Annotated in this window: 54 protein-coding genes (2 of these 54 cut by a window edge); 25 read left to right on the forward strand and 29 right to left on the reverse strand. The window is 57.2% G+C overall.

All coding sequences use genetic code 11. The annotated features are described in order from the left end of the window. On the reverse strand, window positions 1-227 hold the 5' portion of the coding sequence (locus NG99_RS16295) for a DUF1656 domain-containing protein (protein ID WP_034895215.1). Its footprint begins 10 nt before the window's first position; the window shows 227 of its 237 coding nt (coding positions 1-227); it begins with the start codon at window positions 225-227; its stop codon lies off the left edge, out of view. A 148-nt stretch (window positions 228-375) separates the two neighbouring features. Between NG99_RS16295 and slyA the strand changes: the two genes are divergently transcribed. Then, window positions 376-813 (forward strand): transcriptional regulator SlyA, encoded by a 438-nt coding sequence (slyA, locus tag NG99_RS16300; RefSeq protein ID WP_034895421.1) that lies wholly within the window; start codon window positions 376-378, stop codon window positions 811-813. Between the two features lie 30 nt (window positions 814-843). Here slyA and slyB read toward each other — a convergent pair whose 3' ends face one another. Continuing rightward, window positions 844-1,311 (reverse strand): outer membrane lipoprotein SlyB, encoded by a 468-nt coding sequence (gene slyB / locus NG99_RS16305; RefSeq protein WP_034895217.1) that lies wholly within the window; start codon window positions 1,309-1,311, stop codon window positions 844-846. 277 nt (window positions 1,312-1,588) lie between these two features. On the opposite strand from slyB, the gene anmK reads away from it, so the two are divergent. From anmK to pdxY, 5 genes are all read left to right on the forward strand, one after another. Beyond that, complete coding sequence (anmK, locus tag NG99_RS16310) at window positions 1,589-2,710, forward strand: anhydro-N-acetylmuramic acid kinase (RefSeq protein WP_034895219.1); 1,122 nt, start codon at window positions 1,589-1,591, stop codon at window positions 2,708-2,710. Window positions 2,711-2,731: 21 nt separating this feature from the next. Next, window positions 2,732-3,043 carry an MliC family protein gene (locus tag NG99_RS16315; RefSeq protein ID WP_034895221.1) on the forward strand — a complete coding sequence of 104 codons (312 nt, stop codon included), beginning with the start codon at window positions 2,732-2,734 and terminating at the stop codon, window positions 3,041-3,043. A gap of 64 nt (window positions 3,044-3,107) precedes the next feature. Then, window positions 3,108-3,764, forward strand: a complete 657-nt coding sequence (pdxH, locus tag NG99_RS16320; RefSeq protein WP_034895222.1) for a pyridoxamine 5'-phosphate oxidase — start codon at window positions 3,108-3,110, stop codon at window positions 3,762-3,764. Between the two features lie 134 nt (window positions 3,765-3,898). Next, entirely contained in the window at window positions 3,899-5,173 is a 1,275-nt protein-coding gene (gene tyrS / locus NG99_RS16325; RefSeq protein WP_034895231.1) for a tyrosine--tRNA ligase, read from the forward strand. A gap of 64 nt (window positions 5,174-5,237) precedes the next feature. Continuing rightward, window positions 5,238-6,098 (forward strand): pyridoxal kinase PdxY, encoded by an 861-nt coding sequence (gene pdxY / locus NG99_RS16330; RefSeq protein ID WP_034895233.1) that lies wholly within the window; start codon window positions 5,238-5,240, stop codon window positions 6,096-6,098. Between the two features lie 89 nt (window positions 6,099-6,187). Here the strand turns inward: pdxY and gstA are convergent, their stop codons facing one another. Both gstA and NG99_RS16340 read right to left on the reverse strand, forming a co-directional pair. After that, complete coding sequence (gene gstA / locus NG99_RS16335; RefSeq protein ID WP_034895235.1) at window positions 6,188-6,790, reverse strand: glutathione transferase GstA; 603 nt, start codon at window positions 6,788-6,790, stop codon at window positions 6,188-6,190. A 79-nt stretch (window positions 6,791-6,869) separates the two neighbouring features. Next, on the reverse strand, window positions 6,870-7,808 hold the full coding sequence (locus tag NG99_RS16340) for a LysR family transcriptional regulator (RefSeq protein ID WP_034895237.1): 939 nt from the start codon (window positions 7,806-7,808) through the stop codon (window positions 6,870-6,872). Between the two features lie 96 nt (window positions 7,809-7,904). Here NG99_RS16340 and NG99_RS16345 point away from each other — a divergent pair, with 96 nt between their 5' ends. Beyond that, the gene (locus NG99_RS16345; protein ID WP_034895239.1) at window positions 7,905-8,522 is read left to right on the forward strand and encodes a glutathione S-transferase; all 618 of its coding nucleotides are present in this window, start codon (window positions 7,905-7,907) and stop codon (window positions 8,520-8,522) included. Window positions 8,523-8,524: 2 nt separating this feature from the next. Next, window positions 8,525-9,418: a PNPOx family protein gene (locus tag NG99_RS16350; protein ID WP_034895240.1), complete on the forward strand. Its 894-nt coding sequence runs from the start codon at window positions 8,525-8,527 to the stop codon at window positions 9,416-9,418. A gap of 46 nt (window positions 9,419-9,464) precedes the next feature. Here NG99_RS16350 and dtpA read toward each other — a convergent pair whose 3' ends face one another. Beyond that, on the reverse strand, window positions 9,465-10,958 hold the full coding sequence (gene dtpA, locus NG99_RS16355) for a dipeptide/tripeptide permease DtpA (RefSeq protein ID WP_034895242.1): 1,494 nt from the start codon (window positions 10,956-10,958) through the stop codon (window positions 9,465-9,467). A gap of 664 nt (window positions 10,959-11,622) precedes the next feature. On the opposite strand from dtpA, the gene betI reads away from it, so the two are divergent. The 3 genes from betI to betA all read left to right on the forward strand — a co-directional run bounded on the left by betI (window position 11,623) and on the right by betA (window position 15,445). Next, window positions 11,623-12,219, forward strand: a complete 597-nt coding sequence (betI, locus tag NG99_RS16360; RefSeq protein ID WP_034895244.1) for a transcriptional regulator BetI — start codon at window positions 11,623-11,625, stop codon at window positions 12,217-12,219. A gap of 16 nt (window positions 12,220-12,235) precedes the next feature. Next, window positions 12,236-13,702 (forward strand): betaine-aldehyde dehydrogenase, encoded by a 1,467-nt coding sequence (gene betB / locus NG99_RS16365; protein ID WP_084110555.1) that lies wholly within the window; start codon window positions 12,236-12,238, stop codon window positions 13,700-13,702. A gap of 72 nt (window positions 13,703-13,774) precedes the next feature. Then, window positions 13,775-15,445, forward strand: a complete 1,671-nt coding sequence (gene betA / locus NG99_RS16370; protein ID WP_034895246.1) for a choline dehydrogenase — start codon at window positions 13,775-13,777, stop codon at window positions 15,443-15,445. Window positions 15,446-15,448: 3 nt separating this feature from the next. On the opposite strand, the gene NG99_RS16375 is transcribed toward betA, so the two are convergent. Genes NG99_RS16375 through NG99_RS16385 form a run of 3 tightly spaced genes read right to left on the reverse strand, consistent with a single transcriptional unit; the run spans window position 15,449 to window position 18,534 of the window. Then, complete coding sequence (locus NG99_RS16375) at window positions 15,449-16,240, reverse strand: hydroxyethylthiazole kinase (RefSeq protein ID WP_034895248.1); 792 nt, start codon at window positions 16,238-16,240, stop codon at window positions 15,449-15,451. A 21-nt stretch (window positions 16,241-16,261) separates the two neighbouring features. Continuing rightward, complete coding sequence (locus NG99_RS16380) at window positions 16,262-17,182, reverse strand: sulfurtransferase (protein ID WP_034895250.1); 921 nt, start codon at window positions 17,180-17,182, stop codon at window positions 16,262-16,264. Further along, complete coding sequence (locus NG99_RS16385; RefSeq protein ID WP_034895251.1) at window positions 17,182-18,534, reverse strand: LLM class flavin-dependent oxidoreductase; 1,353 nt, start codon at window positions 18,532-18,534, stop codon at window positions 17,182-17,184. The genes NG99_RS16380 and NG99_RS16385 overlap by 1 nt, the downstream gene beginning before the upstream one ends. A 264-nt stretch (window positions 18,535-18,798) precedes the next feature. Between NG99_RS16385 and NG99_RS16390 the strand changes: the two genes are divergently transcribed. The 3 genes from NG99_RS16390 to NG99_RS16400 are packed head-to-tail and all read left to right on the forward strand — an operon-like array spanning window position 18,799 to window position 21,316. Then, window positions 18,799-19,824, forward strand: a complete 1,026-nt coding sequence (locus tag NG99_RS16390) for a methionine ABC transporter ATP-binding protein (protein ID WP_034895253.1) — start codon at window positions 18,799-18,801, stop codon at window positions 19,822-19,824. Further along, window positions 19,817-20,485 (forward strand): methionine ABC transporter permease, encoded by a 669-nt coding sequence (locus tag NG99_RS16395; RefSeq protein ID WP_034895255.1) that lies wholly within the window; start codon window positions 19,817-19,819, stop codon window positions 20,483-20,485. The genes NG99_RS16390 and NG99_RS16395 overlap by 8 nt, the downstream gene beginning before the upstream one ends. An 18-nt stretch (window positions 20,486-20,503) precedes the next feature. Then, window positions 20,504-21,316, forward strand: a complete 813-nt coding sequence (locus NG99_RS16400; protein WP_034895257.1) for a MetQ/NlpA family ABC transporter substrate-binding protein — start codon at window positions 20,504-20,506, stop codon at window positions 21,314-21,316. Between the two features lie 84 nt (window positions 21,317-21,400). On the opposite strand, the gene nth is transcribed toward NG99_RS16400, so the two are convergent. Genes nth through NG99_RS29305 form a run of 8 tightly spaced genes read right to left on the reverse strand, consistent with a single transcriptional unit; the run spans window position 21,401 to window position 28,115 of the window. Further along, window positions 21,401-22,036 carry an endonuclease III gene (gene nth, locus NG99_RS16405; RefSeq protein ID WP_034895259.1) on the reverse strand — a complete coding sequence of 212 codons (636 nt, stop codon included), beginning with the start codon at window positions 22,034-22,036 and terminating at the stop codon, window positions 21,401-21,403. Next, complete coding sequence (locus tag NG99_RS16410; protein WP_034895260.1) at window positions 22,033-22,734, reverse strand: electron transport complex subunit E; 702 nt, start codon at window positions 22,732-22,734, stop codon at window positions 22,033-22,035. The genes nth and NG99_RS16410 overlap by 4 nt, the downstream gene beginning before the upstream one ends. Continuing rightward, window positions 22,727-23,356, reverse strand: a complete 630-nt coding sequence (gene rsxG / locus NG99_RS16415) for an electron transport complex subunit RsxG (RefSeq protein WP_034895262.1) — start codon at window positions 23,354-23,356, stop codon at window positions 22,727-22,729. The genes NG99_RS16410 and rsxG overlap by 8 nt, the downstream gene beginning before the upstream one ends. After that, the gene (rsxD, locus tag NG99_RS16420; RefSeq protein ID WP_034895264.1) at window positions 23,356-24,417 is read right to left on the reverse strand and encodes an electron transport complex subunit RsxD; all 1,062 of its coding nucleotides are present in this window, start codon (window positions 24,415-24,417) and stop codon (window positions 23,356-23,358) included. Before rsxD ends, rsxG begins: the two co-directional genes overlap by 1 nt. Next, complete coding sequence (gene rsxC, locus NG99_RS16425; RefSeq protein WP_034895266.1) at window positions 24,418-26,685, reverse strand: electron transport complex subunit RsxC; 2,268 nt, start codon at window positions 26,683-26,685, stop codon at window positions 24,418-24,420. It abuts the gene before it with no gap. Continuing rightward, window positions 26,678-27,253: an electron transport complex subunit RsxB gene (gene rsxB / locus NG99_RS16430; protein WP_034895268.1), complete on the reverse strand. Its 576-nt coding sequence runs from the start codon at window positions 27,251-27,253 to the stop codon at window positions 26,678-26,680. Before rsxB ends, rsxC begins: the two co-directional genes overlap by 8 nt. Further along, the gene (gene rsxA, locus NG99_RS16435; RefSeq protein WP_034895270.1) at window positions 27,253-27,834 is read right to left on the reverse strand and encodes an electron transport complex subunit RsxA; all 582 of its coding nucleotides are present in this window, start codon (window positions 27,832-27,834) and stop codon (window positions 27,253-27,255) included. The genes rsxB and rsxA overlap by 1 nt, the downstream gene beginning before the upstream one ends. A 2-nt stretch (window positions 27,835-27,836) precedes the next feature. Next, window positions 27,837-28,115: a hypothetical protein gene (locus NG99_RS29305; RefSeq protein WP_157032639.1), complete on the reverse strand. Its 279-nt coding sequence runs from the start codon at window positions 28,113-28,115 to the stop codon at window positions 27,837-27,839. Between the two features lie 129 nt (window positions 28,116-28,244). Here NG99_RS29305 and NG99_RS27645 point away from each other — a divergent pair, with 129 nt between their 5' ends. Next, on the forward strand, window positions 28,245-29,501 hold the full coding sequence (locus NG99_RS27645; RefSeq protein ID WP_052130746.1) for an MFS transporter: 1,257 nt from the start codon (window positions 28,245-28,247) through the stop codon (window positions 29,499-29,501). Between the two features lie 4 nt (window positions 29,502-29,505). Next, entirely contained in the window at window positions 29,506-31,407 is a 1,902-nt protein-coding gene (locus tag NG99_RS16445; protein WP_157032640.1) for a hypothetical protein, read from the forward strand. Here NG99_RS16445 and NG99_RS16450 read toward each other — a convergent pair. After that, on the reverse strand, window positions 31,394-31,834 hold the full coding sequence (locus NG99_RS16450) for a DUF2569 domain-containing protein (RefSeq protein WP_034895272.1): 441 nt from the start codon (window positions 31,832-31,834) through the stop codon (window positions 31,394-31,396). The two genes, NG99_RS16445 and NG99_RS16450, sit on opposite strands and share 14 nt — an antisense overlap. 106 nt (window positions 31,835-31,940) lie before the next feature. Further along, window positions 31,941-32,156: a transcription modulator YdgT gene (ydgT, locus tag NG99_RS16455; RefSeq protein ID WP_034895274.1), complete on the reverse strand. Its 216-nt coding sequence runs from the start codon at window positions 32,154-32,156 to the stop codon at window positions 31,941-31,943. 495 nt (window positions 32,157-32,651) lie between these two features. Here ydgT and ytfQ point away from each other — a divergent pair, with 495 nt between their 5' ends. The 5 genes from ytfQ (at window position 32,652) to NG99_RS16480 (ending at window position 38,405) form a co-directional block, all read left to right on the forward strand. Then, complete coding sequence (gene ytfQ / locus NG99_RS16460; RefSeq protein ID WP_034895276.1) at window positions 32,652-33,608, forward strand: galactofuranose ABC transporter, galactofuranose-binding protein YtfQ; 957 nt, start codon at window positions 32,652-32,654, stop codon at window positions 33,606-33,608. Between the two features lie 54 nt (window positions 33,609-33,662). Continuing rightward, window positions 33,663-35,189, forward strand: a complete 1,527-nt coding sequence (gene ytfR / locus NG99_RS16465; protein WP_034895278.1) for a galactofuranose ABC transporter, ATP-binding protein YtfR — start codon at window positions 33,663-33,665, stop codon at window positions 35,187-35,189. After that, complete coding sequence (gene ytfT, locus NG99_RS16470; protein WP_034895280.1) at window positions 35,182-36,201, forward strand: galactofuranose ABC transporter, ATP-binding protein YtfT; 1,020 nt, start codon at window positions 35,182-35,184, stop codon at window positions 36,199-36,201. The genes ytfR and ytfT overlap by 8 nt, the downstream gene beginning before the upstream one ends. Further along, on the forward strand, window positions 36,194-37,183 hold the full coding sequence (gene yjfF, locus NG99_RS16475) for a galactofuranose ABC transporter, permease protein YjfF (RefSeq protein ID WP_034895282.1): 990 nt from the start codon (window positions 36,194-36,196) through the stop codon (window positions 37,181-37,183). Before ytfT ends, yjfF begins: the two co-directional genes overlap by 8 nt. A gap of 181 nt (window positions 37,184-37,364) precedes the next feature. Continuing rightward, the gene (locus NG99_RS16480) at window positions 37,365-38,405 is read left to right on the forward strand and encodes an oxidoreductase (protein WP_034895284.1); all 1,041 of its coding nucleotides are present in this window, start codon (window positions 37,365-37,367) and stop codon (window positions 38,403-38,405) included. 147 nt (window positions 38,406-38,552) lie between these two features. Here the strand turns inward: NG99_RS16480 and add are convergent, their stop codons facing one another. From add to malX, 3 genes are all read right to left on the reverse strand, one after another. Beyond that, window positions 38,553-39,551, reverse strand: a complete 999-nt coding sequence (add, locus tag NG99_RS16485) for an adenosine deaminase (protein ID WP_034895286.1) — start codon at window positions 39,549-39,551, stop codon at window positions 38,553-38,555. 117 nt (window positions 39,552-39,668) lie between these two features. Next, window positions 39,669-40,856, reverse strand: coding sequence for a MalY/PatB family protein (locus tag NG99_RS16490; protein ID WP_034895288.1), 1,188 nt, complete (start codon window positions 40,854-40,856; stop codon window positions 39,669-39,671). 117 nt (window positions 40,857-40,973) lie between these two features. Further along, on the reverse strand, window positions 40,974-42,560 hold the full coding sequence (gene malX, locus NG99_RS16495; protein ID WP_034895290.1) for a maltose/glucose-specific PTS transporter subunit IIBC: 1,587 nt from the start codon (window positions 42,558-42,560) through the stop codon (window positions 40,974-40,976). A gap of 194 nt (window positions 42,561-42,754) precedes the next feature. Here malX and NG99_RS16500 point away from each other — a divergent pair, with 194 nt between their 5' ends. Next, window positions 42,755-43,786: a Mal regulon transcriptional regulator MalI gene (locus NG99_RS16500; RefSeq protein ID WP_034895291.1), complete on the forward strand. Its 1,032-nt coding sequence runs from the start codon at window positions 42,755-42,757 to the stop codon at window positions 43,784-43,786. A 44-nt stretch (window positions 43,787-43,830) separates the two neighbouring features. Here NG99_RS16500 and NG99_RS16505 read toward each other — a convergent pair whose 3' ends face one another. Next, a complete protein-coding gene (locus NG99_RS16505; protein WP_034895293.1) occupies window positions 43,831-45,330 on the reverse strand; it encodes a YdgA family protein in 1,500 nt (499 codons plus the stop codon). Window positions 45,331-45,455: 125 nt separating this feature from the next. Continuing rightward, complete coding sequence (gene manA / locus NG99_RS16510) at window positions 45,456-46,646, reverse strand: mannose-6-phosphate isomerase (protein WP_034895295.1); 1,191 nt, start codon at window positions 46,644-46,646, stop codon at window positions 45,456-45,458. 198 nt (window positions 46,647-46,844) lie between these two features. Here manA and fumC point away from each other — a divergent pair, with 198 nt between their 5' ends. After that, window positions 46,845-48,242 (forward strand): class II fumarate hydratase, encoded by a 1,398-nt coding sequence (fumC, locus tag NG99_RS16515; protein WP_034895296.1) that lies wholly within the window; start codon window positions 46,845-46,847, stop codon window positions 48,240-48,242. A gap of 60 nt (window positions 48,243-48,302) precedes the next feature. Here fumC and tus read toward each other — a convergent pair whose 3' ends face one another. Together tus and NG99_RS16525 are read right to left on the reverse strand one after the other, a co-directional pair. Continuing rightward, window positions 48,303-49,232, reverse strand: a complete 930-nt coding sequence (tus, locus tag NG99_RS16520; RefSeq protein ID WP_034895298.1) for a DNA replication terminus site-binding protein — start codon at window positions 49,230-49,232, stop codon at window positions 48,303-48,305. Window positions 49,233-49,400: 168 nt separating this feature from the next. Next, the gene (locus NG99_RS16525) at window positions 49,401-49,802 is read right to left on the reverse strand and encodes an H-NS family histone-like protein (protein ID WP_034895300.1); all 402 of its coding nucleotides are present in this window, start codon (window positions 49,800-49,802) and stop codon (window positions 49,401-49,403) included. 640 nt (window positions 49,803-50,442) lie between these two features. Here NG99_RS16525 and NG99_RS16530 point away from each other — a divergent pair. Then, on the forward strand, window positions 50,443-51,495 hold the full coding sequence (locus NG99_RS16530) for an AbrB family transcriptional regulator (protein WP_034895302.1): 1,053 nt from the start codon (window positions 50,443-50,445) through the stop codon (window positions 51,493-51,495). On the opposite strand, the gene NG99_RS16535 is transcribed toward NG99_RS16530, so the two are convergent. Continuing rightward, on the reverse strand, window positions 51,492-52,403 hold the full coding sequence (locus tag NG99_RS16535; protein WP_034895304.1) for a LysR family transcriptional regulator: 912 nt from the start codon (window positions 52,401-52,403) through the stop codon (window positions 51,492-51,494). The two genes, NG99_RS16530 and NG99_RS16535, sit on opposite strands and share 4 nt — an antisense overlap. 125 nt (window positions 52,404-52,528) lie before the next feature. On the opposite strand from NG99_RS16535, the gene NG99_RS16540 reads away from it, so the two are divergent. After that, window positions 52,529-53,302 (forward strand): SDR family oxidoreductase, encoded by a 774-nt coding sequence (locus NG99_RS16540; RefSeq protein ID WP_034895306.1) that lies wholly within the window; start codon window positions 52,529-52,531, stop codon window positions 53,300-53,302. Window positions 53,303-53,344: 42 nt separating this feature from the next. Here the strand turns inward: NG99_RS16540 and NG99_RS16545 are convergent, their stop codons facing one another. The 3 genes from NG99_RS16545 to bhsA all read right to left on the reverse strand — a co-directional run. Further along, the gene (locus NG99_RS16545; protein WP_034895308.1) at window positions 53,345-55,387 is read right to left on the reverse strand and encodes a choline transporter; all 2,043 of its coding nucleotides are present in this window, start codon (window positions 55,385-55,387) and stop codon (window positions 53,345-53,347) included. 180 nt (window positions 55,388-55,567) lie between these two features. After that, on the reverse strand, window positions 55,568-55,876 hold the full coding sequence (locus NG99_RS29310; protein ID WP_157032641.1) for a hypothetical protein: 309 nt from the start codon (window positions 55,874-55,876) through the stop codon (window positions 55,568-55,570). Next, on the reverse strand, window positions 55,851-55,993 hold the 3' portion of the coding sequence (gene bhsA, locus NG99_RS16550; RefSeq protein ID WP_034895310.1) for a multiple stress resistance protein BhsA. The gene runs 115 nt beyond the window's last position; the window shows 143 of its 258 coding nt (coding positions 116-258); its start codon lies beyond the right edge, outside the window; its stop codon occupies window positions 55,851-55,853. The genes NG99_RS29310 and bhsA overlap by 26 nt, the downstream gene beginning before the upstream one ends.

Raw genomic sequence — 55,993 nt, forward strand, 5'->3', positions numbered from 1 at the left:
ATAAGCAGCCACAGCGATGCGCTGACGCAGAGAATAAAAAGGGAGAGATCGAGCAGAGTGGGATGCCAGATTTCACCTGAATAGATCCAGCCTCGCAGCAGCGGGTGGAGCAACAACCAGAGGAAAAATCCCAGCAGCACGGCCTTGAACAGCGGTGGGAAATAGACCGAAGCGCCGAACACTAAGTCGGTCAGCGGTGAAAAAGATGATGGATGGAGATTAAGCACGGGGAACGTCCTCCTTGCCTGGCCGCGTGCGGCGTGCCGGGTAATCAATACGTTTCATATCGGATGAATTTGTATTTTGTCCTGTATACTCGCAGAATAGTCTAAAATGAGGCATGATAGCTAGCAAGCTAATTATAAGGAGATGAAATTGGATACCCCACTAGGAACGGACCTCGCAAGATTAGTGCGCATCTGGCGCTCTTTGATCGATCAGCGTCTCAAGCCACTTGAGCTGACGCAAACTCACTGGGTAACGCTGCACAATATCCATCAGCTGCCGCCGGAGCAGTCGCAGATTCAGCTGGCCAAGGCGATTGGTATTGAGCAACCGTCGCTGGTGCGCACGCTGGATCAGCTGGAAGAGAAGGGCTTAATCACCCGGACGACCTGCGCCAGCGACCGCCGTGCGAAACGGATCAAATTGACGGTGGAAGCTGCGCCGATCATCACTCAGGTTGAGCATGTTATTGATGCGACCAGGGATGACATACTGACGGGCATCTCACAGAGTGAGATTGATAAAATGGTCACGCTGATTGCCCGTCTGGAAAAAAATATTCTGGAACTGCAAAACCGCGACGATTAGAAAAACCGGCTGACGCCGGTTTTTTTTCGCTTAACGAGGTGACACTGTAACCTGACTGCCGTTGGAGGCCATGGCGACACGCTGGCCTACAGCGTAGCGGCTGGCGGCCTGCTTCTGCACCACCATGATCGTGTTGCCGTCATCTTTACGAATTTCCAGCTCAACACCCTGCGATTTGTTCATCGCGCCCTGTACGCCCTGACCCGCAACGCCGCCAGCAACCGCGCCGGCTGCTGTTGCCAGGCTGCGTCCTGCGCCGCCGCCGACCGTGTTACCGAGGAAGCCGCCCAGTACGGCGCCGCCGATGGCACCAATGACGTTGCTGTCATCCCCGCCCTGAATCTGCACCGGACGAACGGAAACCAGCGTGCCGTAGGTGACGTTTTGCACCTGCTTGGCTTCTGAAGCACTGTAAACATCGCCGGAAAGCGTGTCAGTATTGGAGCATCCTGCCAATGTTACGCCGGTCAGCGCCACGATTAATAAACGCTTTATCATCGTTAAAACTCCTTAGTTTTCCATTTGCTGCAATTAGTTGCGCAGCGATCGATAGAGTAATTATATGGCAGAAGCCGCCATCCTGGGGAAAAAACTGCTGGCCCCAGCATAACGCAGCGCAAATAAACCATGAATCAATCGGCTGCAAAAGGGGCGAATCAGCGCCAGAAAACGCTACCAGCTTCAAAAATAGTTCGTTAATCATAGAATTGCTCAGGTAATTTTGCGACGCTGTAGGCAGGAACATACGTATACCCACAGCGGTTAAGGCGAAACCATGAAATCAGGACGTTATATCGGCGTCATGTCCGGCACCAGCCTGGACGGTGTTGATGTAGTGCTGGCCGCCATCGACGATCAGATGGTGGCCCAGCAGGCCAGCTACTGCCACCCTATGCCAGCAGACTTACGCCGCGACGTTCTTGCTATCTGCCAGGGACAGGCGCTGACGCTCTCTCAACTGGGGCAGATTGATACCCGGTTGGGGCGGCTGTTCGCCGAAGCGGTGCAGATCCTGCTCCAGCGTGAAGGGTTGGACAGTGGAGATATTACCGCTATTGGCTGCCACGGCCAGACCGTCTGGCATGAACCGCAGGGGGAAGCCCCCAATACGCTGCAAATTGGCGACAACAATCAGATTGTCGCGGCCACTGGCATCACCGTAGTTGGCGACTTCCGCCGTCGTGATATGGCATTAGGCGGACAGGGCGCGCCGCTGGTTCCCGCCTTTCACGAGGCAATATTACTGCACCCGGACGAGCGGCGGATGGTGCTGAATATTGGCGGCATTGCCAATCTGTCGCTGCTGATCCCCGGCCAGCCGGTGGGCGGTTATGACACCGGCCCCGGCAATATGCTGCTGGACGCGTGGATCTGGCGGCATCAGCGCAAAGGGTATGATAAGGACGGGGAGTGGGGAAGCCAGGGCACCGTGGTCCTGCCGCTGCTGCAACAGATGCTGGCCGATCCCTGGTTCGCTCTGCCCGCGCCGAAATCGACCGGCCGCGAATACTTCAATATGTCCTGGGTCGAGCAGCAGCTTGCTACCTTCCCTGGCCTGCCTCCTCAGGACGTTCAGGCTACGCTGGTTGAGCTGACCGCCGCCACCATTGCCGAACAGGTGATGCTGAGCGGCGGCTGCGAACGGCTGCTGGTCTGCGGCGGCGGCAGCCGAAACCCGCTGCTGATGTCCCGCCTGGCGGCGCTGCTGCCCGGCACCGAAGTGGGCAGCACCGATGAGGCCGGGATCAGCGGCGATGATATGGAAGCGCTGGCGTTCGCCTGGCTGGCGTACCGCACGCTCTCCGGCCAGCCGGGAAATTTACCGTCGGTGACCGGGGCAAGAGAGGCTTCGATCCTTGGCGCGATTTATCCCGCCAACCCTGGCCGCTACCGCTAACCCTTTTTCGCAGGAGAGAAGATGAAAAAAATTCTTTTAATGACCACCGTGGCGCTACTGTCGGGATGCAGCTATTTCCACTCCGCACCGGACGAGCCAAAAACGCTGCATTACACCTGCGGCACGATGCCGCTAACCGTCACCGTTGATAACAGTCGCCAGCAGGTTAACCTGATTCTGGACGGCAACCCGCTGACGTTAAAACAGCAGGAGGCCGCGTCCGGCACGCGCTACGGCGATGGAAAATATGTTTTCTGGTCGAAAGGCGACGGGGCGTTTATTGAACGTAACGATAAAATAATCATTAATGACTGCCGCCTGAACGGCAGTTAACGCGTTGAAACCCATTGGGATGAAGCGCACAATGTCTCATCCCCTGTCAGCAGAAGCCCGAGCAATGAACGAAAGTGACAACCTGCAGCAGATTGCCCATCTGCGCCGTGAATATACCCGAGGAGGCCTGCGCCGCAACGATCTCCCAGCCGATCCTTTAGCGCTGTTTGAGCGCTGGCTGGGGCAGTCCATTGAGGCGCAACTCCCCGATCCTACCGCCATGAGCGTGGCGACCGTTGATGAGCGCGGTCAGCCTTATCAGCGCATCGTGCTGCTGAAGCATTTCGACCAGCGCGGGATGGTGTTTTACACCAACCTCGGCAGCCGCAAGGCGCACCAGCTGGAGAATAATCCGCGCATCAGCCTGCTGTTTCCCTGGCACATGCTTGAGCGGCAGGTGATGGTGCTGGGCACGGTAGAAAAGCTGTCGATGGTCGAGGTGCTGAAATACTTTCACAGCCGCCCGCGCGAGAGCCAGATCGGCGCCTGGGTGTCGAAGCAGTCGAGCCGCATCTCGGCGCGAGGCGTGCTGGAAGGTAAGTTTATTGAACTGAAGCAGAAATTCCAGAAGGGCGAGATTCCGCTGCCGAGTTTCTGGGGCGGTTACCGCATTAAAATTGACTCAATGGAGTTCTGGCAGGGCGGTGAACATCGCCTCCACGATCGGTTTTTCTACCAGCGCGAGGCGGATGGCTGGAAAATCGATCGCCTGGCCCCCTAATCCGCGAAATAATCCCGTTAAACGCTGGCACAGAGTGCGCCAGCGCTTTATTCTATGTGCCTCATTTTTCTTCCGCGAGCCAGCGGAAAGCGGTGTACCAGCAAAGGTGCAGACTTTTTCACATGGAGTCAAAGATGGCCAGCAGTAACCTGATCAAACAATTGCAAGAGCGGGGCCTTGTGGCCCAGGTAACGGATGAAGACGCGTTGGCGGAACGACTGGCGCAAGGGCCAATCGCGCTGTATTGCGGCTTCGATCCGACTGCCGACAGCCTGCATTTGGGCCATCTGGTGCCGCTGCTGTGCCTGAAGCGTTTCCAGGATGCGGGCCACCGCCCGGTGGCGCTGGTTGGCGGGGCCACCGGTCTGATTGGCGATCCCAGCTTTAAAGCGGATGAGCGCAAGCTTAACACCAGCGAAACGGTGAGCGAGTGGGTTGAGAAAATCCGTCACCAGGTGGCGCCTTTTCTGGACTTCGACTGCGGCGACAACAGCGCCATTGCGGCCAATAACTACGACTGGTTCGGCAGCATGAACGTACTGACCTTCCTGCGTGATATTGGTAAGCACTTCTCTGTGAATCAGATGATCGGTAAAGAAGCGGTTAAGCAGCGTCTGAACCGCGACGATCGTGGCATCTCGTTTACCGAATTCTCGTACAACCTGTTGCAGGGCTATGACTTCGCCTGCCTGAACGAGCGCCACGGCGTGGTGCTGCAAATTGGCGGTTCCGATCAGTGGGGCAATATCACCTCCGGCATCGACTTAACCCGTCGTCTGCACCAGAACCAGGTCTTTGGCCTGACCGTTCCGCTGATCACCAAGTCAGACGGCACCAAATTTGGTAAAACGGAAGGCGGCGCGGTCTGGCTGGACGCCAGCAAAACCAGCCCGTATAAGTTCTACCAGTTCTGGATCAACACCGCCGATTCTGACGTTTACCGCTTCCTGAAGTTCTTCACCTTTATGAGCCTTGAGGCGATCAACGCGCTGGAAGAAGAGGATAAGAACAGTGGTAAGGCACCGCGTGCGCAGTACGTGCTGGCCGAACAGGTGACCAGGCTGGTTCATGGCGAAGCCGGTCTGGCCGCTGCGGTGCGTATCACCAGCAGTCTGTTCTCCGGCTCGCTGAGCGAGCTGACCGAAGCGGACTTTGAGCAACTGGCGCAGGACGGCATCCCGTTTGTCGCGCTGGAGCGCGGTCAGGATTTGCAGCAGGCGATGGTGGACGGCGATCTGGCTCCTTCACGCGGCCAGGCCCGCAAGCTGATTGATTCGAAGGCGGTCAGCATCAACGGTGAACCTCAGCTCAGCGCGGAGTATGTTTTCGCGCAGGGCGATCGCCTGTTTGACCGCTTCACGCTGCTGCGTCGCGGCAAGAAAAACTACTGTCTGATCGTCTGGCAATAATACCCTTTATCCCGAAAGGCCGGCATGACCGGCCTTTCTTTTTTGGCAGAACGTGGGTTTCGCTATGAAAAACATTCTCTCTATTCAGTCGCATACCGTTTTTGGACATGCGGGCAACAGCGCTTCCGAATTTCCGATGCGCCGGATGGGCGCAAACGTTTGGCCCCTCAACACCGTCCAGTTCTCTAACCATACCCAATACGGAAAATGGACTGGCGTGGTGATGCCTGCCGAGCACCTGAGCGAGATTGTCAGGGGAATTGCCGATATTGACCGGCTGAAGACCTGCGACGCGGTGCTGAGCGGCTATCTGGGGTCGGCGGAGCAGGGCGAGCAGATCCTGGCTATCGTGCGCCAGGTAAAGGCCGCCAATCCCGACGCGTGGTATTTCTGCGACCCGGTGATGGGACACCCTGAAAAAGGCTGTATCGTTGCGCCGGGCGTGGCGGAGTTTCACACTCGTGCTGCGCTGCCTGCCAGCGATCTTATCGCGCCGAATCTGCTGGAGCTGGAAATTCTCAGTGGACACGCGGTCAGCAACGTTGAACAGGCCGTCGCCACCGCGCGCGAGCTGATTGCCCTTGGGCCAAAAGTGGTGCTGGTGAAGCATCTTGCCAGAGCCGGCCTGCGCAGCGATCGTTTTGAAATGCTGCTGGTGACGGCGGAAGAAGCCTGGCATATCAGCCGCCCGCTGATCGATTTTGGCGTGCGCCAGCCGGTAGGCGTGGGCGATCTGACCAGCGGACTGCTGCTGGTGGACCTGCTGCACGGCAAGTCGTTGCAGGAAGCGCTGGAACACGTCACCGCCGCCGTCTATGAAGTGATGCTGAAAACCCATCAAATGGGCGAGTATGAACTGCAGCTGGTGGCGGCTCAGGAAGGGATTGCCCAACCACAGCAGCATTTTGCCGCGGTAAAACTATAAAGGCGCGCGCCACCCGGAGTGAATGCGCCAGTCTTCAGAGCGTATAAAGCAGCAGGGTGTGGCACCCTGCTGCCGGTCCCCTCTGGCTTCTACAGCCCCTCGGCCTTCAGCGCCTCCACGACGGCCGGACGTTCCGCAACCCGTGCGTACCAGGCCTCCAGTTGATCAAGACCGGCTAAATCCAGCCTGATTGCCTTTGCCCAGCGCATGACCGTGAACAGGTAGGCGTCTGCGACGCTGAACCTCAGCCCCATCAGCCAGTGTCTGCCGATCAGCTCGTTATTCGCCCAGCTAAATTTTTGCCGCAGTTTCTCCCGTAACTGGGCTTTGTACTCCTCCGGCGTGGTGGAACCAAACAAAGGGCTGAAGGTTTTGTGCAGCTCGGTGGCAACAAAATTCAGCCACGCCAGGGTTTGATAACGGGTCAGGCTGCCCACCGGCGCCAGCAGCTGCCGGTCGGGCTTCAGGTCGGCAATGTACTGGACGATCGCCGGGCCTTCCGACAGCACCGTACCGTCATCAAGTTGAAGCGCAGGCACCTGGCCTTTCGAATTGATCGACAGATAGTCCTCCTGCTGCTCGGTTTTCTTGCTCTGCAAATCGACCCGCACCAGGGTGAAATCGAGACCGGACTCCAGCAAAACGATATGCGGGGAGAGCGAACAGGCTCCCGGTTTGAAATACAGTTTCATGCGTGCTCCTTTTGCTCGGTGGCGAAAGATAGCTTCAGCTTACTGCCCACGGGCTAAAAAGTCAGCGCGGGGAGACTCACTAGCCCGCACTATTCGTTTGTTTTTTAACCGGCATCAAGCTTTCCGGCCGGAAGCAGTTCAGGGTGGGAAGCGCTTCGCGCGCAACGTCCCAGAATGCCCGGACTCTGGCAGGCATATATTTCAGGTTCTGCGTAACCAGCTGCACGGGCTGCGCCGCAGGGCGGTGGACGGCCAGGATTTCAACCAGCTTGCCCTGCTGCAAATCCTCACTGGCCTGGTAGGAAAGCAGCCGCGTGATCCCTCTGCCAGCCCGAGCGGCTATCAGCTGCGTCTCCACTTCATTAACCATCATCACGGGCTGAATGCGCACCCGCTCCTGGTTCTCCCCCTGGCCAAAGCGCCACTCCCGCGTCGAGCTGACTGAGGTCCCGGCGATCAGATTATGGCTGGCTAAGTCGGCAGGCGTCGCAGGCGTCCCTGCCTTTGCCAGATAGTCAGGGCTGGCTAGTAGCAGTCGCTGCACGCTACCCACCTCAACGGCAACCAGCGAAGAGTCGCGAAGCTGGCCAATGCGCACCGCCATATCCAACCCTGACTCGATCAGATCCTGATAGCTGTCGTTGAGCAGCAGCTCAATCTGAATATCGGGATAGCGATCGAGAAACGCCATCACCAACGGCGCAATGTGCTTGCGGCCAAACTGCACCGGCGCGGTGACGCGCAGCAGCCCGGTGAGCTGGGTGCGCTTCGAGTCCTGGAGCGCCTGCTGGTAATCACCGAGCAGCGCTTTAGCCCGCTCAAACAGCAGCAGTCCGGCCGGGGTAGGCGAAAGCTGGCGCGTCGTCCGCTCAATCAGGCTGGCGGCGAAGCGGGTCTCCAGCGACGCCAGCGAGCGGGTAATCGCCGGCGGCGAGCGGCGTAGCCGACGGGCGGCAGAGGCCAGGCTGCCCTGCTGCACGACGGCCACAAACACCTCAAGCTCATCCAGTTTGTCCATCATTATTCCGGTAGGTGAAATTATGAATTGCCATAATGCAGGTTTTGCGCCGTTTAGTGCAAGAGTAAGCTCGGGGGAAACGTAAAGGAGAAAAACATGAGCACACTCACGCTATACAACACTCCGCTGTCTGGTCACGGTCACCGGGTAAAACTTCTGCTCAACATGCTGAATTTGCCTTTTGAAGAACGCGAGGCGGGGAGCGATGAACGTAAAGCCAGGCAATTCCTGGCGATTAATCCGCTTGGTCAGGTTCCGGCGCTGATTGACGGCAGTACCACGATTGTCGACAGCAACGCGATCCTGCTGTGGCTGGTGAAGCGCTACGCGCCGGACAGCCAGTGGCTGCCAAAGGATCTGGCGCTGGAGGTTCAGGTACACCAGTGGCTGGCGAAGGCGGCCGGCGAGATCCGTTACGGAGTGGCATCGGCACGGATGGTTAAGCAGTTTTCCGCGCCGGAGAACTACGACTCGGCGCTGCTGGTGGCGGCGAAATTCCTGCCGCAGATGGAACAGCATCTCCACGATCGACGCTGGCTGGTAGGCGGAGAGGCGACGCTGGCCGATCTGGCATGTTATGCCTACGTCGCCCGCGCACCGGAAGGGGGAATCTCGCTTACTCCTTATCCGGCCATTCAGCGCTGGGTAGCCAGCGTCGAGTCGCTGCCCGGCTTTGTGGCTCTCCCTCCGCTGCCGCTGCCAGAGATCGGTTAATCATGTTTCATCCCGGCGAGCTGCTGGCGCAGCAAAAAGCGGGTTACGGCGAGGTCAGGGCTGCCGTGTATGACGCTATGCCGACGCAGCACCGCGAGTTCTTCGCCGGTCTGAATACGTTCTATCTTTCGGCGGTGGATGACGCCGGTTTTCCCGTGGCCATGATGTTGCAGGGACCGCCCGGCTTACTGCATTGCGTGGACGGGAATCTGCTGGAGATCTCGCTAGCCGCGGTCAGCGCCGCGCCGCTGTTACCTCTGTTGCAGCGAGGCGTGGCTGTGGGTGGATTGGGGATCGATTTTTCCAACAGAAGGCGTAACCGGGTCAATGGCGTGGTCGCTGCCGTCAACGAGGAGAGCATCAGTATTCGGGTGGTGGAAAGCTTCGGTAACTGTCCGCAGTACATTCAGCGGCGCGATTTGCCAGCGGTGAATCCGTGGAAGGCGGCGGTGGAGGTTGAACCGCTGACGGGACTGGACGCCGATGCACGTTACCTGATCGCGGCCACGGACACCTTTTTTGTTGCCAGCCATGCCTCGCGCCAGGCTGGCGCGGGCGGCGTTGATATCTCTCATCGCGGCGGCCTGCCGGGATTTATTGAGCTGCGGCAGGGAAAGTTGCATATCCCGGACTATCGCGGCAATCGCTATATGAATACGCTGGGTAATCTGCTGCTTGAACCGCGCTGCGCGCTGCTGCTGCTGGATTTTCATCAGGGGGCGGCGCTGCATATTCAGGGGCGTGCGGAAATTGACTGGCAGCCAGTAGAGGAGGGGCTTACCGAGCGGTACTGGCAGGTTGATATCGACAGGGTTACGCGCCTCAGGCAGCTTTTTCCGCCCGCCGGGCTGAAGGTTGAGTTTGCCGACAGCTCACTTACCGCTGGCAGGCAGTAAAAAGGGCGGCACCATGGCCGCCCTGATTCGCTCTCTCCGCCAGCCGTCAGGCTTTCGCTTCTTTCAGCTCAGGCTGTTCGTCCTGGGTCATACGGTTCAGCTTTGGCGCCGTCAGCAGCATCAGAATCGCAATCACGCCGGTTGCCATGCCAATTTGCAGGAATACGTCGCCGTAGACGTGCAGAGATTGCAGCGGATCGGTGATGTCATCGGGTACGGCCATCAGGTTGGCTACCTTACCGGCAATCATCGCCGCGCCAGCGGTGGTCAGGAACCACGAGCCCATGATAAAGCCCATCAGGCGCTGTGGAACCAGCTGCGCCACCATGGCCAGGCCCAGCCCGGAGATCATCAGCTCACCTATGCTTTGCAGCGCGTAGCTCAGGATCAGCCAGTTTACCGAAACGATGCCCATCTGGTTAGCAAACTTCGCGCCCAGCGGCAGCACGAGGAACGCGGCGGAGCAGAGGATCATCCCCAGCGCGAACTTGTGCGGCATCGGCAGACGGTCACCCATCTTGTTGTACACCGCCGCCAGAATCGGACTGAAAATCATGATCCAGAACGGGTTGAGCGCCTGGTACTGCTCGGGCTCAAAGGCGATCCCCAGAATGCTGTGTTCCACGTTACGGATGGCGAAGAAGTTCAGCGACGTCGGCATCTGCATATAGAGGACGAAGAACACTACCGCTTCCACCATCAGCAGGAAGGCCACGATCATTTTGCGGCGTGCCGCACCTTTCATCGCAAAGGCTTCCCGGGCGAAGATCACCACGATGCCTGCCGCAATCACCGCCAGCACCAGCCGGGCAATGCCCTGGTTATGCAGCAGCCAGGTTGCCAGCGCCACCAGTATCGCCACGCCAACCAGCGTAGCCAGCAGTTTGCCCAGGTGCAGGGGCTGGAAGTCAGGCTTCGAACCGTGATTTTTCACCCACTTGCGGAACAGCATGAAGTTCACCAGGGTGATCAGCATGCCGACGAACGACAGGGAAAACGCCACGCTCCAGCCAAATTTCGCCGCCAGCCACGGGGTAGCCAGCATGGAGAAGAAGGAGCCGATGTTGATCGCCATGTAGTACATGGTAAAGGCGCCATCAAGACGCGGGTCACCTTTCTCATAGCAGGTTGACAGCAGCGAGGAGGGATTAGCCTTAAACAGGCCGTTACCGACGGCAATGGTCGCCATGCCGATATACACCAGGTTCACATCGTGGCCGGACCAGGCGACCAGCGCATAGCCCAGCGCCAGCACCAGCGTACCCAGCACGATAACGCGCTTGGTGCCGAGTACTTTATCGCCCAGCCAGCCGCCGACGGCAACCAGCCCGTAAACCAGCGCGCTGAATGAGGCGAACAGGGTGATCGAGCTGGCTTCCGACATGCCCAGCTGTTTCACCAGATAGACCGCCATAATGCCTTGCAGGCCGTAGTAACCAAAGCGCTCCCAAAGTTCGACCGAGAAAATCAGATAGAACGATTTAGGTTGCTTGAATGCATTGAGGCTGTTCACCTCAGGATGTTTGTTTGCAGTTGACACTGGTACCTCTGAATTTCGTATCCTGATTCGACATAGAAAATAAGTCGTCGTTATACAAGGTGGGCATTCGCCGCATGGTTATAAGATAGAAAAAGCGGCGGTTAATTTCGCCGATCGAGCTGCATCAGGCAAGCGTTTTTTCATATATCGCCTTCCTGGCTATAAAAGGTGTTAATAAGAAGTTAATAGGTATTAAACGGCAGAATGTACTGATTGGTGTTTTTATAATGGAATAAACAACTTAAATAAGGCGTAAGTTTAAGCAAATGGCAGAGCGACTGGCTGGTGATGATTTTATGGATTGATATATCGCAGAAATGTTAATGACTACTATTTATGACTATTGTCTCATTTTAAATTAGCGGTAGCTGCGATATTTTGCTCAGTGGTGGTGATTTTAACCGAAGCTGGACGGATAAATGTGACATGGATCACTTTAAGTCGACATATTAATAGTTGAAAAATATCTTTTCATCAATTCACTGCTCTCCAGACTCCTCACTGGCGTTCTTTTTTTATTTTCAGCGTTTTATCAGCGAAATCTCCCCTGATCGGGCTGGCAATTGTCACCGGCAAGTGCAGCGCTGAATTCTATATTGATTGAACGTTCAATATAAAATAGCTATAATCATTCTCATTCAATAGCTGAAACCGATGAAGCACCATGCCAAAAGTAGGAATGAAAGCCATCCGTCAGGCGCAGCTGATTCGCGCCACCCTGACGGTTATCGATCGGGTAGGGCTGGCCGACGCCAGCCTGGTGCTGATTGCCAGAGAGGCAGGCGTCTCGACGGGCATTGTCAGCCACTATTTCGGCGACAAGAATGGTTTGCTGGATGCCTGTATGCGGCAGATCCTTTCCGACTTATATCAGGCCGTCGAGCATCATCGTAAGCAGACTGATGACCGCCCCGAGTCGCAGATTCGCGCCATTATTGACGGCAATTTTGACGTCTCGCAGATTGCCGGACCGGTACTGAAGACCTGGCTGGCTTTCTGGACCAACAGCCTGCATCAGCCTGACCTGCAACGGTTGCAGCGGATTAACGACCGTCGTCTCTATTCTAACCTGGCGGTACAGTTTGCCAGGGTGTTGCCTGAACAGCAGGCCCGCGATGCGGGCGCCAGCCTGGCGGCGCTGATTGACGGTCTGTGGCTGCGTATGACCTTAGCGCCGCAGCCGATGGCTGAAGGGCTGGAGAGTGCCCGGACGCTTTGCTACCAGAATCTCGCACTGTGGCTTTCGGGCGCGGTGCACTAACCCCAAAGGAGGATGCATGGCAGAGTTGCAACGCCGTGGACTTTATATCAATGGCCGTGAAGAGCACGGGCATGGCGAAACATTCACTACCATCAACCCCGCCAATGGCGAAGTGCTGGCCGAGATCACCGCTGCCAGCGTGCAGGATATCGATCGTGCCGTAGCTTCAGCGCAAGCTGGTCAGCGCATCTGGCGCGGCTATACGCCGGTGGAACGTAGCCGCGTGCTGCTAAAGGCCGTGGCCCTGCTGCGTGAGCGTAATCAGCCGCTGGCCGAGCTGGAAACGGCGGATACCGGCAAGCCTATTTCTGAAACTGCCGCCGTGGACATCGTTACCGGTGCCGACGTGCTGGAGTATTACGCCGGGCTGGCCGTGGCCGTCGAGGGTGAATCTATCCCTCTGCGGGAGAGCGCGCTGGTCTACACCCGACGCGAACCGCTCGGCGTCTGTGCCGGGATCGGCGCGTGGAATTACCCGATTCAGATTGCCCTGTGGAAAAGCGCGCCGGCGCTGGCTACCGGCAACGCGATGATCTTCAAGCCAAGCGAAGTGACGCCGCTAAGCGTGCTGGAGCTGGCGAAAATCTTCACCGAGGCCGGCCTGCCGGACGGCGTATTCAACGTTGTGCAGGGCGCGGGTGCCGTGGGTCAGGGGCTGAGCCAGCATCCGCAGATTGCCAAGGTTTCCTTTACCGGCGAGGTTAATACCGGCAAGCGGGTGATGGCTGATGCCGCGCTGGCTAATCTCAAGTCCGTCACCATGGAGCTGGGCGGCAAATCGCCGCTGATCGTTTTTGAAGATGCCGAGCTGGAACGCGCGGTGGACGGCGCGATGATGGCGAACTTCTACAGCAGCGGTCAGGTTTGCACCAACGGCACCCGGGTGTTTGTTCATCGTTCGCTGCTTCCGGCGTTTGAAAAGCGTCTGCTGGAAAAAATGGCCGGGATTCGCTGTGGTGACCCGCAGGACCCGCAGGTTAACTTCGGCCCGCTGGTCAGCGAAGAACACTGCCAGAAAGTGGTCGCGTACCTGAATATTGGTAAGGAAGAGGGCGCTCGTCTGCTGACCGGCGGTTCGCGGATGACTGAGGGCACTTTTGCCAGCGGCTGCTACGTTGAGCCTACCGTTTTTACCGACTGTCGCGACGAGATGCGGATCGTGCAGGAAGAGATTTTTGGCCCGGTGATGAGCGTGCTGGCCTTTGATGATGAGCAGGAAGCGATCGACCGTGCCAACAACACCGAGTATGGGCTGGCTGCTGGCGTGTTCACGACGTCGCTGAATCGCGCACATCGGGTGATCCATCAGCTGGAAGCAGGGATCTGCTGGGTAAACAGCTGGGGCGAATCACCGGCGCCGATGCCGGTTGGCGGCTACAAGCAGTCCGGCGTGGGTCGCGAGAACGGACTGGAGACGCTGCATCACTACACGCGAACCAAGTCGATCCTGATCGAGATGGGTGACTATCCCTCCGCGTTCTGATCGGCAACAACGCTTTCTAAGCAGTCTGATATTTTTGCCGCGGCTTCCTCGCCGCGGCTGTCTGGAGGTTTAATGCAGAAATTTGATTACATCATTATTGGCGCGGGTTCAGCGGGCAACGTACTGGCCACGCGACTGACTGAGGATGCTGACGTATCGGTACTTTTACTGGAGGCAGGCGGTAAAGATCACCGCTGGGACTTCCGTACCCAAATGCCAGCCGCTTTGGCTTATCCGCTGCAGGGAAAGCGCTATAACTGGGCGTTTGAAACCGATCCTGAGCCGAAAATGAATAACCGCCGCATGGAGTGCGGACGCGGCAAAGGGCTGGGCGGCTCGTCGCTGATCAACGGCATGTGCTACATCCGCGGCAACGCGATGGATTACGATAACTGGGCCAGCAGAAAAGGGCTGGAAAACTGGTCTTATCTGCACTGCCTGCCCTATTTCCGCAAGGCCGAGAAGCGTGATATTGGCGAGAATGATTATCACGGCGGCGATGGCTATCTCAGCGTTACCACGCCAAAAGCGGGCAACAATCCGCTGTTCCGCGCCTTTATTGATGCGGCAACTCAGGCGGGGCACCATGAAACCGACGATCTGAACGGCTACCGTCAGGACGGCTTTGGCCCGATGGATCGCACCGTTACCGCGCAGGGGCGCCGCTCCAGCACCGCCAGAGGCTATCTGGACGTGGCAAAGCAGCGCTCAAACCTGACCATTGTGACCCATGCCCAGACCGACCGCATTCTGTTCAACGGCAAAACCGCCACCGGCGTCTGCTGGCTGCGTAACGGCCAGCAGCAGCAGGCGGAAGCCACGCGCGAAGTGTTGCTCTGCGCTGGCGCTATCGGCTCGCCGCAAATCCTCCAGCGCTCCGGCGTTGGCCCGGAAGAGTGGCTGCGCGAGCTGGATATTGAGGTGGTTCACGCGCTGCCGGGCGTAGGCCGCAACTTGCAGGATCACCTGGAAGTTTATATGCAGTTCCGCTGTAAGAAGCCGGTGAGCCTTTATCCTTCGCTACAGTGGTGGAATCAGCCCGCTATCGGAGCCGAGTGGTTGTTTAACGGTACCGGCATTGGCGCCAGCAATCAGTTTGAAGCAGGCGGCTTTATCCGCAGCGATGATCAGCCTGACTGGCCTGATTTACAGTACCACTTTCTGCCGGTGGCCATTAACTACAACGGCAGCAGCCCGGTGAAGGAGCACGGTTTCCAGGCCCACGTTGGGCCGATGCGCTCAATGAGCCGTGGCCGCGTGAAGCTGACCTCAAAGCATCCTTATGCCGCGCCGTCGATCTTCTTTAACTACATGTCGGAACCGCGTGACTGGGAAGAGTTCCGCAATGCCGTACGCCTGACGCGAGAGATCATGCGCCAGCCTGCGCTGGCAGAGTACTGCGGCGAAGAGATCCAGCCGGGAGCGCAGGTGCAGAGCGATGCCAATATCGATGCCTTTATCCGTGAGCACGCCGAAACCGCCTATCATCCCTGCGGCAGCTGCGCGATGGGCAATGACGAGATGGCGGTGGTCGACGCAGAAGGGCGCGTTCACGGTATGCAGAACCTGCGCGTGGTGGATGCTTCCATTATGCCGCAGATCACCACGGGGAACCTGAATGCGCCGACGGTAATGATCGCCGAGAAAATGGCCGATCGGATTCGTGGCAAAGCGCCGCTTGCCGTTTCAACCGCCGACTATTATCAACTTAAACGCGAGAAAGCCGAAGCTGAAGCCAATTGATAGCTACGCTGACGGTTCGTCCGGGTCCAGCAGTGAAAGCTGGTCGAGGAACTGAACGGCGAAGCTTCCGGTGCCTTTAGCTCCGCCAGCTCGCTGCGCCGCTTCGGCATAAACAGCATGTGCGGCGGCTACGGAATAGAGCGGGTTGGCGCTTCCAGCGAGGAATGCCGCGCTGAGAGCGCCCAGGCTACAGCCCGCGCCCGTTACCTGCGTCAGGCGGGCATCTCCGCCCTCCACGCTGAGCGTGTTATGTCCGTCGGTGATGTAATCGATCGGGCCACTGACGGCGATCACCGTCTGGTACTTTAGCGCCTCCTGCTGGATGACCGGCAGGGCTTGTTCCGCCCCCAGCGTGGTTTCCACGCCCTGCGCTCCGCCTTCACCGCCAGCCAGCGCAACCAGCTCGGAGGCATTGCCGCGGATCGCGGTGGGTTTGTGGTCGAGCAGGTGACGGATCGCCGTATCATATTCAACTGCCCCCGCACCGACGGCGACCGGGTCCAGCACCCAGGGAACGCCTGCGCCCCGTGCGCCAATCGCGGCTTCCGCGACCTCAGCAGGAGAGTTAGACATCAGGCAGGCGGCATTAATCCATACCGCATGGGCATGGCTGCTGAACGCGCGCTGCCAGTCGAGCGCTGCGCCAATTGCCGGTCCGGCGCCCACCGCCAGCAGCACATTGGCGGACAGATTCGCCGCAATATAGTTCGTCAGGCCATAGCAGAAAGGCTTAAGGCGTTTCAGACGACGCAGCTCGTCGCGCACAATCGGGTCATTCCAGCTCAGTGTTTTCATGTTTTTTCCAGAATTGCTACGTCAGTTAAGCCCGGTGGGCCAGCGGCCGGGCGTGCCCCCGCGAAGCGTGGGCAGTGAAGGATCGTGCAGCCAGCCGTTGAGGGAGTCGTCATATAAAGTCAGTTGTTTTGCAGGGAAACCGGCGGCGACCAGCGCCAGAGCCAGTCCCGCAGCGTTGATGCCGCCGCCGCAGTACAACACCGGCTCACTGTCAGCGGTCAGCTCCAACATCTGAAAAGCGGATTCCACGCGATCTGGATCGATGCGGCCTGTGCCGTCGAGCAACGCAGGGTAAGGCAGACTGAAGCTGCCCGGAATATGGCCGCTCCGGGAATCGGAGCCTTCTTCGCCGCGGTACTGCGTCTCACGCAGCGCACAAAGCAGCGGCCGCTGGCGGTCGGGCGCACGCTTAGCCAGGGCGACAACCTGCGCGGTGCTTAACAGCGCGTGACTGTTTACCAGCGCGACCTGCGCATCGCCTGGCGCTATTTCCGCCGATGTCCCCGAAGCCAGCACGCCACCGGCTGATTGCCAGGCGTTCAGGCCCCCGTTCAGGCAGCGAACGGCTGGGAAATCAAAGACCCCCGTCAGCAGATACCAGAGCCGTGCCGCCCATGCACCGTTCAGCTGGTCATAGACCACGATGGTATCGCGCCGGTTTACGCCAGCAGCCTGCAAGGCGGCGGAGAGCGCTTCTGCGGTTGGGCAGGTAAAAGGAAACGCGCCGGACGCATGGGAAAATGCGCCGGTCAGATCGGCAAAGCGCGCCGAGGGAATGTGCTGCTGAACAAACAGCGCCAGTCCGCTGACATAGCGCGTCTGGCCCTGCGGCGTTTGCTGCCGTGCTATCGAACAGTCGAGGACGATGACCCTGGTAAGATGCTCCTCCAGCCAGTCGGCTTCGACCAGCGGTGAGTCGGGCAGCGGCAGAGCTTCGGCCATTACTGTTTCCCCCGCAGGTCGGCACGCTGACGCCAGGCATCCCGCCCGGGCCTTGCCAGGCCGAAATGCTCTCGCGCTGTCGTGCCGTGATATTCCGTTTTATGCAGGCCGCGGCGCTGCAACTCCGGCACCACCAGTTGGATAAACTCTTCGAAAGCGCCGGGCAGGTGGGTGGCCTGGATCATAAAACCATCGGCGGCGCCTTTTTCCAGCCACAGCGCCATATTATCGGCGATAGTCTGCGGCGAACCGACCATATCGCCTTCGGTGCGCGCGCCGTACCAGCGGCCTGTCTCACGGATACTCAGGTTTTCCCGGCGGGCGAACTCCAGCACCTCCTCATAATGGCCCTGCACGCCAACCTCTTCGAGGTCGGGCAGCGGGGCGTCAAGATCGTACTGCGTCAAATCGACGTTAACGTGATAGGCCAGGCGCGATAACCCCGCCAGAGGGTGTACCAGCTCAGCGAAAGCGCGGTGCTTCGCCTGGGCTTCAGCATCGGTTTCCGCCACCACCACCGTGGCAGCAGGCAGGATTCGGACCTGGGCCGGGTCGCGGCCATGGCGGGCCACGCGCTGCTTGATATCGCGATAGAAATCGATGGCGGAGGCCAGCGACGCGTGACTGCAAAAAATCACGTCCGCCCAGCGGGCCGCAAAATCACGTCCGGAGGGCGAAGCGCCAGCCTGGATCAGCAAAGGGTAGCCCTGTGGGGAACGCGGGACGCTCAGCGGACCCTGGGTTGAGACGTGCTGGCCGCTGTAATTCACCGCGCGGACTTTATCCGCATCGCCAAAGATGCCGCTGGTCCGATCCTGAATCAGCGCGTCGTCCTGCCAGCTGTCCCACAGCTGCGCGGTTGCCTGCAACACTTCTTCGGCACGGGCATAGCGTGCTTCGCGCGGGGGTAAACGTGGAGAACCAAAATTCTGCGCTTCGGCGTCCTGGAAGGAGGTCACGATATTCCAGCCCGCCCGGCCTTCGCTGAGGTGATCGAACGTGGCCAGCGTGCGGGCCAGATGCCACGGCTCGTGGTAACCGGTGGAAAGGGTAGCGGCCAGACCAAGATGCTCCGTCACGCCAGCCATAACCCCAAGAACCCCCATCGGGTCCAGACGCGGCGTGCCGGACCCCCACTCAACGGCAGGACGGAAAGAGCCGCCTAAAGAGCGGGGAACAGCCAGCGCGTCGGGGATAAAAGCCAGATCGAAACAGGCCGACTCCAGCAGGCGGGCAACGTGGCGATAGTAACTGGGGGATAAAAATGCCGGATCGGCATCAGGGTGCCGCCAGCCGGAAGTGCCCATTGGCCCGGCATTCATAAAGGCAGCAAGGTGCATAGTCTGTGGCATTCAGGTCTTTCCCGGATAAATTAAGACCTTATAGCAACCGCGCAGGCGGGCGCAAAGTCCTTTAATTGCTAAGAATATCCGCAATTTAGCTAAACAAACCGGACCACGTTTAAAGACTGATTAGCTATAAGTCATGCCTTTAAAATCTTTTCTTCTTTATTGCCGTCTCCCTACTATCGCCTCGTTATAAGAATTTCCAATAATGTCTTAAAAATAATCAGTTCATTTAATCAGCGACACAGCTGAACATGGGTAGACAGCTTTATGATCGTTCTGAAAAACGTATGCAAAACTTTTCAGGCCAGCAGCGGCCTGGTCACCGCCGTGGATGACGTCAGTCTCCAGGTCGGGCAGGGGCAGATTTACGGCATTATCGGCTACAGCGGGGCGGGGAAAAGTACCCTGATCCGCCTGCTTAACGGGCTGGAAAAGCCCACCTCGGGCAGCGTGACCCTGGCCGGACAGGATATTGCCCAGGCGAAAGGCGAGGCGCTGCGTAAGGCAAGGCTGAAAATCAGCATGGTTTTCCAGCACTTCAACCTGCTGTGGTCGCGTACCGTCAGCGAAAATATTGCCTTTTCACTGCAAATCGCCGGGGCGCCGAAAGCGGCGATCGCGGCCAGAGTGAAGGAGTTGATTGCGCTCGTTGGGCTGAATGGCAAAGAGAATGCCTGGCCGTCGCAGCTTAGCGGCGGTCAGAAGCAGCGCGTGGGGATTGCCCGTGCGCTGGCTAACAACCCGGAAGTGCTGCTATGCGATGAGGCGACGTCCGCGCTGGACCCGCAAACCACCGATGCGATCCTCGATCTGCTGCTGGATATCAACCACAAGCTGAAGCTGACTATTGTGCTGATCACCCATGAGATGCAGGTGGTGCGCAAAATCTGTCATCGCGTGGCGGTGATGGAGGACGGAAAAATTGTTGAAGAGGGCGAGGTGCTGTCGGTCTTTACCCATCCGCAGCAGCCGATTACCCGCCAGTTTGTCAAACAAACCATGGAATACAGCCGCGTGGAAGCCCCTTTTAATAAGGAGCTGATCAACCAGCAAGCCGGGACGGTACTGAAGCTGACTTTTGTTGGACAGAATACCGGGCAGCCAGTCGTTGGCGAGCTGACGCTGAAATACACGCTGCCGTTTAACATCTTGCACGGAAAAATGACCCAGACCGCCAACGGCATCTTTGGCGAACTCTGGCTACAGGTGGCCGCCAACGCTGCCCAACTGGACAACATTCTGAACGACCTGCACGGCTATGGCATCACGACTGAGGTGGTAACCCATGACTGAGACATTTTTCCCTCATCTGAAGCTGGACCAGCTGTGGGCCGCCACCGCTGAAACGCTGTATATGACCGCGCTGGCCGGCGTGGCGACCTTCGTACTGGGCATTGTGCTGGGCCTGGTGCTGTTCCTGACCGCCCGCGGCGGACTGTACCAGAATCGCACGCTGTACTCGGTGATTTCCATACTGGTGAACGTGTTTCGCTCTATTCCGTTCATCATCCTGATTGTGTTGCTGATCCCGTTCACCAAAACGCTAATTGGCACCATTCTCGGCGCCAATGCGGCGCTGCCTGCGCTGATCGTTGGCGCGGCGCCCTTTTACGCAAGGCTGGTGGAAATTGGCCTGCGTGAAGTTGATAAGGGGGTGATCGAGGCGTCGCGATCGATGGGCGCGCGTCTGAGCACGCTGATCTTCCGCGTCCTGCTGCCGGAATCTTCCCCGGCGCTGGTTTCCGGCATTACGGTGACGCTGATCGCGCTGGTCAGCTACAGCGCGATGGCTGGGGTCATCGGCGCGGGTGGCCTTGGCAACCTGGCCTACCTGGAAGGCTTCCAGCGCAACCACGGCGACGTGACGCTGGTGGCGACCTTAACCATTCTGCTGATCGTTTTTATCATCCAGTTACTGGGTGATGTCATTACTACACGGCTCGATAAACGTTAACTTTTGAGGGATTTAACCATGAAAAAAACACTGACGCTGCTGGCTGCAGCCACTCTGGGGGCGCTGAGTCTGAGCGCATGGGCAGATACGCTGACCGTCGGCGCCTCTAATGTCCCCCATGCGGAAATTCTTGAGCAGGCTAAGCCGATTCTGGCAAAGCAGGGCATCGATCTGGAAATCAAACCTTTCCAGGACTACATCCTGCCGAATACCGCGCTGGCCAGCCGTGATATTGACGCCAACTACTTCCAGCATGTGCCTTACCTGAACAGCGTGCTGAAAGATCATGACGGTGACAAATCTTATGATTTCGTTAGCGCCGGAGCGATCCACATCGAGCCGATCGGGATTTATTCTAAGAAATATAAATCGCTGAAGGATCTGCCGCAAAACGGTAAAGTGATCATGCGTGACGCGGTGGCGGAAGAAGGGCGTATCCTCTCTATCTTCGAAAAAGAGGGCGTGATTAAGCTTAAGCCAGGCGTGAGTAAAGTCGATGCGCGCATCAGCGATGTCGTCTCTAACCCGAAGCATCTGCAATTCCTCGCCAATGTTGAAGGCGCGCTGCTGCCGCAGATGTACAATAACGACGAAGGCGATGCGGTAGTGATCAACGCTAACTACGCTATCGATGCTGGCCTGAACCCGGTGAAAGATCCGATTGCGGTGGAAAGCGGCGAGAATAACCCGTACGCCAATATCATCACCGTCCATCGTGGCGACGAGAAAAAACCGGACATTGTCGCGTTGGTAAAGGTTCTGCACTCGAAGCAGATTCAGGACTGGATCCGCAACAAGTATAAAGGCGCGGTGATCCCGGTAAATAACTGAGGTGAATAAGGCTGGGAAACCAGCCTTATTCTTTGACGACGCGGGCGAATGTTCACCCAGGGCGGGCAGGGATCTGAATAAGAATTAAATGTCCATTTTAGCCGTATACTCACACAGATCTTCGATCAGACAGGCACCGCAGCGGGGTTTGCGCGCTACGCAGGTATAGCGGCCGTGCAGAATAAGCCAGTGGTGGCAGTCGACCTTAAATTCTTTGGGTACCACCTTTAGCAGCTTTTCTTCCACCTGCTCGACATTCTTTCCCGGCGCAAAGTTAGTGCGGTTACAGACGCGGAAAATGTGAGTGTCGACAGCAATCGTTGGCCAGCCAAAGGCTGTGTTCAGCACCACGTTGGCGGTTTTGCGGCCAACGCCGGGCAGCGCTTCAAGCGCCGCACGATCTTCCGGTACTTCCCCCTGATGCTGCTCCAGCAAAATGCGGCAGGTTTTAATCACGTTTTCCGCCTTGGTGTTAAACAGGCCGATGGTCTTGATGTACTCTTTTACGCCGTCAACGCCCAGCGCCAGCATCGCCGCTGGCGTGTTGGCGACGGGATAAAGCCTGGCGGTGGCTTTGTTGACGCTGACGTCGGTTGCCTGCGCGGAGAGCAGGACGGCGATCAGCAGCTCAAAAGGGGAGGTAAAAACCAGTTCCGTGGTGGGATGCGGATCGTTATCCCGCAGCCGGACTAAAATTTGCTGACGTTTATCCTTATTCACAGCGCACTCGCTTTTCCTTCCGGCAGGGTTTTCGCTTGCTGTTCGGCTTTGAGGGCCGCACGAGCCTTCATTTTGTTATCAATAAGGTATTTGGCCGCCAGCAGCATTCCCAGGCCGATAAACGCGCCAGGAGGCAGCATCGCCAGCAGCATCGGCGAGTCAAAATGCACGACCTGAATGCGCAGCACTTTTGCCCATGGCCCCAACAGCTGATCGGCGCCGTTGAAGATGGTGCCGTTGCCGATAATTTCGCGCAGCGATCCGAGCAGCACCATCACGCTGGTGGCACCTATGCCAATCGCAAATCCATCCAGCGCCGAGAGCGGCACGCTACTTTTTGAGGCGACGGCCTCAGCGCGTCCCACCACGATGCAGTTGGTGACGATCAGCGGAATAAAAATCCCTAACGACTGATACAGCCCGTAGGCGTAGGCGTTGATCAACATTTGCACGCAGCTTACCACTGCGGCAATGATCATCACGTAAATCGGGATGCGGATATCGGCAGGGGCCCAGCGCCGGGAGGCGGAAATTGCGCTGTTGGTACAGGTCAGCACCAGCGTCGTCGCCAGCCCAAGGCCGAGGGCGTTAGTGGCGGTAGAGGTTACCGCCAGCAGCGGACAGAGTCCCAGCAGCTGAACCAGCGCGGAGTTGTGTTTCCACAGGCCGCCGATCAGCAGGTCTTTTGCTTCACTCATTGGAGTCTCCACAGGGTGACAGCGAGGCTAGCTGCCCCGGCAACGTTTCAATATACAGCGTGGCGCGTTTTGAGGCATTCACTACCGCTCTTGGCGTAATGGTCGCGCCGGTGAACTGGTCAAAGTTGCCGCCGTCTTTCTTCACCGCAAACTGCGCGTCGTCTTTGCCTTTCAGCCGTACGCCGTTAAAGCTGTTAATCCAGTCCGAAATGCGTAGCTCAATTTTATCGCCAAGGCCCGGCGTTTCATGATGCTCCACCACGCGAACGCCCAGCACTTTGCCGGAGAAATCCGCGCCGACGATCATTTTGATAGCCCCAGAATAGCCGTCCGGGGCCGTAGCCTCAACCGCTGCCGCGACCGGATTATTATCCTTACGCGCCAGATAGAGGTGCTGCGGGCCGCTGCCGAGCATCGGGTCGCTGACCAGGTAGCATTCCTGCTGGATGTGGTTATTGTACAGTTCGGGCGGAACCACCTGATCCAGCTGGATTTTTTGCTGCAACGCCGTCTGATGTTCGATGGTCGGCTTGGTTACGGCGTTAATGACCGCCGTGACGCCGGTGGTCACGGCGGCAAACAGCGCCAGCGTCACGCCGTTTTTGCGAATGGCATCCAGCATCACTTCTCCTTCCTGTGGCCGTAAACGCGCGGCTGCGTGTAGTAATCAATCAGCGGCACGGTGATGTTGGCCAGCAGCACGGCAAACGCGACGCCGTCCGGGTAGCCGCCAAAGCTGCGGATCAGCCATACCAGCAGGCCGATCAGCACGCCGTACAGCAGGCGTCCTTTATTGGTGGTGGAAGCGGTAACCGGATCGGTAGTGATAAAGAATGCACCGAGCATGGTTGCGCCGGAGAACAGATGCACCATCGGTGAAACCAGGCTTTCTGGCGAGAAAAACCAGCCAAGGCTGGAAAACAGCGCCAGCGACAGCAGGAAGCTGACCGGGATATGCCAGCGAATGCTGTTGGTAAACAGCAGGAACAGGCCGCCGATCAGATAGCCGACGTTGACCCACTGCCAGCCGAGTCCTGCAATGACGCCGCCGTAAATTGGCTGGGCCAGCAGCTGATCCGCGCTGTGTCCGGCTCGCAGCCCGGTTTTAAAGGTATCTAACGGTGTCGCCTGGCTCACGCCGTCCACGCCAATCTGTAGCTGCTGCATCGTCTGCCCGCTCAGGGTATGCCCATGAAAAATCATGCTCAGCGTATCCATAAAGCCTGGCGTCACTGCCTGCAAACTATCCGGCGGCAGCCAGCTGGTCATCTGCACCGGGAAGGAAATCAGCAGCACCACGTAACCGACCATTGCCGGGTTGAACGGGTTCTGGCCTAAACCGCCATAGAGTTGTTTGGAGATGACGATGGCAAACACCGTGCCGATAACAATCACCCACCAGGGCGCCAGCGGAGGAATACTGATCCCCAGCAGTAGCGCAGTAAGCAGGGCCGAGTTATCGCCGAGCGTTTGTACCAGCGGCATTTTGCGCAGTCTGAGAATGGCCGCTTCCGCGCCCATGCCTGCCACGGCCGCAATCAGCACCTGAATCAGGGCGCCCCAGCCGAAGAAATAGCACTGGGCGGCGAGGCCAGGAATAGCGGCAGCCAACACCAGTAGCATAATGGTACTGGTGCTGCGGCGATTGTGCGTGTAGGGCGAACTAGCGATACGAAAAGCCATTTAATCCTCTTGACTGGAATGCTGCGCCTTACGCGCTTTGACGCGAGCGATGGCCGCCGCCACTGCCGCTTTGCGAGGGTCATCAGAACAATCAGACGCCCCTGCGGAATGCGTTGCTGATGTGGCGACCGGCGCGGCTTCCGCTTGTGCGGCCACGGCCCCAGCGGCCTGCGCAGCCTTCTTCGCTTTCGCACGGGCTATCGCCGCTTCCACGGCCGCCTTGCGCGGATCGACAGGCGCTTCCGGCTCGGCCTGTGCTTCAGCTGCGTCCGCTTTCACTGATTCGGCCTCAGCCGCCTGCGCCGCCTTCTTCGCTTTCGCACGGGCTATCGCCGCTTCCACGGCCGCCTTGCGCGGATCGACAGGCGCTTCCGGCTCGGCCTGCGCTTCAGCCGCGTCCGCTTTCACTGATTCGGCCTCAGCCGCCTGCGCGGCCTTCTTCGCTTTCGCACGGGCTATCGCCGCTTCCACGGCCGCCTTGCGCGGATCGACAGGCGCTTCCGGCTCGGCCTGCGCTTCAGCCGCGTCCGTCTTCGCTGGTTCGGCCTCAGCGGCCGCGGCCTTCTTCGCTTTCGCGCGGGCTATCGCCGCTTCCACGGCTGCCTTGCGCGGATCGCTGGCCTGGCGGGTAGCTGGTTCAGTCTCAGACTGTTTTTCAGCCCCCTGGGCCAGCGCCTGAGCATGTCTTGCCGCGCGCTGTGCGATCTGGGCTGGCCCCTCCGCTTCGGCTTCGGCGGCCTGCTGCGCCTCCGCCAGCTTTTTCGCCTTCACGCGAGCCAGCGCCGCGTCGATTTCACTCTGCTCTCCGGCGGTGGCAGGGCGCTTAGCCTGCTGATGACGCGCTTCACGCGCCAGCTTCTCACGCTCCAGCCTTTCCTGGCGCGCTTCAAAGCGCGCCTTGGCCTGCGCCGTTCGCTCGGCTTCCAGGTCGATAGCGCGGATCTCAGCCTTCTCCTGGCGGTAATACTGTACCAGCGGAATATTGCTTGGGCAGACGTACGCGCAGGCGCCGCACTCAATGCAGTCGGCAATATTATGCACGCGCGCCTTATCGTGATCGCCGCCGCGGCTGTACCAGTAAAGCTGCTGCGGCAGCAGGGCCGCCGGGCAGGCATCGGCGCAGGCGCTACAGCGAATGCAGGATTTCTCCTCTTCGTTGTCGCCCATTTCGCTGGCGGACGGCGCCAGAATGCAGTTGGTGATTTTGACTACCGGCACGTCCAGAGTCGGCAGCGTGAAGCCCATCAGCGGGCCGCCCATCACCACCATCTGTCCGGAGGCCGGGGTAAAATCGGCGTGGTGCAGCAGATGGCTGATGGGGGTGCCAAGGCGTCCCCAGACGTTGCCCGGCTGACCCACCGACTCACCGGTTAGTGTAACCACGCGTTCGGTCAGCGGCTCGCCGTCTGCGATCGCGCGCTTCACCGCGAAAGCCGTACCGACGTTCTGCATCAGCACGCCAATATCCGTCGAGCGCCCGCCGTGAGGCACCTCAAGACCGGTCAGAATTTTGGTGAGCTGCTTGGCGCCACCCGAAGGGTATTTGGTGGGGATCACGCGGATCTGCAGATCCTTCGCGGCGCCCAGCGCTTTTTTCAGCGCGGCAATCGCCTCAGGCTTGTTATCCTCAATGCCGATCAGCACGCGTTCCGATTGCAGCAGCCAGGCAAGGATTCGGCTGCCTTCAATCACCTCGTCAGCGCAGTCCTGCATCAGGCGATCGTCAGCGGTAATGTAGGGTTCGCATTCGGCCGCGTTGATAATCAGCGTGTTGACGCCGCGCAGGCCGCCTTTCAGCTTGGTGGCGGTAGGGAAGCCTGCGCCGCCCAGCCCGGCCACGCCCGCCTGATGAATCAGGTTGATCATCTCGCTGCGATCCTGCTGGCGATAGTCGGCAACGGGATGGCGTTCACACCAGCGGTCTTCGCCGTCGGGGGTGATAAAAATACACATCTCGGCCAGCGCGGAAGGGTGCGCCGTCATATGCGGACCAATCGCTTCCACCGTGCCGGAGGTGGGCGCATGCACTGGCAGCATCCGGCCGCGGCCGAAGGTGAGCGGCTGGCCGCGCAGCACTTTATCGCCGGGGCTGACCAGCAGCTCGCCCTCATGGCCGATATGCTGCTTGATCGGAATAATAAACCGGGCGGGGAGCGGCAGCTGACGCAGCGGTGTGCCGCTGGACTGGGTTTTCATTTCGGGAGGGTGTATTCCCCCTTCGAAATCCCAGAGCGAGTCTTTTTTCAGGAATTTAAACAGGTTACGCATGACGTTCCACAGGAATGATCCTGACCGGGATAGTTTGCAAATCCCACTTCCAGTTAGCCGTGGTGGTGGCGACCGGGCGCATCTCAATGCAGTCAGTCGGGCAGGGGGCAACGCACAGGTCGCAGCCGGTACAGACGTCGCTAAGTACGGTATGCATCGCACGGGTTGCGCCGACGATGGCGTCTACCGGGCAGGCTTGAATACATTTGGTACAGCCGATGCAGTTCTCTTCGTCGATCCAGGCGACTTTGCGCTCCGGCTCCAGTACCGCTTCATCACCCAGCGGCTGGGGATCGACATTAAGCAGCGCGGCCAGCTTCAGCATGGTCTGCTCGCCGCCGGGGGCGCACTTGTTAATCATTTCACCGTTGTTGCCGACCGCATCCGCATAGGGACGGCAGCCCGGATAGCCGCACTGACCGCACTGGCTCTGCGGCAGGATCGCATCGATCTGCTCAACAATGGGATCTTCTTCTACTTCAAAACGCCGCGAGGCGTAGCCCAGCAGCCCGCCAAAAACCAGCCCCAGCACGCTCAATACCGCAATAGCAATCCACACCGCCGTCATCAGAATTTCACCAGACCACTGAAGCCCATAAACGCCAGCGCCATCAGACCGGCAGTCACCAGCGCAATAGAGGACCCCTTAAACGGAGCCGGGACTTCAGCCAGCACCAGACGCTCGCGGATCCCGGCGAACAGCACCATCACCAGAGAAAAACCGAGCGAGCCGCTAAAGCCGAACAGCGCCGCCTGCAGGAAAGTGTGATTCAGGTTGACGCTCAGCAAAGGCACGCCGAGCACCGCACAGTTAGTGGTAATCAGCGGCAGGAAAATCCCCAGCAGGCGATAGAGATCGGGGCTGGTTTTACGCACGACCATTTCGGTGAACTGCACGACCACCGCGATCACCAGGATATAAGCCATGGTGCGCAGATAAACCAGATCCAGCGGCAGCAAAATCAGGTGGTTCACCAGCCAGGCGCAAATTGAGGCAAGGGTGATAACAAAGGTGGTGGCGAGACCCATGCCGATCGCCGTTTCCAGTTTTTTGGAAACGCCCATAAAGGGACAAAGGCCGAGAAACTTCACCAGCACAAAATTGTTCACCAGCACTGTGCCAATAAAAAGAAGCAAGTAATCGGTCATGTTTACGCCTGAGAAAATGAAAGCCGCCTATTATCGGACATTGGCGGCGCTATCACAACATGCGAACCGTAGGGATATTCCCACAGCGCACTGAGGATTAAAAAATTGCTGCTTTTTTGAGCATAGCCTTCCATTTTGTTCACTTCCACCCGCGCTGTTGAACATATGAACAACACAATAACATTTAAACATCCTTTATCACCCCTTTTGGCCAATTTTTTGTGATCTCTTTCACCGTAACGTGGCTTTAAGGCGGATATCTTGTTTTGGTTATGTTTCATTTGTTAATCAAGTGATCATATGTGCAGTTTGCGGTGCGTACCACCGCTCCCACTATGGCAAGCCTTACCGCCTGAGCCGTTAGCAGGCCTGCAAAATGACAACCAGAATAAATAACAGCGGAGTCAATAATGTCCCTGACCCTGAATAACCAGAAGTCTGGATTAGAAAAATACTATACGGTTTACTTGATCGTGATCGCCTGCGTCGGCTGGTCGCTGGCCTCTTACGACGTCAATCTGCTGGTGCTGGCGCTGCCTGAAATGTCGAAAGAGTTCGCCATTTCAGAGCAAATGCTCGGCGTGCTCGGCTTCTTTGTTTATGGTTCGCAGTTCTTTATCACTCTGCTGGTGGGCTACAGCATGGATAAAGTAGGGCGCAAAGCCCTGTGGATGATTTGCCTCTGCGGCACCGCGCTGTTCACCGGGGCCACCTATTTTGTCGATAACTTCTGGCAGCTGGTGCTGGTTCGGGCGCTGGCTTCCGGGCTGGCCTACTCCGAGCTGGCGGTTTCCATCACCCTGGTTAACGAACAGCTGCCGTCAAAAAATCGCGGACTGCTGTACTCCATCGTTCAGGGCGGCTGGCCGCTTGGCGTGTTTTTCGCCTCGGCGGTGTATATGGCGTTTGGCCACTTTGGCTGGCGGGTGGTTTTCCTGCTGGGCACCATTCCGATTGCGGTTGTGATTATCGGGCGCATTTTTATTAAGGAATCGGACCGCTTTGAAGAGCATAAGCAGGCGCGGGGAGAAGAGAAGGTCAATCCAGTGCGGCTGCTGTTTGCCACTCCGGCGCTGAGAAAGCGGCTGTTCACCATGTCGGTGTGCTGGGTCTCCTACGGCATCAGCTACGTCGCCAGCAATTTTTATATCACCTGGTGGCTGACGCAGCGTAAAGGGTTTACCGGCACGGAGGCCAGCGAGCTGATGCTTTATTGCGGCTTTATCGGCTTCTTCTTCTATATCATCGGCGGCTGGCTGGGCGAGCGGTTTGGCCGGAAAAGAGTGATCGCCATGGCCGCCATGTCGGTGGCGCCGTTGTGTCTGCTGCTGCTGGTTTCCGACAGTTACTGGCTGGTTGTGGCGCTCTATTTCCTGATCTTCCAGGTGACTAACGGCATCTGGGCCTCTGCTGGCTATGTCTATCAGAGCGAAAGCTTTCCCACCAACGTGCGCGGGACGGCGATTGGCTTCCTCTCTTCAATGATGGTGCTGGGTTTTGTGCTGGGCAGCCTGCTGTGGACGCTCGCTTCCTCGCTGCACAGCACCTCCGCAACCTGGATCATCGTGGCCGTCGTAGGCTCGCTGGGAATGTGGTTCACCCTGTTCCTGAAGGACATCAGGCCGGGTCAGGATATTGACGCCGAATTCAGAAACCAGCTGGGATAAAACCATGCGCTCAACCGCAGAAAAACTTTTTGGCACCGACCAGCCTGTGGACAAGGGCAGCGCATTCGCCCTTGGCCGCTGGACCTTCACGCTGGTTAACGGCGATCTCAAGGCGCTGCGTTTTGACGGCGTGGAGGTGATTCGTTCGGCGGCGTTTGTGATCCGCGATGCGAACTGGGGAACCTGCGAAGCAGAAATAGTCAGCAGTGAAGCGATCGCCAGCCAGGATCTGATCCTGATTAAAATCAGCAAAGCCTGCCGGGTCGACGACGGCAATAATCTGACCATTGACAGCACCTTCACCCTGACGGCGGAGGGCCGACTGACGCTCTCCGCCCGGTTTGTCGCTGAGACAGACTTTCAGACGGCGCGAACTGGGTTCACGGTACTTTATCCGCTGGATGGCGTGGTGGGATCGCCAGTGGAGGTCACCAGCGCCAGCGGAGAGCTGCGGCAGGGCAATTTTCCGACGCTGATCGAGCCCTGGCAGCCTTTTAAGGCGATCGCCTCGCTGAGCTACCGGCACCGCAGGGGCATTAGCGTCCGGACTGATTATCAGGGAGACATCTTTGAAATGGAGGACCAGCGCGCCTGGTCCGATGGCTCCTACAAGGTCTATTCGCGCCCGCTGGAGAAGCCCTGGCCTTATAACATCGCGGGTGGGGAGAGCGTTGAGCAGCAGCTGACGTTTACCGCCAGTGGCGAAGAGCCGCGCCCGCAACCTGCGCCAGCGGTGAAACCGGCGGGGACAGTCCCGCTGACTGGCTGCCTGGTCACCAGCGAAATCCTCAAGGATCGGCAAAGTGCGGAGAAGCTGAGGGCGCTGGCGCCGGGTTATCTGCTCTATCGCTGCCATCCTTCTCAGCACGATTTAAAGGACCTCCCGGCGCTGGCCGGGCTTTTGCGCCAGCTGGCTTCGCTTGACGTGAAGCTGCCTCTGCATATCGAGTATGTGCTGCCTGTCGATCCTGAACAGGACTTCAGGCAGCCGATGCGGGCATTCTGGCAGCGGCTGCTGGAGTACGGTATTCACCCCTTGTCAGTGGCGCTCTCGCCTGAACCAGACTTAGGATCGACGCCGCCGGGCAGCCAGTGGCCCTGGTGTCCACCGCTGGACGAGATTTACCTGGCAGCGAGGGAAATTTTTACCGGCGTGGCGCTCGGGGGAGGAATGCTGAGTTATTTCACCGAGCTGAACCGCAAGAGGCCGCCGGTTGAACTGGTGGATTTTATCACCCATGCAACCTGCCCGATTGTGCACGATGCCGCCGATCTGGCGGTCGTGCAGACGCTGGAATCCCTGCCTTATATCACCCAAACCACGCGTTCGTTTATCGGTAAAGCTAAACCCTATCGCCTTGGTCCGGGGATGATCAGTATGCAAAGCAACCCTTATGGCGACCATGTTTATCCCAATCCGGATAACGTCCGGTTGACCATGACCAGCGCCGATCCGCGCCAGCGCGGCATCTTTTTTGCCGGCTGGCTGGTGGGCTATCTGGCACAGTTGCAGGGTGCTGATATTGGTCACTGGTGCCCGGCGGCACTCTCGGGCAGTCTCGGCCTGAGCGCCGCAGGCGGGCAAGCCGCTGAGGCGGTCTGGCCTGCCTGGCATGTGGTGAACTTTTTAGCCAGCGTGGCGGGCTACCAGTATCAGGCCAGCTGGGGAGACGCGGGCGAGGTCCGCCTCCGGCTGTGGCAGGATGCCCACGAGTACTGGCTGCTGGCAAACCTGACCGACAGCGTGGTAGCCATCATCCCGCCGGAACAGCCTTGCCGCACGCTGTTTTCTCTGTCGGCAGAGCAAGATCAGAAGAGGGTGACCGCACCCGCTCAGCTTCAGGCCTGGCAGGTGCTGTGTCTTGCTACGCGGGCAGCCAGCGGACACGAACTCAGGGCTCGATAAAGGTGGTTTTTACCCGCTGAGAGCGCTTGAAATAGGGGACTAATACAGCCGCTGCCAGCAGGGCGATCAGCAGCGTTCTGATGGCGGCAGCATCGCTGACCGGCGAAAAGGCGAAAGTCTTAATCGCCAGCAGCACCGTCACCAACAGCCAGATAATATAGTGGCGAGGCAGCCGACGGGAGCGCTTACAAAATATCCAGGTCACCCAAATGCTGTAGACCCAGACCAACAGGGAGGTGAGCAGAGAGATGCCCCACTGCATCGCAAAAGAGTGGGTGTTAGTGAACAGGGCGCTGCGTAATTCCGGCGTCATTAGCGCGCTTAAATACATTGCAACCACCACCGCACTGGTCAGCATGGTCATAATTAACCAGGCCAGCGGCACCAGCAGCAGTCCGGCAATGCGCGGTGTTGAATCAGTAGCCACTCTTGATCCTTATACAACGGTTACAGGCCGTTTGTTGTCCAAACGAGTCTCGCCCGACAGGGACCAAGGAGTATACGGAAGGCCAGGTGAATATTGAACGGAAAATTTACACCACGTAGCGCCACACTGATTTAGGTACGCAGCCTAAATCAAACAGACGGCCACCGGAAGCCAGTTCAGCACGGCGATGATCGGCGGCGCGGTACATATTAACAATCTCTTTGGTATCGGTAAGAGAATAATTCAGATGATCGAACAGCTTTTCCAGCGTCTCCAGTGAGCTTACTTTACGAAATTTCAACAGATAATCTTGAACTGTCATGATGGCCGTCAGGGGTGAGAAGTAAGAGACTCAAGTATAAGGCTGGCGGGGAAACTGTCCAGAGGGAAAAAGGTGAAAACCCTGTATTTTCAGAATACTGAGTAAGAATTTTAAGTATTTTTAACGCCATTTATTTCCTTAATTCCCTCTGCTTAAACGCTGGCGCTGGCTAGATGTGGCATATGTCACAAAACGACTAATTTCCTGCGCCGCTGAAAACTCGCCCTTGATGACAGAAGCTGACGTGCTGTTGTAATCGCTTCCATTGTTGCGCGTGTTAAGCGCTTATGTTTATTACAGTTATTTAACATGACCGTCAGCATGTCCGTGCGTTTCATCCATATCTGGTAATCGTAACGCCGATCTCGCTAATCGCGTAAGCTCTTTTAATTATTGTATTTTGTGAGCTTTGTCGAAAATGTTTTCCCCGGGATAGTCCAGGATTTAGTGGCGTTTGACCCTACATAACGAAATCCCTTCAGAGGAAAAATGATCATGTGGAAGCGTTTACTTTTGACCACCCTCATCAGCGCTAGCTTATCGGGCGCCGCGCTGGCTGAATCTATGACGGTGGGTTTCTCGCAGGTTGGCTCTGAATCAGGCTGGCGTGCGGCGGAAACCAGCGTGGCGAAAAGTGAGGCCCAGAAGCGGGGCATCACGCTAAAAATTGCTGATGGTCAGCAGAAACAGGAGAACCAGATCAAAGCCGTGCGCTCGTTTATCGCCCAGGGCGTCGATGCGATCTTTATCGCTCCGGTGGTGCAGACGGGCTGGGAACCGGTGCTGGAAGAAGCTAAAGATGCAAAAATCCCGGTGTTCCTGCTGGACCGCGCCATTCTGGTGAAGGACAAGTCGCTGTATATGGCGGTGGTCACGGCGGATAACGTTTACGAAGGCAAGCTGATCGGCGACTGGCTGGTGAAAGAGCAGGCCGGTAAACCTTGTAACGTGGTTGAGCTACAGGGCACCGTCGGCGCCAGCGTAGCCATCGATCGTAAAAAAGGCTTTGCCGAAGCGATTGCCAGCGCGCCTGGCATTAAGATCATTCGCTCCCAGTCCGGCGATTTTACCCGCAGCAAGGGTAAAGAGGTGATGGAAAGCTTTATTAAGGCGGAAAATAACGGCAAAAATATCTGCATGGTTTATGCCCACAATGATGATATGGCTATCGGCGCTATCCAGGCCATTAAGGAAGCCGGTCTGAAACCAGGCAAAGATATTTTGACCGGCTCCATCGACGGCGTGCCGGATATTTATAAAGCGATGCTGGCTGGTGACGCTAATGCCAACGTCGAGCTGACGCCAAATATGGCTGGCCCGGCGTTCGATGCGCTGGCTAAATTCAAGAAAGACGGCACCCTGCCGCCAAAAATCATCAAAACTGAATCGAAGCTGTATCTGCCTGCCGATGCGCAGTCTCAGTTAGACAAGAAAAAAGGTATGGGTTACTAACCTCCGCGCCGCCTGGTTCTCAGGCGGCTTTTTTCATGGTTGAGGCGAAGCCGTATGATCTCCCAGAACACATCTCCGCCGCCGCTGCTGAGCATTAGCGGCGTCAGTAAGGCCTTCCCCGGCGTTAAAGCGCTGGACAATGTCTCTTTCGATATCCGTCCTGGCGAAATCATGGCGCTGCTGGGGGAAAATGGCGCGGGTAAATCGACCATCATCAAGGTGCTGACCGGCGTGTATAAGCGTGATGCCGGCAGCATTGCCCTGGAAGGGGTCGCCATTAATCCACAAAGCACCGCTGAAGCGCAGGCTATCGGCATCGGCACCGTTTATCAGGAAGTGAATCTGCTGCCGAATATGTCGGTGGCGGACAATCTGTTTATTGGCCGCGAACCGCGCCGCTTTGGCCTGATTGACCGTAAAACCCTGGTGCGCAAAGCCCAGGCGTTGCTAAACAGCTACGGTTTTGAGCTGGACGTAACCCGGCCGCTGGGGCAGTACTCGGTGGCGATGCAGCAAATTATTGCTATCTGCCGCGCGGTGGATCTCTCGGCAAAGGTACTGATCCTCGACGAACCGACCGCCAGCCTGGACGCCAGCGAAGTCGAGATGCTGTTCACGCTGATGAATCAGCTCAAGGCTAAAGGTATGAGCCTGATCTTCGTCACTCACTTTCTGGATCAGGTGTATAAGGTCAGCGATCGCATTACGGTACTGCGCAACGGTCAGTTCGTTGCCACGCGTGAAACGCGCGAGCTGCCGCAGATTGAGCTGATTAAGCTGATGCTGGGGCGTGAGCTGTTGGAAACCGCCCTGAAGCGGGCTGGAAGCACCCTGAAAAGTAATCAGCCGGTAGTGGAGTTCCGCGATTATGGCAAGAAGGGCACCATCGAGCCTTTTAGCCTGAGCGTGCGTCCGGGCGAGGCCGTTGGCCTGGCCGGGCTGCTGGGATCGGGCAGGACAGAAACGGCGGAGCTGCTGTTTGGCATTAAGCGCGCCGACAGCGGCACGGCATTTATCAAGGGTAAGCAGCGAACAATCCGCACGCCGGCTCAGGCATCGCGCCTGGGCATGGGTTTTTGCCCGGAAGATCGTAAAACCGACGGCATCGTGGGTGCGGCCTCGGTGCGCGAAAACATCATTCTGGCCCTACAGGCGCAGCGCGGCTGGCTGCGACCAATTAAACGCCGCGAGCAGCAGCAAATCGCCGAGCGTTTTATCAAGGCGATGGGCATTCGCACGCCGGATGCCGGGCAGCCGGTTGAGCTGCTCTCCGGGGGCAATCAGCAAAAAGTGCTGCTGTCCCGCTGGCTGGTGACCCGGCCGCAGTTTTTGATCCTTGATGAGCCAACCCGCGGTATCGACGTCGGCGCGCACGCTGAAATTATCCGGCTGATTGAATCGCTGTGTGCCGACGGTCTGGCGCTGCTGGTGATCTCCTCGGAGCTGGAAGAACTGGTGGGGTATGCGGATCGGGTGCTGATCCTGAGGGATCGCCAGCAGGTGGCGGAAATCCCTCTGGAACAACTCTCGGTGGCCGCCATTGTTAATGCTATAGCGGCAGGAGGGGCGCAACATGCTTGAGTCACCTCTGGTGCCGGGGAAAACGCGCATGTTTACACGCAAACTACCAGCGGGAATGCCGCAAATCGCGGCGCTGGTGCTGGTGCTGATTGTTGACAGCCTGGTCGCCAGTAACTTTTTCGCCATTCACCTGCAGGATGGGCGCCTGTTCGGCAGCCCAATCGATATTTTAAACCGCGCGGCACCGGTAGCTCTGTTGTCAATCGGTATGACACTGGTGATCGCCACCGGCGGTATCGATCTGTCGGTAGGGGCGGTGATGGCGATCGCGGGTGCGACGGCGGCCACGCTGACCGTGTCCGGGCACAGCCTGGCGGTTATTATTCTGGCTACGCTGGGAACTGGCCTGTTATGCGGCCTGTGGAACGGTATCCTGGTGGCGCTGCTGAAGATCCAGCCCTTTGTCGCCACGCTGATCCTGATGGTGGCGGGACGAGGCATTGCGCAACTGATTACCCAGGGACAAATCGTCACCTTCGACAGCGACTCGCTGGCGCGGCTGGGCAGCGGAACGCTGTGGCTGTTTCCGGTGCCCGTCTGGATCACGCTGGCGGTGGCGCTGCTGGTCTGGCTGCTGACCCGCAAAACGGCACTGGGAATGTTTATTGAGGCCGTCGGCATCAACCTGCGGGCCGCCCGAAATGCCGGGGTCAACGGCTGGCTGATCGTGATGACCACCTATGCGGTCAGCGGGCTTTGCGCCGCGGTGGCCGGGCTGATCGTCGCGGCCGATATTCGCGGCGCCGACGCCAACAACGCCGGGCTGTGGCTGGAGCTGGACGCCATCCTTGCCGTGGTAATCGGCGGCGCGTCGCTGATGGGCGGCCGCTTTAACCTGCTGCTTTCGCTGGTGGGCGCGCTGATTATTCAGGCGATGAACACTGGCATTCTGCTGTCGGGCTTCCCGCCGGAGCTGAATCAGGTGGTGAAGGCTGTGGTGGTGATGGCGGTGCTGTTGATGCAGTCTCCGCGGTTTATTCAACTTTTCAAGCGAGGAGGCCAGGGTGGTTAAACGTCATCTTCCCCTAATGATAACCCTGCTGGTGTTTGTCGCCGGGTATCTGTTCTGCCTCAGCCAGTTTCCTGGCTTTGCCTCAACGCGGGTGATCGCCAATATCCTTACCGATAACGCTTTCCTCGGCATCATTGCCGTCGGGATGACGTTTGTGATCCTCTCAGGAGGGATCGATCTCTCCGTCGGCGCGGTTATCGCCTTTACCGGCGTATTCCTCGCCAGAGCCATCGGTGATTATCACCTCGATCCGTGGCTGGCGTTTGCGCTGGTGATGGTGATGGGGTCGGCGTTTGGCGCGCTGATGGGCTGGCTTATCGATGCGCTGAAGATCCCGGCGTTTATCATCACCCTGGCCGGGATGTTCTTCCTGCGCGGCAGTAGCTTTCTGGTCTCTGAAAGTTCGCTGCCGATCGATCATCCGCTCTACACCACGCTCTCCAGCCTGGCATGGAAAATTCCGGGAGGAGGGCGGCTGAGCCTGCTCGCGGTTATCATGCTGCTGGTGGTGGTTTTCGGCATTGTGCTGGCGCACCGCAGCCGCTTCGGCAACCAGGTTTACGCCATCGGCGGCAACGTCACCTCAGCCCAGTTGATGGGCATCTCAACCCGCAGCACCACCATTCGCATTTACATGCTCTCTTCCGCGCTGGCGACGCTGGCCGGGATTGTCTTCTCCATCTACACTTCGTCAGGCTACGCGCTGGCTGGCATGGGCGTAGAGCTGGATGCGATTGCGTCGGTAGTGATTGGCGGGACGCTGCTGTCCGGCGGCGTCGGCACGGTGCTCGGTACGCTGTTCGGCGTACTGATTCAGGGGTTAATTCAGACCTGGATCAATTTCGACGGCACGCTCAGCTCCTGGTGGACCAAAATTGCCATCGGCATTCTGCTGTTTGCCTTTATCGCGCTGCAGCGTTTGCTGACCGTGATGTGGGATCGCCAGCAGAATGCGCCGGTGAAACGGCTGTCGGGCTGGTAACTCGTCATTGCTGAGTCAATAATGTTCGCTGAACGCGCACAACGCGCTGGTGGCTCAGGAGACCTGGGATTTGCCCGGAAGTGCCAATAGTTAAGCTTAACGGTTAATTCAGGTAAATCCCGCTTGTCCTTACCCCGCTGATAGTCTTAAATCAACGGGGTAAGTGACAAGAGGAATACAAATGAGCGACAAAATTCGTGTAGGGCTGGTCGGTTACGGCTTCGCCAGCAAGACCTTCCATGCGCCTCTGATCGCCGGAACTGCCGGGATGGAACTGGCGGCGGTCTCCAGCAGCGATGCCAGCAAAGTGCGCGCTGACTGGCCATCTACTCAGGTAGTTACCGATCCACAAACCTTATTTGACGATCCCTCGCTACAGCTGATCGTTATTCCTACCCCTAACGACACCCACTTTCCGCTGGCAAAAGCCGCGCTGAATGCCGGGAAACATGTGGTCGTGGACAAGCCGTTTACCGTCACGCTGTCGCAGGCTCACGAGCTGGACGCGCTGGCAAAAGCGAAGGGGCTGCTGCTTTCTGTGTTCCATAACCGCCGCTGGGACAGCGACTTCCTGACGCTGAAGACTCTGCTGGCCGAAGGCACGCTGGGCGAAGTACGCTATTTTGAGTCGCATTTTGACCGCTTCCGTCTGGAAGTTCGCAACCGCTGGCGCGAGCAGAAGGGCGCGGGCAGCGGTATCTGGTACGATCTGGGGCCGCATCTGATTGACCAGGCGCTACAGCTGTTTGGTTCGCCGGTGGCAATCAACGTCGATATGGCTGAGCTGCGCCCCGGCGCGCAAACCACCGACTATTTCCACGCCGTGCTGACCTATCCTCAGCGCCGGATTGTGCTGCATGGCAGTATGCTGGTGGCGGCTGAATCGGCTCGCTATCAGGTTCACGGCACGCGCGGCAGCTATGTTAAATACGGTCTGGACCCGCAGGAAGACAGTCTGAAAGCGGGGGCGCGTCCGCCGCAGGAGGACTGGGGCTATGATATGCGCGACGGAGTGGTGACGCTGACGAAGGACGATCTGCTGGTTGAAGAGACGCTGCTGACCATCCCTGGTAACTATCCGGCCTACTATGCGGGTATCCGCGATGCGATCAACGGCGACGGCAGCAATCCGGTCACCGCTGAACAAGCGATTCAGGTGATGGAGCTGATTGAGCTTGGCCTGCAGTCGGCCGAGAAGCGTCAGACGATGTCGCTGAAATAGTCCGGACTGTCAGCGTAAAAAGCCCCGCTCAGCGTTAAAACTGAGCGGGGCTTTTTCTTGCGCTAAATTTAGCGCCAGGTTGCCGGGCCGGGTAGAAAACAGAAGCCCGTTGAGGAGGGGAACCAGCGACCAGGCTGCGTCAGGCTATCACGCCGCCACGCGGGCGCGTACCGCCGCCTTTTCCGCCTCGCTAAGAAACGCAATCTTCAGCCCGTTTTCCTGCGCCGTGCGGATCTGGGCCTTGCTCAGCCCCGCCTGCGGCGCCGCGACCTCATACTCATACGCCAGCTCAATGCCCTGTACGGCGGGATCGTCAGTGTTGATGGTGGCCAGAATGCCGTGGTCAAGGAAGGCTGCCAGCGGGTGATGCGCCAGCGAGGAGACGGTGCTGGTCTGAATATTGGAGGTCAGGCACGATTCTACGCCGATCTGATGGGTGGCGAGAAAATCCATCAGCGCCGGGTCTTCTACCGCCTTCACGCCGTGGCCGATACGCTCGGCGCCCAGCTCGCGAATCGCCTGCCAGATGCTGTCCGGGCCAGCGGCTTCGCCCGCGTGCACGGTGATGCGCAAGCCAGCATCGCGCGCCCGCGTGAAGTGGCTCAGGAACTGGCTGCCGGGGAAGCCAAGTTCGTCTCCGGCCAGATCGAGCGCGGTAATACCGTCGCGATGGGCCAGCAGGCCTTCCAGCTCGCGCAGACAGGCTTCCTCGCCAAAGGTGCGGCTCATAATGCCAATCAGCCGCACGTCAATATTGTGCTGCTGGCACCCGGCGCGAATGCCGTCGATGACCGCTTCGACCACGCCAGCCACCGGCAGGCCGTGGCTCATCGCCATATAGCCCGGCGAGAAGCGCAGTTCGGCGTAGTGTATCCCGGCGCGGGCGGCGTCTTCGACGTTTTCCATCGCTACGCGGCGGCAGGCGTCCAGCGAGCCAAGAACCTTAACGCCCCAGTCCAGCTTGTTCAGAAAGCTGATCAGGTCGGGCTCGGTTTGGGTTACCTGGACGTGCGGACGCAGGCTTTCCAGCGTGGTGGCGGGCAGGGTAAGGTTAAATTCCTGGCCTAAATCCAGAATGGTCTGTGCACGAATATTGCCGTCAAGGTGGCGATGAATATCGGTGAGGGGAAGCTGGGTATCGATCATGTCGGCGCACTCATGTTGTTTTAATAAGTGCATAACAGTATAAAAACAATTTGCGCAACACTGCCAGCGAATTGCGCAATCGTCTCTTTAAGTGCTGATTATTTGTGCTTGCGGCGGCTAGCGGGCAGCGGACTTACGCAGCGCCCCGATCGCCGCAATCAGGCGGTCGAGGCCGTCATCCACTTTACTGCGCGGACAGCCTACGTTCAGCCGCAGAAAGCCTTTACCCTGCGCGCCATAGGTCGAGCCGGGCATGATCGCCACCTTCTGCCGCTCAATCAGCTCCTGCTGCAGCGCGACATCGTCCAGCCCCAGCGGCGTGAGGTCGATCCACGCCAGATAGGTAGCCTGCGGCGGCTGCCAGTCAAGCTGAGGAAAGGCCTGGTTAAGTCGCGCGGCGACGTGCTCAAGATTTGCTTTAAGATAGGCGCGCAGCGCGTCGAGCCAGCTTTCCCCTTCGCGATAAGCCGCGATATGCGCTGCCACCGCCAGCACGGCGGGCGAAGACAGGCCATCGGCGTTTTTCAGCGCATGGAACCACGCCTGGCGATCCTGCTCATCGCTAATCAGCCCCCATGCACCGGTCAGCGCCGGAATATTAAAGCTCTTCGAGGCTGAGGTGAACAGCGCCCAGGGCGATTTGGCGACGTTGCTCCAGGGAATGTGCTGCGCGTCGCTCATCACCATATCCATATGGATTTCGTCGCTGATGACGCGCACGCCGTGCCGCTGGCAAAGTACCGACATCTGCTCCAGCTCCTTGCGGCACCACACTTTTCCCGTTGGGTTATGCGGACTGCACAGCAGCATCACCTTGCACTCGTCGCGGGCCAGCAGGGACTCCAGTTCGGCCATATTACAGTGCCATCCGGCAGCCTGCTTTTTTAAAGGGAGCGCCAGCACCTTGCGCTGATTGCCCTCAATGGCCTTATAAAAGGCATCGTAGGCTGGCGTGTGGATCAGCACGCCGTCGCCAGGGCTGGACCAGTGTCGGATCATCTGGGCCACCATATAGATCACGGATGGACCGTAAACGATTTGCCGGGCATCGACGCTGGTTTGAAAGCGTTGCTGATACCAGTGGGCGATAGCCGAGAGAAAGTCTTCGTGCTGCCAGCGGCTGTAGCCGAACACGCCGTGGGTCACTCGCTGTTGTAGCGCGGCGATAATGCAGGGCGCGGTGGCAAAATCCATATCGGAAATGGTGAAGGGCAGCAGGTCGTCGCGGCCAAAGCGATCGGCGACAAAATCCCACTGGGTACACCAGCTTCCGTGTCGATCTGTCACCTGGTCAAAATCAAACATAAAACCTCTGGGTCGGGCAGGACAGGCCTGCGAAGAGGGGCGAAAATTCGCCCCTGAGTGTCAAACGGTCTGTTTCCTTTCGCGTTGCCGGAATGGTTTTGCTCGTCCGGCTATCGTTCAGCCTGCTGCGGTGGTCATGATACTGGCCATCTCATCCTTCACCGACTGCACCTGCGGGCCGATCACCACCTGCAGGCTGTGCTGATTGAGGTGCACCACGCCGATGACGCGGTTGGCCTTCAGCGCCGCATCGTCGACAAGGCTCATATCCTTCACCTGGAGGCGCAGGCGGGTCAGGCAGTTATCGAGAGAAGTAATGTTATCCATTCCGCCCAGCGCCGCAAGAATTGCCGGCGTGTTATAGCCAGACTTGCCAACGGTTGCTGAGAAGTGTTTCTCCACGGTAGCGGTATCCACGTCGCGACCCGGCGTTTTGATATTAAAGCGGGTGATAGCGAAGCGGAAAATCAGGTAGTAGCCCGCAAACCAGATTGCCGCCACTAGCGGGACGTAGTACCACCTGGTCGACAGGCCGTGCAGGATGCCAAAGACCACAAAGTCGATCACGTTACCGTCGGTATTGCCGATGGTGACGCCCAGCACCGCCATCACGGTGAAGCCCAGGCCGGTTAACAGCGCGTGGATCACATACAGCACTGGCGCGACAAACAGGAACAGGAATTCAATCGGTTCGGTAGTGCCGCCTACCACGCAGGCGACCACGCCAGAAATCAGCAGCCCCTTAATTTTATGACGGTTTTCCGGGCGGGCGCAGTGATACATCGCCAGCGCCGCGCCGGGCAGGCCACCGAGGAAGGCTGGCATTTTACCCTGCGACAGGAAGCGCGTGGCGCTTTCAGCAAAGCCGCCGGAGGTGGGGCAGGAAAGCTGGGCCTGGAAAATGGTCAGCGCGCCGCTGACGCTGTGTCCACAGACGTCCAGGGTGCCGCCCGCGTCGGTGAAGCGAATGATCGCCACCAGAATATGCTGCAAGCCAAACGGCAGCAGCAGGCGTTCGCCAGTGCCGAATATCATCGGGCCAAACTCGCCCGCGCCATTGATAACCCAGCCAAGGCCGGTAATCGCTGCGGCAAACCACGGCCAGATCAGCGGGATCACCAGGCCAACCAGGCCCATCACCAGGGTGGTAATAATCGGTACGAAGCGGGTGCCGCCAAAAAACGCCAGCGCATCCGGCAGGCGGATGGTGTGAAAACGTTCGTGCAGATAAAAGACGATGATCCCCACGATCACCGCGCCAAGAATACCGGTGTCGATTGACTGGATGCCGATAATATTCTGAATGTTATTGGCTTTCAGCACGGCGGCGTCGGTGGTCGGCAGGATTCCCCTGGCATTGAGCCAGAAGTTCACCGCCAGGTTCATGACCGCAAAGCCGACAAAGCCGGAGAAAGCCGCCACGCCTTTATTTTCCCGCGCCATCCCCAGCGGGATGGCGATAGCAAACATCACCGGCAGGTAGCTGAAGGCGAACGAGCCGACTTTGCTCATCCACATAAAAATGAGTTGCAGCACATGATTGCCCAGCCACGGGATCAGCGTGATCACATCATGGCTGCTTAGCGAGCTGCCAATGCCCAGCATAATGCCGCAGAACGACAGCAGCGCAACGGGCAGCATAAAGGTTTTGCCTAAGCTCTGGAAAAATTCCCAGAGGGTGATTTTTTGTTTTGTGGCCGACATGGGTGGGCTCTCCTGGCATAAAAAAGCTCAGCCGCTGCTGAGATAAAAAAATGATAAAACGTTTTACCTGCCATTAATGCGTTATCAGTCACACTCTTCACGGGGCTTTAGGTTTTATTTTCATAGCGGGCGGTGTAACGTTTTATCTGCTGTTTCGATTCCGAAGTACGAACGCACTGCTGGCTGGGCAAATTATGTCGCTGAAAAAAATCACTATTAATGACGTTGCGCAGGAAGCCGGGGTTTCTGTCACCACGGTTTCCCTGGTGCTTTCCGGCAAGGGGCGGATATCAACCGCCACCTCGGAGCGGGTTAACCAGGCTATCCGCGCGCTCGATTTTGTGCCCAATCGCTCTGCTACCATGCTGCGTGGCGGAGGCAGCGGGGTGATCGGACTGATTGTTCGCGATCTCTGCCAGCCGTTTTATGCTGAGATGACCGCGGGCCTGAGTGAAGGGCTGGAGAAGAACGGCAAAGTGCTGTTTCTGACCCAAAGCGGGGCAAAAGGGCAAAATATCGATCGCTGCTTTGACACGCTGGTGGCTCAGGGCGTGGAAGGCATTGTGCTGGGCGGCGGGGCGGAAAACGCCTCGCATCTGGTGGCGAAAGCGCGCGAGCAGGGGATTGCGCTGATCTGCGCCGCCAGGGCCAGCAGCCTCGAAGAGACTGACTCGATTCGACCGGATAATCTTCACGCGGCGAAAATAGCCACCGAATACCTGATCAAACGCGGGCATCACTGCATTGCCTGGCTGGGAGGATCGGGCTCTTCGCTGACGCGGGCAGAGCGGATCGGCGGTTACTGCTCCACGCTATTACAGTACGGCCTGCCTTTTCGCAGCGAATGGATCATCGAAAGCGGGCGTTATCAGCGGGACGTGGCCGAAGTGACCGAAAAGCTGATTCACTATCATCCGACTATCACCGCTATCCTCTGCCATAACGCTTCGGTTGCGCTGGGCTGCTATTTTGGCTTGCAGCATACCGGCAGAACCATTGGCAAAGGTGGAATGGACAGCTATTACGGCCAGCAGATGGCGCTGGTAGGCTTTGGCGATTCGCCGGAAGCGGAGCTGACCGATCCGCCGCTGACCTTTATCACCAGCTCAGCCCGCGAAATTGGCCGCAGCGCCGCTCAAAGACTGCTGCAAAGGATGGCTGAACCGCTCGGTGCGGTGCAAAACGTGATCCTGCCGCCGGTACTCATCGAGCGCGGCTCGGCATAAAAAAAGGGCGCGATAGTCGCGCCCTGAAAACCGATTAAGCTGCGTTACTGAGGCATTTCCGTTGGGGCGCCGCCACCCAACATGTAGCGCGCCAGGAATTGATCGAGCGGCATTTTTTCGCCGTTCATGGTGACCTGGCCGGTAGCGTATTGCAGGCTGGTGACAATGTTATTGTCCTGCTGAGTGGTCAGCTTAAACATCTGTCCCATTGCCGCCACGCCCTTGACCTGCTGGTCTGCCAGCTTGGTGGCGTCTTCCTGCTTGTAGCCTTCTGCCGTCGCCACCTGAGTCATCATTTCCGTCGCCATTGGCATATTGATGATCAGCTTGCCGTCCAGCGTTTTCAGCACGTTGTCCACGGCCTGGCTGATGTTCTGCGGCTGCGCCGTGCCGGTAGCCGGGTCTTTGAAGTGCACGGAAAGATTGAGGCTGCTCTCGCCCTTATCATTCTTCCAGCTAAACGGCGCGATATTCACCACCGGATCGCCTTTCAGCAGCAGCGGCAGGTTAGCGGAGAAAATCTGGCTGATGCGCTGTTGATAAACTTCCGGGTTATCGCTGATGCCAGGCTCATTCATCAGCGCCTGAACCTGCGTGTTGTAGCTGTCAGAGAAAGCCTTCATGCCGTTAGCGTCAAACTGCGACAGCTTAATAGCCAGCTTGCCCTGGCCAAAGTTCTGATTTTGCAGCTTAAGTGAATCCAGCGCGTAGTCGATATTGCCGGAAATCTGGCTCTTCTCGGAGTTGAACGAGGACTTACCGTTCAGGCCTTCAGCGGTAAATGCCTCCTGGCCGTTCACCATCGCGGTGAGCTTTTGCAGGTTAATGCTCTGATCGCCGATGCGTACCCCTTCCGGGCTGAGATGCGTGCTGGCATCCATCTTGAGGCCGTTGGCGGTAAATACCACCGGCATATCCAGCTGATTTTTGGTGGTCAGCACCAGGCTGTCCAGATTCCCGCTCAGATCGACTTTATCGCCCTTATCATCGGCGCTGACGTTAATCGTGCCGCCGTTTGAGGCAAAACGCTCGCCGGTCTGCGTATTGTTATAATCCAGCGGCAGTAGCTGAATGTCAGATGCGGTTGAGCCGCCGTAGCCTAGCCTCGTCTCAGCCTGAATAATCGACTGGCCTTTGGTCATTTCAAACAGCTTTTTCACTGCGTCGGTATTTTCCAGCTGGGTATGCACCGACGCCATGCTTGGGATCAGGTTGAGTTTTTTCAGCTGGGCGAACGGGAAGGGGCCGTGATCGATTTTTTCATCAAACACGATGCTCTGGCCCGGTTTAATAATTGAGTTGTCTTCCGTCTGCGAGCTGGATTGCAGAACCAGGCGTGCGGAGCTGCTGAAAACCCCCCGCTGGAAATCCTGGTAGCTGAGCTGCAGGCGGCTTTCCGGTGCCATATTATTCAGCTGGGCATTAGCATTCTGCACCAGTCGATCCATGTTCTTTTCCAGCTGTTTTCCGGTAAACCATGCGCTTCCGGTCCAAATCACGCCGAGTGCGACTACCACACCTATCGCTACCTTTGTCTTTTTCATCTGTAAAGTCGTCCTTTTAGTCACTGGCGCCGGCAAATCTGGCCTGTAGCAAATGCCTGGCGAATAAAAAACGCCCTGGGGCGTTTTTGTTTAAAAATTTGATTAATAATAGCAATTGTCGCGGTTTACGTCAGCCGCATTTGCTGTAGATCGTTAAAGACGCGTGCCACTCGTCCGTGACCGGCGAGCGTTATTGGCGATTCCGTGGCCGGCACGAAACAGGATTCACCGGGCTGCAGCGTCAGCTGCTGGCCGTTATGGTTGAGGGTAGCCTGGCCGTCAATGCAGAACAGAATCGCCGCGCTTTGCTGCTGAACCGTGGCGGGCTGGGGGCTGAGCTGGTGCAGCGAAAAGGCAAAATCCTCTACCGGCACCGGGAAATTCAGCGTATCGCCCGCTTTCTCCGGCCTGGTCAGCAGGCTGGCATAAGGGCGGGGCTCAAACTTCAGGTTGGCGATCAGCTCAGGAATGTCGATATATTTTGGCGTCAGCCCGGCGCGCAGCACGTTGTCGGAATTCGCCATCACTTCCAGCGCCACGCCCTGCAAATAGGCGTGAGGTGTTTCGGCAAACAGGAACATCGCTTCGCCGGGCTGTAGCTCAATGACGTTGAGCAGCAGCGGCGAGAACAGCCCGCTGTCATCAGGATAAAATTCAGCGATCAGCTTAATGGTCGTCCACGGCTCTCCCTGCTGACTGCCCACTTGATTTTTCAGCAGATCCAGCGCCAGGCTTTTCTCTTCGCCCTGCATCGACAGCAAAGCGGTAAACAGTTCGGACAATCCGCCCATCGTTGGCGACTGGAGGAAATGCGCAATGGCGGGGTGCGCGCCAGCCACCGGCTGCAACAGCGAGATAATTTCGTGCAGCTCGCGGAAACCGTTGATCGCTTTAAACGGCGTCAGCGCGTACACCAGTTCCGGTTTATGATTGGCATCTTTATAGTTACGATTCGGCGCGTCGAGCGGAATGCCCGCCGCGTTTTCCTTAGCGAAGCCGACTTCGGCCGCCGCCTTGCTTGGGTGAACCTGAATCGAAAGCGGCTGGTCGGCGCAGAGCACCTTAAACAGGAACGGCAGCTCGCCGAAGCGATCGGCGACCGCCTGGCTTAACAGCCCGGCCTTACTGGCTTCAATCACCTCGCGTAGCGACTGCTTTTTCCCTGCGACCTCTACCAGAGAAGGGCTTTTGGGGTGCGCGCCCATCCACAGCTCAGCCATCGGCTGGTTATCAGGGTTTGCAATGCCATACAGGTCCGTCAGGGCGGTACGGCTGCCCCAGGCGTAGTTTTGTAGCGTATTGATTAACTTTTGCATATCAGCTCACACTTATTCCGATAATTACTGCGCGTATTAAAACAGAAAACCACCTGAAAAAGACAATGCGCAGTGCAATAAGGACGATTGAGTCGCATAATGTTAAATTATCTTATGACACACTATCGCCCGCGCAATTTGCCTTACCGGGCACCAGAAGGTTTTAGAAATCATACCATTATGCTAAAGGAGAGAGACATGGCTGCCAACCGCATTGAGAAAGATTCTATGGGTTCCATCGACGTTCCAGCGGATAAACTTTGGGGCGCGCAAACGCAGCGCTCGCTGGAACACTTTCGCATCTCCACCGAAAAAATGCCGGTTGAGCTGGTCTATGCGCTGGCGCTGACCAAGCGCGCGGCGGCGACGGTCAACCGGGATTTAGGCCTGCTGCCGGAAGAGCGCGCGGCGGCCATTGTCAGCGCGGCAGATGAAGTGCTGGCCGATAAGCACAGCGGCGAGTTTCCGCTGGCGATCTGGCAGACCGGGTCCGGTACTCAGACCAATATGAATATGAATGAAGTGCTCGCCAACCGCGCCAGTGAGATTTTAGGCGGCGTTCGCGGCATGGAGCGCGTGGTGCATCCGAATGATGACGTCAATAAGAGCCAAAGCTCGAACGACGTCTTCCCAACCGCCATGCATGTGGCTGCCGTCTTAGCCGTTCAGGAACACCTGATCCCGCAGTTGAAAACCCTGCAAAAAACCCTGGCTGAGAAGTCCGAAGCGTTTAAAGACATCGTTAAAATCGGCCGTACGCACCTGCAGGACGCCACGCCGCTGACGCTGGGGCAGGAAATTTCCGGCTGGGTAGCCATGCTGAGCCACAGCCTGAAGCATATTGAACAGAGCATTCCGCACGTTGCGGAACTGGCTTTAGGCGGCACCGCCGTCGGAACGGGCCTTAATACCCACCCGGAATATGCCGTTCGCGTTGCGCAGGAGCTGGCGACATTAACTAAGCAGCCTTTCGTTACTTCACCCAACAAGTTTGAAGCGTTGGCAACCTGTGATGCGCTGGTTCATGCTCACGGATCGCTAAAGGGGTTGGCGGCGTCATTAATGAAGATTGCCAACGATGTACGCTGGCTCTCCTCCGGGCCGCGCTGTGGGATTGGCGAGCTTGCTATCCCTGAGAATGAGCCGGGCAGCTCCATTATGCCGGGTAAAGTAAACCCAACGCAGTGTGAAGCGATGACCATGCTCTGCTGTCAGGTGATGGGCAACGATGTTGCCGTCAACATTGGCGGCGCCTCCGGTAATTTCGAACTGAATGTTTACCGCCCAATGATTATTCATAATTTCCTGCAATCGGTACGCCTGCTGGCGGATGGCATGGACAGCTTTAATCATCATTGTGCAACGGGCATTGAGCCAAATCACGATCGTATCAGCCAGTTGCTGAATGAGTCGTTAATGCTGGTTACCGCGTTAAATACGCATATTGGCTATGATAAAGCGGCGGAAATTGCTAAAAAAGCGCATAAAGAAGGCTTAACGCTGAAAGGTTCGGCATTGAAACTGGGTTATCTCACCGAAGCTGAATTTGATGCCTGGGTGCGCCCGGAAGATATGGTTGGCAGCATGAAGTCTTAATGAAAAAACGATGAACAGAGCGGAAAATATTCCGCTCTTTTTTTTGCTCCCGCTGCTTAACTAGCAATCGTAATCACTATAAAGGTGCAGCCTGGGGATAACCGGAAACAGCGGCGTAGCCTGTGGCTTAAATTTGTGTATCACATTATCTGCGTTGTAATTGAGTAATTCCCCTATCTTCGGCACGCTGGCGGCATCAGGACAAAGCACCAATAAGGGCGAAGGGCAGGCTAACTGGGTTTGCTTCTGCTGCTGCTTATTCCAGACTCTGGCTATCGGCTGAACCTTAACCGGACGTTTTATCTTCAGCTTTGCCTCCCTGGGCAGGGAATTAATCGCCGCCATTTCTTCCGTCACTTTTTCCGCCCACTGTTCACGCGTCCAGGGCGCCATCGCGCGACCTGAAGCAAGGCTTTTTTCCAGCTTATCCAGCATTTCCTGTCGACTGACGTTTTTTATTATATGCTTATTCGCCCAGCCAAATCGGAGAGAGTCCGGCGCTTCCAGTAGCGTTATTGATCGATAGGCATTAAGCGTAATTAACCCTCTCAGGTGGGTATGGACAAATTCAAAGCGATCTTCGCTGGCGACCCCGGAATCCACGGTAATAATCTGCTCAAGGCGTCGCTTCAGGCTATTAATGGCTTCAATCTGCTGGCGCACCAGCGCTAATTCCTGCGCGCTGGCCTCAAAGCAAATTGCGCCGGGCAGGCGCACGGCGGCTTTAGTACTTAACGTCTCGGACTGATGCTGAATAAACAGACGGCTAAAATGGTGCAGGGCGAGGTGCAGAGCAGGCTGCGCCAGATGTTGCGTCACGCTAATTTCCAGTAGAGGATCGTGTTCCTGACCTTTACGTACGGGAGGAAGTTCAAATACGCGGGCCGTTAACAAACGCAGGGAAGGCAGTCGTTTGGTTAACGCTTTCAGCGCCGCCTCAAGGTCAGCAACGCAGCGATGGAGACTTTCTACCGCATCATATCGGCTCATTGTCGGCTTCTCTTAGTTACAACATACTTTGAATGTATCAAAACGTTTGTCAGTGAAAAGAACGTCAGGCCAGGGGACGAAAAATTAATTCAGGGTTAAAAGTCTGGGAAAGGTAGGTAATGAAGAGAGAAGTTTGCCACGCCGGTTGAAATCGGCGTGGCAAGAAGATTAAATCAGGAAATCTTCCAGTTTTTTACCCTGATCCAGCGCCTGCTTAATTACCGCCGGGGTACGACCCTGGCCGGTCCAGGATTTAGTTTCGCCGTTTTCGTCGGTGTACTGGTATTTTGCCGGACGTGGAGCACGTTTAGCACGAGATTTACCGGTGCTGGTCTCGGTTGAGGTCAGTTCACTTAAATCAATGCCGTCATCCAGCAGCATCTGGCGATATTTAGCCAGCTTCTCTTCTTTTTCTTTCACTTCAGAAGCGATGGCCGCTTCGGCCTCGCGACGTTCGTTCACTACCGCTTCGAGTTTTTCCAGCATCTCTTCAAGCTCAGATAAAGAAACTTCACGAGCCTGAGCACGAAGGGTTCGAATGTTATTTAATACTTTCAGAGTTTCGCTCATAAAGGAATCCGTAGCGTTGAGTGGTTTAAAATTAATCAGTGTATGTAGCGGAGACCAGTGTACAGAGAAAATCCCCGTTAAAAAACACCTAATAGTGAAAATGTTTATTAATTTTCGCAAATTTCATCTTGTTTAACTGATACGTCTCATCTTCAGCACTAATATATTTACATTAGTGAGATGAATCTTAGCCGTTTTTGCCGTGCCGCGTAGGGCATATGTACAATCCAGACGAAGTACAGACAATAATTGCGCTGATCGGGTCATCCTTCTATATTCTATGGCGCACCGCGCACAACCCGTTTAAATATGAGTGAATCAGCTGGAATTTTCGCTGCTTCAACTTAGGTCTGCCAATCTGCCAGCAGGAATATCTTCTCTGCTACAACCTATGGCAGACGGTTTGTGTGGTTTATGAAACAAATCGCAGGGCCTCGCTGAATCTCTGGCTTAGCCATGCGAGCGTGAAGACTCATCGGCATCTTTAGTTACAACATACAAGTTTTTTATCTGTAATCAGACCGCCGCTTTATGTCTTGAAATAATTTAATCATCATCGTCGCGGTAAGAGAGTCCGCCAGGCGGGCAGGGAGCTGATAGAATGCAAAAGTTTTGTTTGGAACACTTTATGGAGTTGTGAATGAAAATACCGCCCATGCGCTGGTTCTGGCTGATTCTGTTTTCTGCGGCGGCCGTTTTGGGCCTGGAGAGCCTGAATCTTCCCGCCGCGCTGCTGCTGGGACCGATGGCGATGGCGATTATTTTCGCCGCGCGTAATAAGCCGCTGGTCATTCATCGTTACCTGTTTTATCTGGCGCAGGGTGTTGTCGGCAGCATGATTGCCCGCGCCATTCCCGCTTCTTTATTTGTCGAGATGGCAAAAAACTGGCCACTCTTTCTCGCCAGCATCTTTTCGGTGATTATCGCCAGCGCTCTGCTCGGCTGGCTTTTGACGCGCTGGCAGGTGTTGCCTGGTTCTACCGCTATTTGGGGATCGTCACCCGGTGCCGCGACCGCCATGACGCTGATGGCGGAAAGTTATGGTGCGGACGTGCGGCTGGTTGCTTTTATGCAATATCTTCGCGTAGTAATTGTGGCCGTGGCCGCCACGCTGGTCGCCCGTATCTGGGCGCCTGACGTGCCCGCTGGCTCAGCCCCTTCTGGCTTCGACATTATTCAACCGGTGGCCTGGGGCCATTTCGGCATCACGCTGCTGCTGATCGTAGGCGGCGTGTTAGTGAGCCGGTTATTTAAAATTCCTGCTGGCCCGCTGCTGCTAACGCTGGCGGGCGGGGCCATTTTGCAGGATTTCAACGTAATAACGATTGAACTGCCGCCAGCGCTGCTGATGGTGGCCTATGCAATTATCGGCTGGAGCATTGGCCTGAGGTTCAATCGAGCGATTTTAACTCACGCGGCGAAAGCGTTGCCGAGGCTGCTGCTGTCTATTTTCAGCCTGGTGGCGATCTGTGGTCTGTTTGCCTGGAGCCTGGTGCATTTCGCGGGGATCGATCCGCTGACGGCTTATCTGGCTACCAGCCCCGGCGGGGCCGATTCCGTGGCGATCATCGCGGCGTCCAGCAATGTCGATATGCCTTTTGTCATGTCGATGCAGACCGGACGTTTTATTGTGGTGCTGCTGACCGGGCCAGCGCTGGCAAAATGGGTAGCCAACTCGATGGCGACGCGTTAATCAGGCGATAAAGACATCTTTTCCTGTAACAAAGGGGCAAGCCACTCAGTAAATAACCGTAGCGGGCGGGAAAGGTGTCGTCGGTGCGGGTACAAAATGCTGACGGGAAGCGGGCGCGGCAAAAACTCAGGCATCACCTCGCGCAGGATGCCCGTTGCCAGCAGTTCGCTCACGTCATATTCCGGGATCTGAATGATACCCATACCCGCCGCGCAGGCCGCAATATAGGCTTCGGCGCTGTTTACGGTCAGCGGACTGTTAACCTCCGTGCTATATATCTCTCCGTCTCGATCCCACTCCCAGCGCTCTCTGCGCCCCGTGGTAGGCGAGGCGTAGCCCACGGCCGCGTGGCTATTCAGCTCTTCAGGTGATTGCGGTACGCCATAAGTGGAAATGTATCCCTCAGAAGCCACGTTGATGGACTTCAGGTAACCTATACGGCGGGCCACCATCCCTGAGTCATGCAGAATGCCGACGCGGACGGCGCAGTCGGTGCCTTCCTCTGCAAGATTAACGCTCCGGTCTGTGACGCCAAGCTCAATCTGAATGGCCGGATGGCGGGCAAAAAAATCTGGCAGGGCAGGAACAATAATGCGCCTGCCGACCCGTCCGGGGACGTCAACCCGGATTTTTCCCGTTACCTCTCCGCTGGTCTGCCTGAAAAGATTCTCCGTTTCCTCCACATCCTGAACCACCACCAGGCAGCGTGCATAAAAAGCACTCCCGTCAGAGGTGAGGGAAACTCGTCGCGTGGTGCGGTGAAAAAGACGGGCGCCCAGCCGGGACTCCAGCTCGCGAATGGCGGCGGAGACGGTGGAGGCCGGGCGGCTCATCGTTTCGGCAGCCCGGATAAAACTGCCATTTTCCGCCACGCGGAGGAATATCCGAAAAAGGTCAACGGTGTCCATAGATCCTGATTATGCGCTAATTCTGTATAGTTCATGCAAGATAACCCTCTTTATAGATTATTTACAGGTATTAAGCTGCTGATTACGGGATACGCCCGGACAATTACCGCAACAGGAGCTGAATCATGACTGACCATGCCATCAGAGGTAAAACCGTTCTTATCGCCGGCGGGGCGAAAAATCTTGGGGGATTAATTGCCCATGACTTCGCCCAGCAAGGCGCTCGCGCCGTTGCCATTCACTACAACAGCGACGCAACGCGCAAGGAAGCCGAAGCCACAGTTGCAGCGGTCAAAGCTGCAGGCGCTGAGGCGGCAGCGTTTCAGGCCGATCTGACTTCGGCTGCCGCAATGGAGAAACTTTTTGCCGATGTAGTGGCAACGGTGGGGCAGCCGGACATCGCCATCAACACCGTGGGTAAAGTGTTGAAGAAACCGATGGCAGAGATTACCGAGGCTGAGTTTGACGAAATGAGTGCCGTTAACGCCAAGACCGCGTTTTTCTTCCTGAAAGAGGCCGGCAAGCACGTCAGTGATAACGGGAAAATCTGTACGCTGGTCACCTCGCTTTTGGGGGCCTACACGCCGTTTTATGCCGCCTATGCAGGGATGAAGGCCCCGGTTGAACATTTCACGCGTGCCGCTTCAAAAGAGCTCGGCGCGCGAGGTATTTCCGTCACGGCTATTGGTCCTGGCCCCATGGATACGCCGTTTTTCTATCCGGCTGAAGGTGCCGATGCGGTGGCCTACCACAAAACGGCGGCGGCGCTCTCTCCCTTCAGTAAAACGGGGCTGACCGACATTGCGGACATTGTGCCCTGGGTCCGTTTCCTGGTCAGTGAGGGATGGTGGATGACCGGCCAGACCATTCTGGTCAACGGCGGCTATACAACGAAGTAACCTTGCAAAGTGACGGCCCCTGCCTTAACAGGGGCCATTGTTTTAAGAGACTTCAGGGAACGGCATCGTGTTGCCTGGGGCCTCACGATGAATATGGATAAAGGTTAAATGACGCTCGTACTGGTCGAGGATGTCATTAATGATCTGCTCTTTGGTGTAGTCCATCAGATCGTTACCCTGTGTCCCTTCCAGCAGGAACGTTTCCAGGCGGAAATAATCCGACTTGCCGCTACGTGCGCGATAGGTGAAAGCCGGGACGGAATACCGCTGCGGCCAGATCTGATACAGGAAGCTTTGTTCTTCGCCCAGCGTTACCAGCATTTCCAGATGATTCAGACGCTCATCTTCCAGCGGCGGCAACTCGCTAACCTGAACCACAGCGCCGCGCCGCTCCAGCTCCAGCGCTACTTCCTGCATGGCTGGCAGACAAACGGTATCGATCATTTTTTTCGTGTGCGTACTGCCCGGATAGTGCATCACGCGGGAAATACGCTGCTTCCAGTTGAGGCGATCTTCGCGGGAAACCGGCACCGGCGGCGTGTTAACGACGCTACTTGCACGACGGTGATCTTCAACCCTCAGCGATTTATAGAGCCCGGCCATCACAAAGAACATCACGAAGCTGAAGGGCAGGCCCATAATGACCGTGGTTTTTTGCAGGGCGGTGACGCCGTTCACCATCAACATGCCCAGCGTCAGCAGGCCAATCGCCAGCGACCAGAAGATCCGCAGCCAGTTCGGCGCATCGTTGTTAATATCGCTCAGCCGCGAGGTAAAGTTACCCAGCACCAGCGAACCAGAATCCGCTGAGGTCACATAGAACAGCAGGCCAGTGATGGTCGCCACCGAGGCGCTGAAGGTAAAGGCCGGGTACTGCGCCAGCAGGCTGTAAAAACCTCGTTCCGGGTGCGCAAGCGTTTCCTGCGCAAAGCCTGCATTGCCGTGGATAATCTCATTCAGGGCGCTGTTACCAAAAATCGACAGCCAGAGCAGGGTGAAGATGAACGGAATGGTCAGCGTTCCCACCACGAACTGGCGAAGAGTACGTCCACGCGAGATTCGTGCCAGGAACAGACCAACAAACGGCGACCAGGCAACCCACCAGGCCCAGAAGAACAGGGTCCAGTTGTTCATCCATTCCGTCGGACGATCGAAAGCAAAGCTGTTCAGCGTCATGCCCATAAAGCGGTTAATGTAGTCGCCGACGTTCAGCACCAGCGCATTAAGCAGGAAGCTGGTGTCGCCGACAAACAGCACAAATAAAATCAGCCCCAAAGCCAGCAGAACGTTCAGCTCGGACAGAATACGAATACCTTTATTCACGCCAGAGGTGACGGAAATGGTCGCCATAATCACCGAAAGGGCAATCAGCGCAGCTTGAGCCGTCAGGCCCTCCGGCACGTCGAACAGCACGTTAAGCCCGTAATTAAGCTGAACCACGCCAATCCCCAGCGTGGTGGCGATACCAAAGATGGTGCCGATAACCGCCGCAATATCCACCGTATGGCCAATCGGGCCATTTATGCGTTTGCCAAAGATCGGATACAGAGCCGAACGGATGGTCAGCGGCAGGCCATAGCGATAACTGAAGTAGCCCAGCGCAATGCCCATCAGCGCATACATTGCCCAGCCCGTCAGGCCGTAGTGGAACAGCGTCCAGACCATTGCCTGACGTGCGGCTTCCAGAGTCTGCCCCTGGCCTTCCGGCGGCATCATATATTGCGTAACCGGCTCCGCAACCGAGAAGAACATCAGGTCAATCCCGATACCGGCCGCAAACAGCATCGCCGCCCAGCTCATCAGGCTAAATTCTGGCTTTGACTGCTCAGGCCCCAGCTTGATGGAGCCGAAACGGGAAGCGGCGATCAACACAACAAATACAATATATACCGTAGCCGCCAGCAGATAATACCAGCCGAAAGTCGTAGAAACCCACTCAAGGGCATTATTGATTAACTGATCGGATAGCTCGGTAAAAAAGAGAGTGACAAGCGAGAAGAGTAAAATCAGCGCCGCTGAGGTGTAGAAAACCACTGGATTGATGCGGTCTTTGTGTTGTTTGCTGGATATTTCAGTCGTCGGCATACCGTCTCCGAAAAATGATCAAGACTGACCCCGATCCTTGCAAAGCGTGCCTTAGCGCATACTGGGAAAACTCCGCCGCATATCCGCTAACTACACTGGGCAATAGTCAGGCCATAAGTTTATCGTTCTGATATCTGAGGATTAATTTGTCAAAATTTCATCTGTTAACCTGAAGTTGCGTCAAAACCAGCCATTATCATAGGTTTTATTGATTGAGCATTCAATTAAAAATAATCTCGATGCCTGAGACTGTGTCGCTATTTCCACATTGAGTGTGGTTCTATTTGCGGGTGAAAGAAGCAGGGCGCTGAAATAATCGTGATAGCAGGAAGGGGAATATTTGTCTGAATCAGACGGTAAACCGCAGAGATATTTTGGTGATGGCAGGTGAAGGCTATTTGTAGCGGCAGGAATAGCGAGTAAAAAAACCGCCAGCGGGAAGCTGGCGGCAGGCGAAGCGTGATTAATTATAGATGACGGCTGTGCCATGCAGGTTGTTCTGGCCAGAGGTCGAAGTGATGCGGAAAGATTTCGCGCCCGCCAGTTCGGCCTTCTCCGAGAGTTGGGACTCCAGAGAGGTCAGGTTAGTACTGCCTGTGGCGCTGA

Origin of the sequence: Erwinia typographi (assembly GCF_000773975.1) — a bacterium.
GTDB lineage: Bacteria > Pseudomonadota > Gammaproteobacteria > Enterobacterales > Enterobacteriaceae > Erwinia > Erwinia typographi.

What these genes read in the sequence shown, in the direction of transcription:
- slyB (WP_034895217.1), bottom strand. Translation starts at nt 1,311, where the DNA reads ATGATAAAGCGTTTATTAATCGTGGCGCTGACCGGCGTAACATTGGCA.
- anmK (WP_034895219.1), top strand. Translation starts at nt 1,589, where the DNA reads ATGAAATCAGGACGTTATATCGGCGTCATGTCCGGCACCAGCCTGGAC.
- NG99_RS16315 (WP_034895221.1), top strand. Translation starts at nt 2,732, where the DNA reads ATGAAAAAAATTCTTTTAATGACCACCGTGGCGCTACTGTCGGGATGC.
- pdxH (WP_034895222.1), top strand. Translation starts at nt 3,108, where the DNA reads ATGAACGAAAGTGACAACCTGCAGCAGATTGCCCATCTGCGCCGTGAA.
- tyrS (WP_034895231.1), top strand. Translation starts at nt 3,899, where the DNA reads ATGGCCAGCAGTAACCTGATCAAACAATTGCAAGAGCGGGGCCTTGTG.
- pdxY (WP_034895233.1), top strand. Translation starts at nt 5,238, where the DNA reads ATGAAAAACATTCTCTCTATTCAGTCGCATACCGTTTTTGGACATGCG.
- gstA (WP_034895235.1), bottom strand. Translation starts at nt 6,790, where the DNA reads ATGAAACTGTATTTCAAACCGGGAGCCTGTTCGCTCTCCCCGCATATC.
- NG99_RS16340 (WP_034895237.1), bottom strand. Translation starts at nt 7,808, where the DNA reads ATGGACAAACTGGATGAGCTTGAGGTGTTTGTGGCCGTCGTGCAGCAG.
- NG99_RS16345 (WP_034895239.1), top strand. Translation starts at nt 7,905, where the DNA reads ATGAGCACACTCACGCTATACAACACTCCGCTGTCTGGTCACGGTCAC.
- NG99_RS16350 (WP_034895240.1), top strand. Translation starts at nt 8,525, where the DNA reads ATGTTTCATCCCGGCGAGCTGCTGGCGCAGCAAAAAGCGGGTTACGGC.
- betI (WP_034895244.1), top strand. Translation starts at nt 11,623, where the DNA reads ATGCCAAAAGTAGGAATGAAAGCCATCCGTCAGGCGCAGCTGATTCGC.
- betB (WP_084110555.1), top strand. Translation starts at nt 12,236, where the DNA reads ATGGCAGAGTTGCAACGCCGTGGACTTTATATCAATGGCCGTGAAGAG.
- betA (WP_034895246.1), top strand. Translation starts at nt 13,775, where the DNA reads ATGCAGAAATTTGATTACATCATTATTGGCGCGGGTTCAGCGGGCAAC.
- NG99_RS16375 (WP_034895248.1), bottom strand. Translation starts at nt 16,240, where the DNA reads ATGAAAACACTGAGCTGGAATGACCCGATTGTGCGCGACGAGCTGCGT.
- NG99_RS16380 (WP_034895250.1), bottom strand. Translation starts at nt 17,182, where the DNA reads ATGGCCGAAGCTCTGCCGCTGCCCGACTCACCGCTGGTCGAAGCCGAC.
- NG99_RS16385 (WP_034895251.1), bottom strand. Translation starts at nt 18,534, where the DNA reads ATGCCACAGACTATGCACCTTGCTGCCTTTATGAATGCCGGGCCAATG.
- NG99_RS16390 (WP_034895253.1), top strand. Translation starts at nt 18,799, where the DNA reads ATGATCGTTCTGAAAAACGTATGCAAAACTTTTCAGGCCAGCAGCGGC.
- NG99_RS16395 (WP_034895255.1), top strand. Translation starts at nt 19,817, where the DNA reads ATGACTGAGACATTTTTCCCTCATCTGAAGCTGGACCAGCTGTGGGCC.
- NG99_RS16400 (WP_034895257.1), top strand. Translation starts at nt 20,504, where the DNA reads ATGAAAAAAACACTGACGCTGCTGGCTGCAGCCACTCTGGGGGCGCTG.
- NG99_RS16410 (WP_034895260.1), bottom strand. Translation starts at nt 22,734, where the DNA reads ATGAGTGAAGCAAAAGACCTGCTGATCGGCGGCCTGTGGAAACACAAC.
- rsxG (WP_034895262.1), bottom strand. Translation starts at nt 23,356, where the DNA reads ATGCTGGATGCCATTCGCAAAAACGGCGTGACGCTGGCGCTGTTTGCC.
- rsxD (WP_034895264.1), bottom strand. Translation starts at nt 24,417, where the DNA reads ATGGCTTTTCGTATCGCTAGTTCGCCCTACACGCACAATCGCCGCAGC.
- rsxC (WP_034895266.1), bottom strand. Translation starts at nt 26,685, where the DNA reads ATGCGTAACCTGTTTAAATTCCTGAAAAAAGACTCGCTCTGGGATTTC.
- rsxB (WP_034895268.1), bottom strand. Translation starts at nt 27,253, where the DNA reads ATGACGGCGGTGTGGATTGCTATTGCGGTATTGAGCGTGCTGGGGCTG.
- rsxA (WP_034895270.1), bottom strand. Translation starts at nt 27,834, where the DNA reads ATGACCGATTACTTGCTTCTTTTTATTGGCACAGTGCTGGTGAACAAT.
- NG99_RS29305 (WP_157032639.1), bottom strand. Translation starts at nt 28,115, where the DNA reads ATGAAACATAACCAAAACAAGATATCCGCCTTAAAGCCACGTTACGGT.
- NG99_RS27645 (WP_052130746.1), top strand. Translation starts at nt 28,245, where the DNA reads ATGTCCCTGACCCTGAATAACCAGAAGTCTGGATTAGAAAAATACTAT.
- NG99_RS16445 (WP_157032640.1), top strand. Translation starts at nt 29,506, where the DNA reads ATGCGCTCAACCGCAGAAAAACTTTTTGGCACCGACCAGCCTGTGGAC.
- ydgT (WP_034895274.1), bottom strand. Translation starts at nt 32,156, where the DNA reads ATGACAGTTCAAGATTATCTGTTGAAATTTCGTAAAGTAAGCTCACTG.
- ytfQ (WP_034895276.1), top strand. Translation starts at nt 32,652, where the DNA reads ATGTGGAAGCGTTTACTTTTGACCACCCTCATCAGCGCTAGCTTATCG.
- ytfR (WP_034895278.1), top strand. Translation starts at nt 33,663, where the DNA reads ATGATCTCCCAGAACACATCTCCGCCGCCGCTGCTGAGCATTAGCGGC.
- ytfT (WP_034895280.1), top strand. Translation starts at nt 35,182, where the DNA reads ATGCTTGAGTCACCTCTGGTGCCGGGGAAAACGCGCATGTTTACACGC.
- NG99_RS16480 (WP_034895284.1), top strand. Translation starts at nt 37,365, where the DNA reads ATGAGCGACAAAATTCGTGTAGGGCTGGTCGGTTACGGCTTCGCCAGC.
- add (WP_034895286.1), bottom strand. Translation starts at nt 39,551, where the DNA reads ATGATCGATACCCAGCTTCCCCTCACCGATATTCATCGCCACCTTGAC.
- NG99_RS16490 (WP_034895288.1), bottom strand. Translation starts at nt 40,856, where the DNA reads ATGTTTGATTTTGACCAGGTGACAGATCGACACGGAAGCTGGTGTACC.
- malX (WP_034895290.1), bottom strand. Translation starts at nt 42,560, where the DNA reads ATGTCGGCCACAAAACAAAAAATCACCCTCTGGGAATTTTTCCAGAGC.
- NG99_RS16500 (WP_034895291.1), top strand. Translation starts at nt 42,755, where the DNA reads ATGTCGCTGAAAAAAATCACTATTAATGACGTTGCGCAGGAAGCCGGG.
- NG99_RS16505 (WP_034895293.1), bottom strand. Translation starts at nt 45,330, where the DNA reads ATGAAAAAGACAAAGGTAGCGATAGGTGTGGTAGTCGCACTCGGCGTG.
- manA (WP_034895295.1), bottom strand. Translation starts at nt 46,646, where the DNA reads ATGCAAAAGTTAATCAATACGCTACAAAACTACGCCTGGGGCAGCCGT.
- fumC (WP_034895296.1), top strand. Translation starts at nt 46,845, where the DNA reads ATGGCTGCCAACCGCATTGAGAAAGATTCTATGGGTTCCATCGACGTT.
- tus (WP_034895298.1), bottom strand. Translation starts at nt 49,232, where the DNA reads ATGAGCCGATATGATGCGGTAGAAAGTCTCCATCGCTGCGTTGCTGAC.
- NG99_RS16525 (WP_034895300.1), bottom strand. Translation starts at nt 49,802, where the DNA reads ATGAGCGAAACTCTGAAAGTATTAAATAACATTCGAACCCTTCGTGCT.
- NG99_RS16530 (WP_034895302.1), top strand. Translation starts at nt 50,443, where the DNA reads ATGAAAATACCGCCCATGCGCTGGTTCTGGCTGATTCTGTTTTCTGCG.
- NG99_RS16535 (WP_034895304.1), bottom strand. Translation starts at nt 52,403, where the DNA reads ATGGACACCGTTGACCTTTTTCGGATATTCCTCCGCGTGGCGGAAAAT.
- NG99_RS16540 (WP_034895306.1), top strand. Translation starts at nt 52,529, where the DNA reads ATGACTGACCATGCCATCAGAGGTAAAACCGTTCTTATCGCCGGCGGG.
- NG99_RS16545 (WP_034895308.1), bottom strand. Translation starts at nt 55,387, where the DNA reads ATGCCGACGACTGAAATATCCAGCAAACAACACAAAGACCGCATCAAT.
- NG99_RS29310 (WP_157032641.1), bottom strand. Translation starts at nt 55,876, where the DNA reads ATGGCACAGCCGTCATCTATAATTAATCACGCTTCGCCTGCCGCCAGC.